60 protein-coding genes, 1 tRNA gene, 2 pseudogenes and 1 riboswitch (2 of these 64 only partly in view) are annotated in these 55,922 nt (G+C 71.5%); of the genes and pseudogenes, 22 read left to right on the top strand and 41 right to left on the bottom strand.

Annotated features, from left to right (window positions below; translation table 11 throughout):
* From lnt to E6G06_11425, 5 genes and pseudogenes are all read left to right on the top strand, one after another.
* On the top strand, window positions 1–845 hold the 3' portion of the coding sequence (gene lnt, locus E6G06_11445) for an apolipoprotein N-acyltransferase (GenBank protein TML91073.1). Its footprint begins 637 nt before the window's first position; the window shows 845 of its 1,482 coding nt (coding positions 638–1,482); the start codon falls outside the window, past its left edge; it ends in the stop codon at window positions 843–845.
* Between the two features lie 75 nt (window positions 846–920).
* Window positions 921–1,370 carry an Hsp20/alpha crystallin family protein gene (locus E6G06_11440; protein ID TML91104.1) on the top strand — a complete coding sequence of 150 codons (450 nt, stop codon included), beginning with the start codon at window positions 921–923 and terminating at the stop codon, window positions 1,368–1,370.
* A 114-nt stretch (window positions 1,371–1,484) separates the two neighbouring features.
* Complete coding sequence (locus E6G06_11435) at window positions 1,485–2,786, top strand: glycosyltransferase family 4 protein (GenBank protein ID TML91072.1); 1,302 nt, start codon at window positions 1,485–1,487, stop codon at window positions 2,784–2,786.
* Window positions 2,780–3,541, top strand: coding sequence for a methyltransferase domain-containing protein (locus E6G06_11430; GenBank protein ID TML91071.1), 762 nt, complete (start codon window positions 2,780–2,782; stop codon window positions 3,539–3,541). Before E6G06_11435 ends, E6G06_11430 begins: the two co-directional genes overlap by 7 nt.
* Window positions 3,528–4,544, top strand: a pseudogene (locus E6G06_11425) (prenyltransferase). Before E6G06_11430 ends, E6G06_11425 begins: the two are co-directional and overlap by 14 nt.
* Before the next feature lie 63 nt (window positions 4,545–4,607).
* Here E6G06_11425 and E6G06_11420 read toward each other — a convergent pair.
* From E6G06_11420 to E6G06_11410, 3 genes are all read right to left on the bottom strand, one after another.
* Window positions 4,608–5,243 carry a class I SAM-dependent methyltransferase gene (locus E6G06_11420; GenBank protein TML91070.1) on the bottom strand — a complete coding sequence of 212 codons (636 nt, stop codon included), beginning with the start codon at window positions 5,241–5,243 and terminating at the stop codon, window positions 4,608–4,610.
* A 20-nt stretch (window positions 5,244–5,263) separates the two neighbouring features.
* Window positions 5,264–5,743 (bottom strand): hypothetical protein, encoded by a 480-nt coding sequence (locus E6G06_11415; protein TML91069.1) that lies wholly within the window; start codon window positions 5,741–5,743, stop codon window positions 5,264–5,266.
* Window positions 5,744–5,835: 92 nt separating this feature from the next.
* Entirely contained in the window at window positions 5,836–7,017 is a 1,182-nt protein-coding gene (locus E6G06_11410; GenBank protein ID TML91068.1) for a glycosyl hydrolase family protein, read from the bottom strand.
* A 23-nt stretch (window positions 7,018–7,040) separates the two neighbouring features.
* Between E6G06_11410 and tesB the strand changes: the two genes are divergently transcribed.
* Window positions 7,041–7,931: an acyl-CoA thioesterase II gene (gene tesB, locus E6G06_11405; GenBank protein ID TML91067.1), complete on the top strand. Its 891-nt coding sequence runs from the start codon at window positions 7,041–7,043 to the stop codon at window positions 7,929–7,931.
* A 6-nt stretch (window positions 7,932–7,937) separates the two neighbouring features.
* Here the strand turns inward: tesB and E6G06_11400 are convergent, their stop codons facing one another.
* The 5 genes from E6G06_11400 to E6G06_11380 form a co-directional block, all read right to left on the bottom strand.
* A complete protein-coding gene (locus tag E6G06_11400; GenBank protein ID TML91066.1) occupies window positions 7,938–8,690 on the bottom strand; it encodes a deoxyribonuclease IV in 753 nt (250 codons plus the stop codon).
* Entirely contained in the window at window positions 8,690–9,535 is an 846-nt protein-coding gene (locus tag E6G06_11395) for a sigma-70 family RNA polymerase sigma factor (GenBank protein TML91103.1), read from the bottom strand. The genes E6G06_11400 and E6G06_11395 overlap by 1 nt, the downstream gene beginning before the upstream one ends.
* A gap of 162 nt (window positions 9,536–9,697) precedes the next feature.
* Entirely contained in the window at window positions 9,698–10,966 is a 1,269-nt protein-coding gene (locus E6G06_11390) for a citrate synthase (GenBank protein ID TML91065.1), read from the bottom strand.
* A 10-nt stretch (window positions 10,967–10,976) separates the two neighbouring features.
* Window positions 10,977–11,444 (bottom strand): GNAT family N-acetyltransferase, encoded by a 468-nt coding sequence (locus E6G06_11385; GenBank protein ID TML91064.1) that lies wholly within the window; start codon window positions 11,442–11,444, stop codon window positions 10,977–10,979.
* The gene (locus E6G06_11380; GenBank protein TML91063.1) at window positions 11,441–13,084 is read right to left on the bottom strand and encodes a citrate synthase; all 1,644 of its coding nucleotides are present in this window, start codon (window positions 13,082–13,084) and stop codon (window positions 11,441–11,443) included. The genes E6G06_11385 and E6G06_11380 overlap by 4 nt, the downstream gene beginning before the upstream one ends.
* A 66-nt stretch (window positions 13,085–13,150) precedes the next feature.
* Between E6G06_11380 and E6G06_11375 the strand changes: the two genes are divergently transcribed.
* Both E6G06_11375 and E6G06_11370 read left to right on the top strand, forming a co-directional pair.
* Window positions 13,151–13,366, top strand: coding sequence for a hypothetical protein (locus E6G06_11375; GenBank protein TML91062.1), 216 nt, complete (start codon window positions 13,151–13,153; stop codon window positions 13,364–13,366).
* A gap of 40 nt (window positions 13,367–13,406) precedes the next feature.
* A complete protein-coding gene (locus tag E6G06_11370; protein TML91061.1) occupies window positions 13,407–14,261 on the top strand; it encodes a hypothetical protein in 855 nt (284 codons plus the stop codon).
* Here the strand turns inward: E6G06_11370 and E6G06_11365 are convergent.
* Both E6G06_11365 and E6G06_11360 read right to left on the bottom strand, forming a co-directional pair.
* Entirely contained in the window at window positions 14,248–15,060 is an 813-nt protein-coding gene (locus tag E6G06_11365; protein TML91060.1) for an Fpg/Nei family DNA glycosylase, read from the bottom strand. The genes E6G06_11370 and E6G06_11365 overlap by 14 nt on opposite strands.
* Window positions 15,061–15,080: 20 nt before the next feature.
* Entirely contained in the window at window positions 15,081–19,511 is a 4,431-nt protein-coding gene (locus tag E6G06_11360; GenBank protein ID TML91059.1) for a DEAD/DEAH box helicase, read from the bottom strand.
* A 74-nt stretch (window positions 19,512–19,585) separates the two neighbouring features.
* Between E6G06_11360 and E6G06_11355 the strand changes: the two genes are divergently transcribed.
* Window positions 19,586–20,458 (top strand): PAC2 family protein, encoded by an 873-nt coding sequence (locus tag E6G06_11355; protein TML91058.1) that lies wholly within the window; start codon window positions 19,586–19,588, stop codon window positions 20,456–20,458.
* A 46-nt stretch (window positions 20,459–20,504) separates the two neighbouring features.
* Here E6G06_11355 and E6G06_11350 read toward each other — a convergent pair whose 3' ends face one another.
* The 3 genes from E6G06_11350 to E6G06_11340 form a co-directional block, all read right to left on the bottom strand.
* Complete coding sequence (locus E6G06_11350; GenBank protein TML91057.1) at window positions 20,505–21,188, bottom strand: trypsin-like peptidase domain-containing protein; 684 nt, start codon at window positions 21,186–21,188, stop codon at window positions 20,505–20,507.
* 31 nt (window positions 21,189–21,219) lie between these two features.
* On the bottom strand, window positions 21,220–22,224 hold the full coding sequence (locus tag E6G06_11345; GenBank protein ID TML91056.1) for a DUF1298 domain-containing protein: 1,005 nt from the start codon (window positions 22,222–22,224) through the stop codon (window positions 21,220–21,222).
* A 91-nt stretch (window positions 22,225–22,315) separates the two neighbouring features.
* A complete protein-coding gene (locus tag E6G06_11340) occupies window positions 22,316–23,740 on the bottom strand; it encodes a M1 family metallopeptidase (protein TML91055.1) in 1,425 nt (474 codons plus the stop codon).
* Here E6G06_11340 and E6G06_11335 point away from each other — a divergent pair.
* A complete protein-coding gene (locus tag E6G06_11335; protein ID TML91054.1) occupies window positions 23,727–24,197 on the top strand; it encodes a hypothetical protein in 471 nt (156 codons plus the stop codon). The two genes, E6G06_11340 and E6G06_11335, sit on opposite strands and share 14 nt — an antisense overlap.
* Here E6G06_11335 and E6G06_11330 read toward each other — a convergent pair.
* The gene (locus tag E6G06_11330; protein TML91053.1) at window positions 24,194–24,895 is read right to left on the bottom strand and encodes an NUDIX domain-containing protein; all 702 of its coding nucleotides are present in this window, start codon (window positions 24,893–24,895) and stop codon (window positions 24,194–24,196) included. The two genes, E6G06_11335 and E6G06_11330, sit on opposite strands and share 4 nt — an antisense overlap.
* Before the next feature lie 39 nt (window positions 24,896–24,934).
* On the opposite strand from E6G06_11330, the gene E6G06_11325 reads away from it, so the two are divergent.
* The 3 genes from E6G06_11325 (at window position 24,935) to E6G06_11315 (ending at window position 26,922) form a co-directional block, all read left to right on the top strand.
* Entirely contained in the window at window positions 24,935–25,912 is a 978-nt protein-coding gene (locus tag E6G06_11325; protein ID TML91052.1) for an ATP-binding cassette domain-containing protein, read from the top strand.
* Between the two features lie 65 nt (window positions 25,913–25,977).
* Complete coding sequence (locus tag E6G06_11320; protein ID TML91102.1) at window positions 25,978–26,718, top strand: ABC transporter permease; 741 nt, start codon at window positions 25,978–25,980, stop codon at window positions 26,716–26,718.
* An 18-nt stretch (window positions 26,719–26,736) separates the two neighbouring features.
* Window positions 26,737–26,922 carry a hypothetical protein gene (locus E6G06_11315; protein ID TML91051.1) on the top strand — a complete coding sequence of 62 codons (186 nt, stop codon included), beginning with the start codon at window positions 26,737–26,739 and terminating at the stop codon, window positions 26,920–26,922.
* 75 nt (window positions 26,923–26,997) lie between these two features.
* On the opposite strand, the gene E6G06_11310 is transcribed toward E6G06_11315, so the two are convergent.
* Complete coding sequence (locus E6G06_11310; protein ID TML91050.1) at window positions 26,998–27,300, bottom strand: response regulator transcription factor; 303 nt, start codon at window positions 27,298–27,300, stop codon at window positions 26,998–27,000.
* Window positions 27,297–27,773, bottom strand: a complete 477-nt coding sequence (locus E6G06_11305; protein TML91049.1) for a hypothetical protein — start codon at window positions 27,771–27,773, stop codon at window positions 27,297–27,299. The genes E6G06_11310 and E6G06_11305 overlap by 4 nt, the downstream gene beginning before the upstream one ends.
* Here E6G06_11305 and E6G06_11300 point away from each other — a divergent pair.
* Window positions 27,762–28,508 (top strand): DUF427 domain-containing protein, encoded by a 747-nt coding sequence (locus E6G06_11300; GenBank protein ID TML91048.1) that lies wholly within the window; start codon window positions 27,762–27,764, stop codon window positions 28,506–28,508. The two genes, E6G06_11305 and E6G06_11300, sit on opposite strands and share 12 nt — an antisense overlap.
* A gap of 14 nt (window positions 28,509–28,522) precedes the next feature.
* Here E6G06_11300 and E6G06_11295 read toward each other — a convergent pair whose 3' ends face one another.
* The 12 genes from E6G06_11295 to E6G06_11240 form a co-directional block, all read right to left on the bottom strand.
* Window positions 28,523–28,789 carry a FeS-binding protein gene (locus E6G06_11295; GenBank protein ID TML91047.1) on the bottom strand — a complete coding sequence of 89 codons (267 nt, stop codon included), beginning with the start codon at window positions 28,787–28,789 and terminating at the stop codon, window positions 28,523–28,525.
* Complete coding sequence (larE, locus tag E6G06_11290) at window positions 28,786–29,571, bottom strand: ATP-dependent sacrificial sulfur transferase LarE (protein TML91046.1); 786 nt, start codon at window positions 29,569–29,571, stop codon at window positions 28,786–28,788. Before larE ends, E6G06_11295 begins: the two co-directional genes overlap by 4 nt.
* The gene (locus E6G06_11285) at window positions 29,564–30,277 is read right to left on the bottom strand and encodes an alanyl-tRNA editing protein (GenBank protein TML91045.1); all 714 of its coding nucleotides are present in this window, start codon (window positions 30,275–30,277) and stop codon (window positions 29,564–29,566) included. The genes larE and E6G06_11285 overlap by 8 nt, the downstream gene beginning before the upstream one ends.
* Before the next feature lie 9 nt (window positions 30,278–30,286).
* Window positions 30,287–31,015 carry an ABC transporter ATP-binding protein gene (locus E6G06_11280; GenBank protein ID TML91044.1) on the bottom strand — a complete coding sequence of 243 codons (729 nt, stop codon included), beginning with the start codon at window positions 31,013–31,015 and terminating at the stop codon, window positions 30,287–30,289.
* Entirely contained in the window at window positions 31,012–32,997 is a 1,986-nt protein-coding gene (locus E6G06_11275; protein TML91101.1) for an ATP-binding cassette domain-containing protein, read from the bottom strand. The genes E6G06_11280 and E6G06_11275 overlap by 4 nt, the downstream gene beginning before the upstream one ends.
* An 8-nt stretch (window positions 32,998–33,005) precedes the next feature.
* A complete protein-coding gene (locus E6G06_11270; GenBank protein ID TML91043.1) occupies window positions 33,006–33,941 on the bottom strand; it encodes a branched-chain amino acid ABC transporter permease in 936 nt (311 codons plus the stop codon).
* 94 nt (window positions 33,942–34,035) lie between these two features.
* The gene (locus tag E6G06_11265) at window positions 34,036–35,223 is read right to left on the bottom strand and encodes a branched-chain amino acid ABC transporter substrate-binding protein (protein ID TML91042.1); all 1,188 of its coding nucleotides are present in this window, start codon (window positions 35,221–35,223) and stop codon (window positions 34,036–34,038) included.
* An 84-nt stretch (window positions 35,224–35,307) separates the two neighbouring features.
* Window positions 35,308–35,952: a chlorite dismutase gene (locus E6G06_11260; protein TML91100.1), complete on the bottom strand. Its 645-nt coding sequence runs from the start codon at window positions 35,950–35,952 to the stop codon at window positions 35,308–35,310.
* Window positions 35,953–36,090: 138 nt separating this feature from the next.
* The gene (gene groL, locus E6G06_11255; protein ID TML91041.1) at window positions 36,091–37,716 is read right to left on the bottom strand and encodes a chaperonin GroEL; all 1,626 of its coding nucleotides are present in this window, start codon (window positions 37,714–37,716) and stop codon (window positions 36,091–36,093) included.
* Window positions 37,717–37,846: 130 nt separating this feature from the next.
* Complete coding sequence (locus E6G06_11250) at window positions 37,847–38,314, bottom strand: response regulator (GenBank protein ID TML91040.1); 468 nt, start codon at window positions 38,312–38,314, stop codon at window positions 37,847–37,849.
* Window positions 38,315–38,369: 55 nt separating this feature from the next.
* Window positions 38,370–38,645 (bottom strand): MoaD/ThiS family protein, encoded by a 276-nt coding sequence (locus tag E6G06_11245; protein TML91039.1) that lies wholly within the window; start codon window positions 38,643–38,645, stop codon window positions 38,370–38,372.
* 59 nt (window positions 38,646–38,704) lie between these two features.
* A complete protein-coding gene (locus E6G06_11240; protein TML91038.1) occupies window positions 38,705–39,940 on the bottom strand; it encodes a threonine synthase in 1,236 nt (411 codons plus the stop codon).
* Window positions 39,941–39,946: 6 nt separating this feature from the next.
* A riboswitch (SAM riboswitch) is annotated at window positions 39,947–40,060 on the bottom strand.
* A 172-nt stretch (window positions 40,061–40,232) separates the two neighbouring features.
* Here E6G06_11240 and E6G06_11235 point away from each other — a divergent pair.
* Together E6G06_11235 and E6G06_11230 are read left to right on the top strand one after the other, a co-directional pair.
* Window positions 40,233–41,063, top strand: coding sequence for a glucosyl-3-phosphoglycerate synthase (locus E6G06_11235; protein TML91037.1), 831 nt, complete (start codon window positions 40,233–40,235; stop codon window positions 41,061–41,063).
* The gene (locus tag E6G06_11230) at window positions 41,060–41,812 is read left to right on the top strand and encodes an HAD family phosphatase (GenBank protein ID TML91036.1); all 753 of its coding nucleotides are present in this window, start codon (window positions 41,060–41,062) and stop codon (window positions 41,810–41,812) included. The genes E6G06_11235 and E6G06_11230 overlap by 4 nt, the downstream gene beginning before the upstream one ends.
* Here the strand turns inward: E6G06_11230 and E6G06_11225 are convergent.
* The gene (locus E6G06_11225; GenBank protein ID TML91035.1) at window positions 41,784–42,818 is read right to left on the bottom strand and encodes a glycerate kinase; all 1,035 of its coding nucleotides are present in this window, start codon (window positions 42,816–42,818) and stop codon (window positions 41,784–41,786) included. The genes E6G06_11230 and E6G06_11225 overlap by 29 nt on opposite strands.
* A 6-nt stretch (window positions 42,819–42,824) precedes the next feature.
* On the opposite strand from E6G06_11225, the gene E6G06_11220 reads away from it, so the two are divergent.
* Window positions 42,825–44,210, top strand: coding sequence for a trehalose-6-phosphate synthase (locus E6G06_11220; GenBank protein TML91034.1), 1,386 nt, complete (start codon window positions 42,825–42,827; stop codon window positions 44,208–44,210).
* A gap of 15 nt (window positions 44,211–44,225) precedes the next feature.
* On the opposite strand, the gene otsB is transcribed toward E6G06_11220, so the two are convergent.
* The 4 genes from otsB to E6G06_11200 form a co-directional block, all read right to left on the bottom strand.
* Complete coding sequence (gene otsB, locus E6G06_11215; protein ID TML91033.1) at window positions 44,226–45,008, bottom strand: trehalose-phosphatase; 783 nt, start codon at window positions 45,006–45,008, stop codon at window positions 44,226–44,228.
* Between the two features lie 9 nt (window positions 45,009–45,017).
* A complete protein-coding gene (locus E6G06_11210) occupies window positions 45,018–45,578 on the bottom strand; it encodes a LytR family transcriptional regulator (GenBank protein TML91032.1) in 561 nt (186 codons plus the stop codon).
* Window positions 45,575–45,835 (bottom strand): DUF3263 domain-containing protein, encoded by a 261-nt coding sequence (locus tag E6G06_11205; GenBank protein TML91031.1) that lies wholly within the window; start codon window positions 45,833–45,835, stop codon window positions 45,575–45,577. The genes E6G06_11210 and E6G06_11205 overlap by 4 nt, the downstream gene beginning before the upstream one ends.
* A 115-nt stretch (window positions 45,836–45,950) precedes the next feature.
* Window positions 45,951–46,967 (bottom strand): hypothetical protein, encoded by a 1,017-nt coding sequence (locus tag E6G06_11200; GenBank protein ID TML91030.1) that lies wholly within the window; start codon window positions 46,965–46,967, stop codon window positions 45,951–45,953.
* A gap of 147 nt (window positions 46,968–47,114) precedes the next feature.
* On the opposite strand from E6G06_11200, the gene E6G06_11195 reads away from it, so the two are divergent.
* From E6G06_11195 to E6G06_11185, 3 genes are all read left to right on the top strand, one after another.
* Window positions 47,115–47,188: transfer RNA gene (locus E6G06_11195), tRNA-Thr, on the top strand.
* Between the two features lie 4 nt (window positions 47,189–47,192).
* Window positions 47,193–48,443, top strand: a complete 1,251-nt coding sequence (locus E6G06_11190; protein ID TML91029.1) for an MFS transporter — start codon at window positions 47,193–47,195, stop codon at window positions 48,441–48,443.
* Entirely contained in the window at window positions 48,440–49,090 is a 651-nt protein-coding gene (locus tag E6G06_11185; protein TML91028.1) for a hypothetical protein, read from the top strand. Before E6G06_11190 ends, E6G06_11185 begins: the two co-directional genes overlap by 4 nt.
* Before the next feature lie 13 nt (window positions 49,091–49,103).
* Here the strand turns inward: E6G06_11185 and E6G06_11180 are convergent, their stop codons facing one another.
* The gene (locus tag E6G06_11180) at window positions 49,104–49,628 is read right to left on the bottom strand and encodes a hypothetical protein (protein ID TML91027.1); all 525 of its coding nucleotides are present in this window, start codon (window positions 49,626–49,628) and stop codon (window positions 49,104–49,106) included.
* Here E6G06_11180 and E6G06_11175 point away from each other — a divergent pair.
* Entirely contained in the window at window positions 49,525–50,532 is a 1,008-nt protein-coding gene (locus tag E6G06_11175; GenBank protein ID TML91026.1) for an alpha/beta hydrolase, read from the top strand. The genes E6G06_11180 and E6G06_11175 overlap by 104 nt on opposite strands.
* 25 nt (window positions 50,533–50,557) lie before the next feature.
* Here E6G06_11175 and rlmB read toward each other — a convergent pair whose 3' ends face one another.
* From rlmB to E6G06_11150, 5 genes are all read right to left on the bottom strand, one after another.
* Window positions 50,558–51,355 (bottom strand): 23S rRNA (guanosine(2251)-2'-O)-methyltransferase RlmB, encoded by a 798-nt coding sequence (rlmB, locus tag E6G06_11170; protein TML91025.1) that lies wholly within the window; start codon window positions 51,353–51,355, stop codon window positions 50,558–50,560.
* Window positions 51,322–51,798, bottom strand: a complete 477-nt coding sequence (locus E6G06_11165) for a 2-C-methyl-D-erythritol 2,4-cyclodiphosphate synthase (protein TML91024.1) — start codon at window positions 51,796–51,798, stop codon at window positions 51,322–51,324. Before E6G06_11165 ends, rlmB begins: the two co-directional genes overlap by 34 nt.
* Entirely contained in the window at window positions 51,795–52,445 is a 651-nt protein-coding gene (gene ispD / locus E6G06_11160; protein ID TML91023.1) for a 2-C-methyl-D-erythritol 4-phosphate cytidylyltransferase, read from the bottom strand. The genes E6G06_11165 and ispD overlap by 4 nt, the downstream gene beginning before the upstream one ends.
* Window positions 52,446–52,501: 56 nt before the next feature.
* Window positions 52,502–53,557 carry a TRAM domain-containing protein gene (locus tag E6G06_11155; GenBank protein ID TML91022.1) on the bottom strand — a complete coding sequence of 352 codons (1,056 nt, stop codon included), beginning with the start codon at window positions 53,555–53,557 and terminating at the stop codon, window positions 52,502–52,504.
* 77 nt (window positions 53,558–53,634) lie between these two features.
* On the bottom strand, window positions 53,635–54,114 hold the full coding sequence (locus E6G06_11150) for a CarD family transcriptional regulator (GenBank protein ID TML91021.1): 480 nt from the start codon (window positions 54,112–54,114) through the stop codon (window positions 53,635–53,637).
* A gap of 117 nt (window positions 54,115–54,231) precedes the next feature.
* Here E6G06_11150 and E6G06_11145 point away from each other — a divergent pair, with 117 nt between their 5' ends.
* Entirely contained in the window at window positions 54,232–54,882 is a 651-nt protein-coding gene (locus E6G06_11145) for a Crp/Fnr family transcriptional regulator (GenBank protein TML91099.1), read from the top strand.
* A 9-nt stretch (window positions 54,883–54,891) separates the two neighbouring features.
* Here E6G06_11145 and E6G06_11140 read toward each other — a convergent pair whose 3' ends face one another.
* Both E6G06_11140 and disA read right to left on the bottom strand, forming a co-directional pair.
* Entirely contained in the window at window positions 54,892–55,563 is a 672-nt protein-coding gene (locus E6G06_11140) for a hypothetical protein (GenBank protein TML91020.1), read from the bottom strand.
* Between the two features lie 14 nt (window positions 55,564–55,577).
* Window positions 55,578–55,922 (bottom strand): annotated as a pseudogene (gene disA, locus E6G06_11135) (DNA integrity scanning protein DisA) (it continues 673 nt past the right edge of the window).

Raw genomic sequence — 55,922 nt, 5'->3', positions numbered from 1 at the left:
GGCGCGGCCTGCTCGCGGTCGAGCGCGCGGACCCCGGTGACGTGTTCGCAGCCCATCTCCGCGCCAGCCGGGCCATCGAGCCGCCCGTCGACCTCGTGCTCTGGCCCGAGGACGTGGTCGACGTGAGCCGGCCCGTGCGCGAGACCGCCGAGGGCAGGCAGCTGGCAGAGCTGGCTCGCCGTCTCCACGCCACCCTGGTGGCGGGGGTGGTCGAGGACGCGGGCGCACACCACTTCCGGAACGCGGCGGTGGCGTGGGGTCCGCGCGGGCGCATCGTCGCCCGCTACGACAAGGTCCACCGCGTGCCGTTCGGCGAGTACATCCCGTTCCGGAGCCTCATCGACCGGGTCGCCGACCTCAGTGCCATCCCCCGCGACGCCGTCGCGGGCAAGGGCACCGGGCTGCTCGACGTGCCCGCCGGCGACTTCGGCACGTTGATCTCCTACGAGGTGTTCTTCGAGGACCGCGCCCGCGCCGCGGTGCGCGCCGGCGCCGAGGTGCTGATCGTGCCGACCAACGCCTCCTCCTTCGGCACCGGCCAGGTACCGGCCCAGGAGCTCGCGGCCGCCCGCCTGCGGGCGCTCGAGACCGGACGCACCGTGTTGCAGGCCGCGCCGACCGGCTACACCGCGGTCGTCGACTGGCGGGGCCGGGTGCTCGCCCACAGCCGGCTCGGGGGCCCGGCGGTGCTCCATCGCACGGTCGCCCGCCGCTCCGGCGAGACGTGGGCGACCCAGCTCGGCCCTCCGCTCGGCATCGCCCTGGTGATCCTGACGTTGGTCCTGGCCTGGCTACTACAAAATCTAAGCGCACTACCATCAGCTTTTCTTGCTCAGCGCCGTTGATGCAGCTACAATCGCCGTGACGCAGCCGGCTGGCGAGCTGTCAACCAGGAGAGCCATTTGAACAAGGAGCGCCAAATCATGCTGATGCGTTTCGACCCCTTCCGTGACCTCGACCGCCTGACCCAGCAGCTGTGGAACACCGCCGGCGACGGCCACGGCGGGCTGCGGTCCATGCCGATGGACGCGTACCGCCGAGGCGATCGCTTCGTCGTCCACTTCGACCTCCCGGGCGTCGACCCCGACAAGATCGAGCTCACCATCGAGAAGAACGTGCTGACCGTGAGCGCCGAGCGGCGCTGGGAACGCCAGGAGGACGACGAGCCGGTCGCGGCCGAGCGCCTGCAGGGATCGTTCACCCGCCAGCTCTTCCTCGGAGAGACCCTCGACCCCGACCACGTCGAGGCCCGCTACGAGCACGGCGTCCTGACCCTCACCATCCCGGTGGCCGAGGCGGCCAAGCCCCGCAAGGTCACGGTCACTGCGGGCGACAGCAAGGCGGCCGCCATCGAGGCCGAGGCCTCCTAGCTCCTCGCCTGTAGCCCCCGCCCGCCCGGGGCCGCCTCCACCCGGCGCCCGGGCGGGCACACCCCCCCACTCACTTGACCCGCCGGTCAACTTGAGGTCAGGCTCTTGCCTTCCATGCCTGCCCCCGACCCTCTCGAGACGCGTCCGCTGCGGATCGCGCTGCTCGTCTACCGGGGCAATCCCCACTCGGGGGGCCAGGGCGTCTACGTCCACCACCTGAGCAAGGAGCTGGTGGCGCTCGGCCACCACGTCGACGTGTTCAGCGGCCCGCCCTACCCCGAGCTCGTGCCCGAGGTGCCGCTGGTGAAGGTGCCGAGCCTCGACCTCTACCGGCCGGGCGACCCCTTCCGGGTGCCTCACCCGCGCGAGTTCCACTCGCTCGCCGACGTGATCGAGTTCGCGCTCATGTGCACCGCCGGCTTCCCCGAGCCCCTCACCTTCGGCATGCGGGTGCGGCGGGTCCTCCGCGACCGCCGCGGTGACTTCGACATCGTGCACGACAACCAATGCCTCGCCAACGGCATCCTGGGCCTGCTCGACGACGGCTTCCCGGTGGTGGCCACCGTGCACCACCCGATCACCGTCGACCGCGACCTCGAGCTGTCCCATGCGACCTCGCCCATCCGCAGGCTCACGCTGCGTCGCTGGTTCGGGTTCCTCCGCATGCAGATCCGGGTGGTGCGCAAGCTCCCCCGGATCATCACGGTCTCCGAGTCGTCCAGGCGCGACATCGCCGAGCAGCTCGGCGTGCGGCTCGACCGGATGACGGTCGTGCCCGTGGGTGTCGACCAGACCCACTTCCGGCCCCTGCCCCGCATCGCGCGCGTCCCGGGCCGGATCATGACCACTGCGAGCGCCGACGTGCCCATGAAGGGCCTGGTCCCGCTGCTCGAGGCGGTAGCGAAGGTACGCACCGAGCGGCCGGTCGAGCTGGTGGTCGTGGGCCGGCCCCGCGAGGGCAGCATCATCCCCGCCACCATCGAGCGTCTGGGCCTCGAGGGGGCGGTTGAGTTCGTGGGGGGTGTCGACCACGACCGCATCGTCGAGCTGTACGCCGAGGCCGAAGCGGCCGTCGTGCCGTCTCTCTACGAGGGCTTCTCGCTGCCGGCCATCGAGGCCATGGCCTGCGGCGTGCCCCTCGTGTCCACCACCGGCGGCGCCCTGCCCGAGGTGGTGGGTGGCCACGACGACACCGCGCTCCTCGTGCCTCCCGGCGACTCCGGTGCCCTCGCGGCGGCCATCTCCCGGCTGCTCGACGACCCCGCCCTCCGCACGCGGATCGGCGCGGCCGGGCGGGCGCGCGTGTTCGAGCGCTACACCTGGGCCGCGACGGCCGAGGGCACGGTCGAGCAGTACCGGTCGGAGTTGCGGGCGCGAGCGTTTAGCGCGCGAGCCGCGCAGGGACGCGCATGCTGACCGTCGACTACGACCGCCTCGGTGTGCAGAGCGGCGACCACCTCCTCGACCTCGGGTGCGGCGGCGGGCGCCACGCCTTCGAGGCGTTCCGCCGGGGCGCCCACGTCGTCGCCCTCGACCGCGACCACGACGAGCTCCTGGGGGCGGCGTCCATCCTCTGGGCCATGCACGACGCGGGCCAGGCGCCGCGCCGGGCGTTCGGCGCCGCGGTGCGGGGCGACGCGCTCGCGGTCCCCTTCCCCGACGGTTCCTTCGACCGCGTCATCGCCGCAGAGGTGCTCGAGCACATCGTCACCGACACCGACGCGCTCGCGGAGCTGGCCCGGGTCCTGCGACCAGGAGGCACCATCGCCGTCACCGTGCCCCGCTGGCTCCCCGAACGGGTGTGCTGGGCGCTGGCCGAGGACTACCACGCTCCCCGCGTCGCGGGCGGTCACGTGCGCATCTACCGGCAGGGTGAGCTGACGGCCAAGCTGCGCGCCGCCGGGCTCACGGTGACCGGCTTCGGCCACGCGCACTCGCTCCACACGCCGTACTGGTGGCTGAAGTGCGCGGTCGGGGTCACCAACGACGCGCACCCGCTCGCCCGTCTCTACCACCGCTTCCTCGTGTGGGACATGACCACGGCTGCGCCGCCGGTGCGCCTGCTGGAGCGCACGCTCAACCCCGTCATCGGCAAGAGCCTGGTCGTCTACGCGTCCAAGCCGGCGCAGTCGGCCGCCCCCGTCACCGAGGTCCGCGATGCTGCGGCCTGAGACGTCGTTGCGGCTGCGCACCGCCGAGCTGACCGCCACGGTCGACTCGATCGCGGCGTGGCAGCTCGACGACGGCATGATCCCGTGGTTCCCGGGCGGTCACGCCGACCCGTGGAACCACGTCGAAGCGGCCATGGCGCTGACCGTCGGCGGGCGTCGGGCCGAGGCGGAGCGCGCGTACGACTGGCTGGTCGCCAAGCAACGCGACGACGGCGCCTGGCACCAGTACTACGTGCAGGACGGCGTCGAGGAGCCCAAGCTCGACGCCAACTGCTGCGCGTACGTCGCCACCGGCACGTGGCACCACTTCCTCACGACGCGCGACTCGGGCTTCCTCGAGACCATGTGGCCGGTGGTCGAGCGGGCCATCGACTTCGTGCTCGACCTGCAGACGCCGCGCGGCGAGATCCGATGGGCACGCCACCCGGACGGCACGCCCTGGTCGTTCGCCCTGCTCACGGCCTCGTCGAGCGTGTACCACAGCCTGCGCTGCGCGATCGCCGCCGCCGAGCACCTCGGGCACGAACGGCCCGACTGGGAGCTGTCCGCCGCGTCCCTCGCACGCGTCATCGTGCACCAGCCCGACGCGTTCGCGCCCAAGCACCGGTGGGCGATGGACTGGTACTACCCCGTGCTCGCGGGCGCCCTCACCGGTCGTGCCGGACGGGCCCGCCTGGCCGAGCGCTGGGACACGTTCATCATGGAGGGTCGCGGCGTGCGATGTGTCTCCGACCGACCGTGGGTGACGGCCGCGGAGACCTGTGAGTGCGTGATGGCCCACGACGCGGTCGGCGAGGTGCAGCGGGCGCGTCAGCTCTTCGGCTGGTCGCAGGCGCTGCGTCATCACGACGGGTCGTACTGGACCGGGGTCGTGTATCCGGAGCTCAAGCACTTCCCGGGCGGTGAGCGCACCACCTACACGGCCGCCACCATCGTGCTGGCCGACGACGCTCTCTGGGGTGAGCGTCCGACCTCGGGGCTGTTCCGCGGCGAGGGCCTGCCCGTGCCCTTCGAGACCAAGACGGCCGACGACGTCTCTGCCGTCGACGTGACGGTCGTCGATGTGTCAGAGACCGTCGCCGACCCGCCGCAGCACGCGTAGCGAGCCCTCGCCCGCGTCACTCACCTCGACGAACGCGCCGGACGCGAGCGCGCGCACGTAGATCTCGTACGGCGGACGTCCTCCGTCGGCCGGATCGGGGAACACGTCGTGGATGGCGAGCAACCCGTCGGGCGCGACGTGCGGGGACCAGGACTCGTAGTCGCGATGGGCGGGGTCCTCACCGTGCCCGCCGTCGATGAAGACGAGCCCGAGGGGCGTGCCCCAATGGCGGGCGACCGTCGGCGACTCGCCGACGACGGCGATCACCGTGTCCTCGAGGCCGGCCGCTTCGATCGTGCGGCGGAAGCACGGGAGCGTGTCGATGCGACCGGTGGCGGCGTCGACGAGCCGCGCGTCGTGGTGCTCCCATCCGGGCTGGTTCTCCTCCGAGCCGCGATGGTGGTCGATGCTGAACAGGACGGTGCCGCGCTCGCGCGCTGCGGCGCCGAGGTAGACGGCCGACTTGCCGCAGTAGGAACCGATCTCGAGCAGCGGGCCCGCGCCCGCCGCGTCGAGGCCCGCCCGGTGCAACGCCAGGCCCTCGTTCTCGGACATGAACCCGGTCGCCCGGCGCGCGTGCTCGAGCAGGCCGGCGTCCATGGGGCGTGACGACGCCGTGGCTATGTCGGCAGGCCGGTGCGGCCGTCGAGCGCGGGAATGTCCTCGAGCTCCTCCGGGTGGTGCACGAAGAGGATCTTGTTGAAGATGACGAACTTCCCGAACCACAGCACCCCGAACGCACCCAGCGCGAAGACCATGACGACGAGGTTGTGAGCGGTTTTCCCGGAGACCCAGTCGTCGGCATGACTGTCGGCGTAGTCGGCACACCACGTGGAGAACGCCAACCCGATGAACGCGAGCGTCCAGAAGGGGACGACCTCCTTCATCAGGTGCGACCGCCCCGGCTTGCGCCACACCCAGGAGCGGTTCAGGTAGTACGAGGGAACGGTGGCCACCGAGCAGGCTGCGATCTGCCCGTTGCGGCCCGACCAGTGAAAGCCGAACAGGAGCACGCCCAGCACGACCTGGGAGACGATCACCGAGATCACCGAAACGAATGTGTACTTGATCATCCGTTTGCCGTCGGGCGAGCGGGCCATGTCTCGTACCCGCTCGGACCGCGTTCTGGTATCGGGGCGCACATCCACGTCTCGGATGCTACCGGCCTCAGCCGTAGCGGAACACTCCGTGGTCAGTCTGCGGGCAGGGCGTTGGCTCGGGCGATGCCTCCCAGCCAGCGGGCGCTGGGCTTCTCGGTACGCACCTGGGTGCTGCGGTCCACCGCGACGAGGCCGAACGTGGGCTTGTAGCCGTAGGCCCACTCGAAGTTGTCGAGCAGGCTCCAGTAGACGTAACCGCGGACGTCGAGGCCGTCGGCGATCGTGTCGAGCACGCCCCTCAGGGCCCGCTCGACGTACTCGATGCGCTCGTCGTCGTCGTCGGTGCCGATGCCGTTCTCGGTGACGATGACGGGCAGGCCGGTCACGTCGACGGCGCGGCGGATGCAGGCCTCGAGTGCCTCCGGGTAGAACTCGTAGCCCATCAGCGTGGTGCGCGCGTCCGGCGGGTAGGGGGCCAGGCCGTTGGCGTCGATGAGAAGCCGCGTGTAGGTCTGCACGCCGATGTAGTCGTCGCCCTCCGTGCCCTCGAGGTACACGTCCTCCATCGGCCGGCGGATCTCCTGCAGTCGCGCCTCGCCTCCTTCCACCGCCTGGAAGTCGGTCATCGACATCGTGAGGCCGACGGGGACATCGGGCGCCGCGGCGCGTATGGCCGCGACCGCTTTTCGGTGCGCGTCGACGAGCGTGTCGGAGGCACGCTTGCCCTTGTCGTAGTCCTGCTCACCCGGTGGCCACATGGCGAGGATGTAGCCGTTGGTGGCCACCCAGTTGGGCTCGTTGATGGTGCACGCCCGTGCCATCGAGCCGTGCAGGTGCGATGCGGTGCGCTCCACGAAGCGGGCGAAGCGGTCCGCGGTGTCGGCAACGGCCCACCCCCCTGCCGCCGCCACCCAGCGGGGCGACGTGAAGTGATGGAAGGTGACGACGGGCTCGACCCCGCGTTCGAGGCACGACTCGCACATCCGCTTGTAATGGTCGAGCGCCACGAGCGAGAACTCGCCCTCTTCGGGTTCGATGCGGCTCCACTCCAACGAGAAGCGGTACGCGTTGAACCCGAGGTTCGCGAGCAGCGCGATGTCGTCGTCGTAGCGGTGCCAGTGGTCGCACGCGTCGCCACTGGGGTCGGGGCAGGGCGTGCCGGGCGCGTGCTCCCATGCCCACCAGTCGTTGTTCCAGTTCCCTCCTTCCACCTGGTGCGCGGCCGTGGCCGTGCCCCAGAGGAAGCCGTCGGGGAACGAGGTTGTCGTCGGCATGAGCCGGGAGGCTAGACCTTTGCATGACTCAGGACGCCGTCGACGAGCTCTGCGCGCTCCTCGACCTCGAGCCCATCGAGGTCAACATCTTCCGGGGCGTCAGCCCGAAAGAGGACCGTCAGCGCGTCTTCGGCGGACAGGTGGCGGGCCAGGCCCTCGTCGCCGCGGGACGGACGGTCGCGCAGGGAACCGTGCACTCGCTGCACGCGTACTTCCTGCGCCCGGGCGACCCCAACATCCCGATCCTCTACGACGTCGACCGCATACGCGACGGCCGCTCCTTCACCACGCGCCGCGTGGTAGCGATCCAGCACGGACGCGCGATCTTCAACCTGTCGGCGTCGTTCCACGTCGACGAGCAGGGGCCGGACCATCAGCTGCCGATGCCCGACGTGCCCGACCCCGAGTCGCTGGCGACGTTCAAGGAGCGCATGGAGCCGTTCAAGGAGACGCTCGGCGACTGGTACGACCGCGACCGCCCGATCGACATCCGCCACGTGTCGGGGAGCCCGATGGAGCGCCGCGGGCGCGAGCCGCTCCCGCCTGCGCAGCAGGTGTGGATGCGCGCCGACGGACGGCTGCCCGACGAACCGCTGCTCCACGCGTGCGTGGTGGCGTACGCGTCCGACCTGACGCTGCTCGACACGACGACCCTGCCCCACGCGCTGAGCGCGTTCGAGGACCATCACCGGCTGATGATGGCGAGCCTCGACCATGCCATGTGGTTCCACCGGCCGTTCCGGGCCGACGAGTGGCTGCTGTACGACATGGAGAGCCCGTCGGCTTCGGGCGCGCGCGGGTTCGCGCGCGGATCGATCTACACGCGCGACGGCGCGCTCGTGGTCTCGGTGGCCCAGGAGGGCCTGGTGCGACCGCTCGACGTCGACGCGCCCGCGGGCGCCGACGCGGGCTGAGCGGCGTCAGTCGACCTGTTCACGCACCCACGCGATGTCGTCCTTCTGGCCGTCGGGCGGCGTCTCGCAGACGACGGGCGCGCCCGCGTTGCGCACCACCTCGGCCAGCATGTCGGGCGGGATCGTGCCCGACCCGAGGTGCTCGTGGCGGTCGCGGCCCGACCCCAGGGGGTCCTTGGAGTCGTTGCAGTGCACGAGGTCGATGCGGCCGGTGATGGCGAGGATGCGCTCGACCGCACCGGCGAGATCCTCACCCGCGGCGTGCGCGTGGCAGGTGTCGAGGCAGAACCCCACCCGGTCGCCGATCGCGTCCCACAACCTCGCGATCGTGTCGAAGTGGCGGGCCATTGCGTGATCGCCCCCGGCCGTGTTCTCGAGGAAGATCGGCACCGTCGTCGTGAGCTGATCGAGCGCCTTGACCCATCGGTCGACGCCCGCCTCGACGGAGTCGTCGGCGGTGACGTGCCCGCCGTGCACGATCACCGCTCGCGCCTGCAGGTCGGCCGCCGCGTCGCAGCACTCCTGGAGGATCTTGCGGCTGGGGATGCGGATCTTGTTGTTCGGCGACGCCAGGTTCACCAGGTAGGGCGAGTGCACGTAGATCGGGACACCCGACGCCTTGAGCTCGTCCGCGTCGGCCCGTGGCTTCGGCGTCTTCCAGCTCTGGGGGTCGGACACGAAGATCTGCACGAGGTCGGCGCCCGTCTCCGCGGCCGCCGCGAGAGGGTCACCGGTCTTGACGTGGGCGCCGATCTGCATCAGCCGACGAGCTCGCCCAGGCCCTGGACCCGGGCGGCCCGCCTCAGGCGCTCGAACGCCTCGAGCTCGATCTGGCGCACCCGCTCGCGGGAGACGCTGAGCAGGCGTCCGACCTCGGCCCGGTTGCGCTCCTCGCCGTCGTCGAGGCCGAAGCGGAGCCGGACGACCCGCTGCTGGTGAGGCGTGAGGGCGCCGAGCAGCACGCGCGCCGCGGATGCACGCGCCTTGGCCATGACCTCCTCCTCCACCCGGGCCCCGGGGTCCTGCAGCATCACGTCGACGGAGCGGTCGTCTGCGTCGAGCGAGACCGGGGCGATGCCAACGGGCATGACCCGGCGAACGGCCGCCTCGGAGAGCCCCGTGGCCTTGGCGACCTCGGTCTGCGACGGCGAGCGGCCCAGCAGCGGGCGCAGCTCCTGGCGGGCCGCGTGCACCTGCGCCGCCTCGCGCCGCACCTTCAGGCGCAGGCGCAGACCCGGTCCCGCGTCCTCGATGGCCCGATGGATCTCCTGACGCACCAGGAACGTGGCGTAGGTCGTGAAGCGGCCCCGGGCGGGGTCGAAGTGCTCGACGGCCAGCAGCAGGCCGATCACCCCGGCCTGGAGGAGCTCGTCGATCGACACGGAGCCCGCGTAGGCCCGCCGGGAGAGGGTGATGACCCATCCGAGGTTGGCCGAGATGAGCCGGTGCCGGGCGTCGAGCCCGGCCCGAATGGCCTCTCGCACCCGCAGCTGACCCTCGCCGTCGCCCGGGAGCACCACGGCCGACGCCGCCCGCCGCCCGGCCCGGATGGCGAGTGCGAGCGCCCGCTCCTCCTCGGCCGAGAGCAACCCGGCGCGGGTCATCTCGGCGGCGTAGGAGGCCAGGGTGTCCGCGCCGTCGCGCTCGTAGGTCAGGGTGCTCTCGTCGTGGTCGTCGGCGCCGAGGCCGAGGTGCGGGTGGTCGGCGTCAGGATACTGTCCGTGGTCGCACGCGGGCGACAGCCAGCTGGTGCCGCGTCACCCCCGCTACCGCTTGTCGAGCGGCACGTAGGGGCGCTCGTCGGGGCCGATGTAGAGCTGGCGGGGGCGGGCGATGCGCTGGTCCTGCTCGAGCAGCTCGAGCCAGTGCGCCAGCCAGCCCGACGTGCGCGGGATCGCGAACAGCACCGGGAACATCTCGATCGGGAAGCCCATCGCCTGGTAGATCAGGCCCGAGTAGAAGTCGACGTTGGGATAGAGCTTGCGCGAGGTGAAGTACTCGTCGGACAGCGCCACCTCTTCGAGCTTGAGCGCGATGTCGAGGAGCGGGTTCTTGCCGGTGATCTCGAACACCTCGTCCGCGGTCTGCTTCACGATGCGGGCGCGTGGGTCGTAGCTCTTGTAGACGCGGTGTCCGAATCCCTGCAGGCGACCGTTGCCCTGCTTCACGCTCGCGACGAAGTCGTCGACGTTGTCGAGCGACCCGATCTCGGTGAGCATGCGGATCACCGCCTCGTTGGCCCCACCGTGGCGCGGCCCGTAGAGCGCCGCACACGCCGCCGCGCAGCAGGAGTACGGGTCGGCGTGAGCGGACGCGACGGTGCGCATCGCCGTCGTCGAGCAGTTCTGCTCGTGGTCGGCGTGCAGGATGAAGAGCACGTCGAGCGCGTGCGCCAGCTGCGGGTTGGCGTCGAAGCGGGGCTCGGCCACCTTCCACATCATCGACAGGAAGTTCGCCGCGAAGGGAAGCGAGTTGTCGGGATAGACGAAGGGCATGCCGACGCTGAAGCGATGGGCGGCCGCAGCCAGCGTCGGCATCTTGGCGATCAACCGCAGCACCTGCTTGTAGCGGCTCTCGGGGTCGTGGATGGCCTTGGCGTCGAGGTAGAAGGTCGACAGCGCGGCCACCGCGGAGACGAGCATGCCCATCGGGTGCGCGTCGTAGTGGAAGCCCTCGAGGAACCGCTTGCGTACGTTCTCGTGGATGTACGTGTGGTTCGTGATGTCGTGCACCCACTGCTCGTGCTCCTTCTGGGTGGGGAGCTCGCCGTGGATGAGCAGGTAGGACACCTCGAGGTAGCTCGACCGTTCGGCCAGCTGCTCGATCGGGTAGCCGCGGTAACGAAGGATGCCGGCGTCACCGTCGAGATAGGTGATGTGGCTCGCGCACGCCGCCGTTGTCATGAGCGCCGGGTCGTAGAGCCACACGCCGGGCAGCAGCTTGCGCCATTGGGCGGCGTCGATCCCACCGTTCTCGATAGGGATCTCGATCGCTTGGCCCGTCCGGTTGTCGGTGATCGTCACTGAGTCAGGCACGCGCGCGACGTTACTGCTGCTTCTGGTGCCGGTAGACGCTCGTGTCCCGCACCTCGAAGCCCAACTTCGAGTAGAGCCGGTGGGCGGCCTGGCGCGACGGCCGGGACGTGAGATCGAGGGAGCGGGCGCCCGCGTCGCCGGCCAGGCGAACGGCCTCGGCCGTGAGCGCCTCGCCCACCCCCCTGCCCCGGGCCGCCTCGTCGACGATCACGTCCTCGATCCAACCCCTGACCCCGGTCGGGATGCGGAACAGAACGAGCGTGAGCGTGCCCACGATCGCCGTCGGCGGGTGACCTTCACCGGTCTCACCGGGCAGGCGCGCGACCAAGAGGCGGGTCGTGGGGGAGGCGACCATCTCGGCCAACTCGGTCTCGCCGATCGGGGCCGCCGACTGCGACAGCTGGGGGACGAGGCGGGCGAGGGCCTCGAGGAGCGCGGGCGTGACCTCGGTGGCTTCCTCGACCGAGACCGCGGTCAAGAGAGCTCGGGTACCGGCTCGGGCGGCGGCGGGCCCACGTAGCGGGCGCTGGGTCGGATGATCCGGTTGTCGGCGGCCTGCTCGAGGATGTTGGCGCACCAGCCGATCACGCGGCTCGACGCGAAGGTCGGCGTGAAGAGGTCGCGCGGCAGGCCGCAGCGGTCCATCACCACGCCGGCGTAGAACTCGACGTTCGCGTACAGATGGCGGCCGGGCTTGAGCTCGGCCAGCACGTCGACCACCGTGCGCTCGATCTTCTTGGCGAACTCGACCTTGTCGCCCCCGATGCGCTCGGCCACGCCCCGGAGCATGAGCGACCGTGGGTCGTCGGTCTTGTAGACGCGATGGCCGAAACCCATGATGCGACCGCCGTGCTCGACCGCGTCGCGGATCCACGGCTCGGCGTTCTCCGGCGTGCCGATGGCATCGAGCATGTCGAGGGCGCGGCTGGGCGCGCCGCCGTGCAGCGGCCCCGAGAGCGCGCCGATGGCACCCACCACCGCGGACCCGAGGTCGGCACCCGTCGACGTGATGACGCGCGCCGTGAACGTCGACGCGTTGAAGCCGTGGTCGATCGTCGAGATCTGGTACTGCTCGACCGCGCGTGCGAAGTCGGGCGGCGGCTCCTCACCGGTGAGCATGTAGAGGTAGTTCGCGGTGTAGGAGAGATCGGGGTGCGGGTCGATCGGCTCCTCGCCCCGGTTGAGCCGGTACAACGCCATGATCAGGGTCGGGATGACGGCGCACGTCTGCATCGCGTTTGCTCGCAGCGTGGCGTGGTCGATGTCGAGGCTGGCCCGGAAGTCGTCGGCGTACGCCACCAGCGACACGGCCGAGCGCAGCGCGTCGAGGGGGATGAAGTGATCCCCTGCGCGCGCGATGGCGGGCAGCAGTCCCTTCACCGATTCGGGTACGGCGCGGAGGGGCTTGATCTCGGCGATGAACCGGTCGCGCTCCTTCGCCGTCGGCAGCCGTCCGTCGAAGAGCAGGTGCCACACGTCCTCGAGCGTGCGCTTCTCGCAGAGCTCCACGGCGTTGTACTGGCGGTAGTGGTAGAAGCCTTCCTGGCCGCGCACGTCGCCCACCGAGGTCTCGGCCACGACGACACCCGCCAGTCCCTTGGGCACGTCCTGCAGCGCGCCCTCGACCGGCCGGATCTGGCTGATGCGCATCAGGTCGCGCATCGACACGATGCCGACCAACGTCTCGCCGTCGACGACCGGGATGTGGCGGTAGCCGTGCTCCGCCAGGCTCGTCCAAGCGTCGGTGACCTCGACATCGGGCGCGACGACGTCGGGATCCTCGGTCATCCACTCCGAGACCTTGGTGGCGCTCGGGTCGGCGCCGGCCGCGGCGATCTTCACCAGGTCGCGCTCGGTGAGGATGCCGATGGCGCGACGGCCGTCGACGACGACCACCGACCCGACCTTGCGGTCTCGCATGCGGGCGGTGGCCTCGGCGATGGTCTCCGAGGGCGCCGCCGTCAACGGATCACTCGTCATGACGTCGGAGACGAGGCGGACCTTCGCACCATTCATGCTCGGGAGTATATGACCGCGAGAACGCGTTCTCCCATGACGCCCCGAGCGAGGCACGCCGCAGGTCATACGCACTTCACGAACGCGGCACGCGATCGCCATCGACGCGAAGCCGGGCCGACACCCGGCGTCCGTAGCCTCACGCCCATTACTCCCCTCATCCGCTTCATGTCCTGGATGGTGGCGATCGGGAACGGCGGGGCGGCAGCCAACGCCTGGCACGCGATCGAGGAGCGGGCGCAGGCCGACGCCGCGGTCGACGCCCTGTGCGCTCGCGTGAACGTCGCGCAGTCGGTCAGCACGCAGTCGGGCGACACCCAGTCGGGCAGCACGCAGTCAGCCAGCACGCAGTCGGGCAGCACCGCCCCGTCACGCGCCGCCTGACTGCCCGTAAGCTCCCCTGCACCGTCGGAAAGGGGAGCCCGTGGTCACCGAAGAGGACGTGCGCGCCACCAGCCGTCGCCTCCGCGACGTGGTGGAGCCGATCGCGGCGAACGTGTACTTCGCCAAGGAGGCCCAGGAGGCGTACGGCGAGCTCGGCCTCGGCTACATCCCGGGCTGCTTCTGCAGCCGGTCGGCGTGCATGGGCCGCGTGCCCGGCGAGGCCGTGGTGAGCGCCTTCGGCGTGTTCAACCCCGACGTCGTCGTTCCCGCCATCGACGAGGGCAGGGCGAAGACCGATGTCGAGTCGTTGCTCGTGGCCCGCGAGCGCGGGGCGACCGCGAGCCTGGAGCGCATCCTCGGAGGCCCGCCCGACGGCGCGGCGCGTGCCACCGAGATCCTGCGCCGGGCGGCCGACGCGGCCACGTGTGAGGGGCATCCGCTGTTCGCGGGGCTCAGGTCGCTCGGCTTCCCCGGATCGGCGACCGGCGACCTCTGGCGGGCTGCCGACCTCGTACGGGAGCACCGCGGCGACTCACACACGTGCGCGTGGGTTTCGCACGGCGTCGATGCCACCGAGATCACCCTGCTCACCGAGCTCTGGTGGCGCCTTCCGTTGAACAGCTACGTGCGCACACGCGGCTGGACGAGTGAGCAGACCGACCGTGCGATCGATCGTCTCCGCGAACGCGGGCTGGTCGAGGGCGACGGCTTCACCCCCGCAGGCCAGGAGCTGCGCGCGTCCATCGAGGAGGCCACCGACCGGCAGGAGAGGGCCATCGTCACCGCCATCGGCGACGACGCCGACGAGCTCTTCGCGTTGCTGACGCCGTGGTCGAAAGCGATCGTCGACTCGGGCGGCTACCCTGCCGACCCCAGCAGCCTCACGCGAAGGTGACCGACGCCGTCGGCGGCTGGCAGGACTCGCACCAGTAGACGCGCCGCGCCCCCTCGCCCAGCTGGGCCGAACGGATGGGCTGACGACACCGGTGACACGGCCGGCCCGTGCGCCGGTACACCCAGGTGCGTTCCGGGCCCTTCCCGAACTCACGCGCGAAGCCTTGCCCGGGCTGGAGGTTGGCGCGCATCAGCGTCACCGCGGTGCTGACGAGCGCGTCGAGCGCGTCGTCCGTCAGGTCCGAACGCGTCGTGAACGGGTTGATGCGACGCAGGAACAGCGCTTCGCAGCGGTAGATGTTGCCGATGCCCGACACGACCTGCTGGTCGAGCAGCAGCTCGCCGACCGCGAGGTCGGAGGCGCGACGTGCGGCGCGCCGGCGGACCTCGGCCCGGTCGAACGGCTCGACGAGGACGTCGGGGCCGAGGCGCGACAACGACGGGTGCACGCGCTCGCCGTGCGCGGCGAGCAGCTCGACGACCGGCGCGCTGAAGCACACCGCCACGCGGTCACCCGCCTCGAGCACGATGCGCGCCTGCCACTCCGGCTTCCGCCAGCGCTCGCCGGCGCGGTACACGTGCCACGAGCCGGTCATCTGCATGTGCGTGTGCAGGACCGAGCCCGAGTCGAACCGCACGAGCAGATGCTTGGCCCTCGCCTCCACCGCCTCGATCCGCTGTCCCACCAGCCGCGCGACCGGCAGCCCCGCCACCTGCGTGCGCCCGCCCGTGACCTCGCGCCCGCGGAGCCAGTGGTCGAGGCTCCGCGCGGCCCGAAAGATCGTGTCGCCCTCAGGCATACCGCGGCGTTCGAGGGGGATCAGGCATACCGCACGAGGCCCTTGGGGGTGGGGACGAAGCCGGCGGCGCGCAGGAGGGGCTCGAGCTCGGTCGGGAAGCGCTCGAGCGAGAGACGAGTGAAACGGCCCTCCGCGACGAGGCCGCCGAGCGCCGTCACCGCCTGCGGCTCCCACGTGCCGTCGAGCGCGCGCAGGGCAACGAGCCCCCGACCGCCCTTCTCCACGTACAGCGAGGCGAGACCGTCGACGAGCACGACGAACGCCCCCGCGGCGCGCTGGGGACGCGCGCCTTCCGTCTCGGGCCAGGCCAGCGCGACCCCATACGGGTTCGCGGGGTCGGTCGCGGCCAGCACCACCGCGCCCGGGAAGCCCTCGGGCACGCCGTCGCGGAAGGCGCGCAGCCGGTCGACCGCACCGGGAAGGGCGAACTGCGCGCCGCCGAGGCCGGTCACGAAGTAGCCCCGACGGATGCGTCCCGACTCCTCCATCGCCCGCAGCACCGGGTAGACGGCCGCGAAGCCGCCGGCCACGCCCTCGCCGCGCGCCGCCGCGCGCGTGAGGACGCCGTGGCGGTCGAGCAGCACCCCCGCCAGCGCGGCTGCGGCCTCGGTCGGGCTCACCGCGTCCCGGTCGCCGAGCTCACGCGTGAGCAAGGACCAGCGGCCCTGCGCCCGGGGCGGGCCGAGGACGGTGAGCGAGCCGAGACGCGGGCGGCCCCCGCGCGCCTTGCCGCCGGCGCGTCGCTTCGCAGACAGCGCGCGTACGGCCGCGAACGAGTCGTTGGTGACCTCGCCCGCCCACACCAGGTCCCAGAGGGCCTCGAGCGTGCTCGCGTCGGCCTCTCCGGTCAGCTCGCGGAAGAAGCACGCACCCCGTTGGGACAACACGTCGCGCAGGCGCTCGTGCTCGGGCGCCTCCGGTCGTTCGACGGGAACAGGCACGAGGCGCGGCGCGAGCAACGGCGCCCGGTCGCGCAGGAACAGCATGACCTTGCCGTCGTCGCGGCCCAGCGGGCCCGCCCCCGCCCACAGCACCTCACCCGCGGCGAGCAGCTCGTCGAGCAGCCGGGGCGAGTAGTCGCGCAGACGCGCGCTCAGCACGTCGCGCTCGAGGCCGCTCGCGGGGATGGCGACGCCCTGCAGCTGACCCACGACCTCGTGGAGGCGGTCGACGGTGCCCGACCGCGACCCCACGCCGTGCCAGGCGGGGAGGAAGCGCGCCAATGCCTCGGCCTGGGTGGGCTCGACCTCGCGCCGCAGTGCGGCGAGCGAGCGCTGGCGCAGCTGGCGCAGCACCTCCGCATCGCACGACTCGCGGTCGGAGCCGTCCGGGCGGAACTCGCCGCGCAGCAGCGTGCCCGCTTCGACCAGCCCCTCCAACACCTCGTCGACGCGCTCGGTCGGCAGGCCGAAGCGGTCGGCGGGCTCCCGCGTGAGGAACGGCCCGTGAGTGCGGGCCCATCGACGCACCAACTGCGTGAGCGCGTCCGCGGCGGGCTCGAGGAACGCGTCGGGAACCCCCCGGGGGATACCGATGCCGAGCGCGTCACGGTAGCGGCCGGCATCCTCCACCGCGATCAGGCGATCCTCCCCGGCGATGCGGACGGTCACGGCCCGGCGGGTGCCGGTGAGCTTCTCCGCGAAGTCGTCGGTGGCCCGGGCCCGCAGCTCGGCAGGCGTGAGATCGCCCAGGCGCAGCAGCAGGTCGTGGGCTACGTCGACCGTGTGGGCCCACCGCCGCTCGTCGATCGCCTGCAGCTCGTCCTCGAGCGACGCCAGCGCGCCGGGGTCGATGAGCTCGCGCAGCTCCTCCGACCCCACGAGCTCCGCCAGCATGCGCCGATCGAGCGTGAGCGCCTGGGCCCGCCGCTCGGCCAGCGGGGCATCGCCTTCGTACATGAACGCGGCGACATAGGAGAACGCGAGCGAGCTGGCGAACGGCGACGGCAGCTGCGTGTCGACTGACACGACGCGCACCGTGCGGGCGCGAACGTCAGTCATGAGCGACACCAGCGCAGGGAGGTCGAAGACGTCGCTCAGGCACTCGCGGTAGGTCTCGAGCAGGATCGGGAACGAGCCGTGCCGCGACGCCACGTTCAGCAGGTCGGCTGCCCGCTGGCGCATCTGCCACAGCGGCGTGCGCGAGCCGGGGCGCCGGCGTGGCAGCAGCAACGCGCGGGCCGCGTTCTCGCGAAAGCGCGCCGCGAAGACCGCGCTCGCGCCCACCTGGTCGACGACGAGCTCCTCCACCTCGTCAGGATCCAGGATCACCGAGTCGGCCACCGGCGCGTCGTCGGCCTCGGGGAGTCGCAACACGATGCCGTCGTCGCCCCAGATGGCCTGCACCTCGACGCCGTGCCGGTCGCGCACCTTCGCTTCCAACGCGAGCGCCCACGGCGCGTGGACGCGCGCGCCGAACGGTGACAGCACGCAGATGCGCCAGTCGCCCAGCTCGTCGCGGAAGCGCTCGATCACGATCTGGCGATCGGTGGGAACGACGCCGCCGGTGGCGGCACGCTCCTCCTCGACGTAGCGGCGCAGGTTCGACACCGCCCGTGGGTCGAGGCCATTGTCCGCGGCGAGCTGTTCGTCAGTGAGGTCGTCGACCACGCGGAGGAACGCGCCGACGGCGCGCCCGAGCTCGTACGGACGGCCGATGGTGTCGCCGTGCCAGAACGGCATCTTCCCCGGCTCGCCCGGCGCAGGCGTCACCACGACCCGGTCGCGGGTGATCTCCTCGATGCGCCACGTGGTCGCTCCCAGCAGGAAGGTCTCGCCCACCCGGCTCTCGTAGACCATCTCCTCGTCGAGCTCACCGACGCGCGTGCCGTCGGGCGTGAACACACCGAAGAGGCCGCGGTCGGGGATCGTGCCGCCGCTGGTGACCGCGAGCATGCGGGCTCCCGAGCGGGCCGAGAGCGTGCCCGCGACGCGGTCCCACGTGAGCCGCGGTCGCAGCTCCGCGAACTCGTCGGACGGGTAGCGCCCCGAGAGCATGTCGAGCACGCCCTCGAGCGCCTCCCGCGTCAACTCTGCGAAGGGGTACGCGCCGCCGGCCAGGCGAGCGACCTCGTCGACGGTGAGCTCTTCGACCGCGGTCGCGGCCACGATCTGCTGGGCCAGGACGTCGAGCGGGTTGCGGGGGACGCGGGTCTCCTCGATGAGGCCCGCCGTCATGCGCTGCGCGGTGACCGCGGCGAGCACGAGGTCGCCCCTGAACTTGGGGAAGATGCGGCCCGACGACGGCTCGCCGACCTGGTGCCCGGCCCGGCCGATGCGCTGGAGCCCGCTCGCAACCGACGACGGCGCCTCGACCTGCACGACGAGATCGATGGCGCCCATGTCGATTCCGAGCTCGAGCGACGACGTGGCCACGAGGGCGGGGAGCTTCCCCGCCTTCAGCGCGTCCTCGATGCCGAGCCGCTGCTCGCGCGCGATCGAACCGTGGTGGGCGCGCACGAGCTCGCGGCCCGCCAGCTCGTTGAGCCGTGCCGCCAGCCGCTCGGCCAACCGTCGGGAGTTCACGAAGATCAAGGTCGAACGGTGCTGCGCGATGAGGTCGAGCAGCACCGGGTGGATGGCGGGCCAGATGGAGGCCCGCACCTCCGGGTCGCCGGCCGCGGGCCCGCCGAGCACAAGGTCGTCACCGGTCTCGTCGCCCGAGCTGACCGGTTTGCCCAGCTCGCCCATGTCGTCCACCGGCACGATCACCTGCAGCTCGAGCTGCTTGCGCACCCCTGCGTCGACGACCGTGACCGGGCGCGGCCGCCACTCGCCGCGGGCATCGAGGGCCCGGCCGCCGAGGAAGCGGGCGATCTCGTCGAGTGGGCGCTGCGTGGCGGAGAGCCCGATGCGCTGGAAGGACCTGGGCGTGAGCCGCTCGAGCCGCTCCAGCGACAGCGCGAGATGGGTGCCGCGCTTGGTGGCTGCCATCGCGTGGATCTCGTCGACGATCACGTGCTCAACCGATGCGAGCACCTCTCGGGCGTTGGAGGTGAGCATCAGGTACAGCGACTCGGGTGTGGTGATGAGGATGTCGGGCGGGTGACGTGCGATGTCGCGACGATCGGCTTGTGACGTGTCACCGGTGCGCGTGGCGACGCGGATCGGCGTCACGTCGACGCCGTCACGCGCCGCGGCCAGCGCGATGCCGGCCAGCGGTGATCGCAGGTTGCGCTCGACGTCGTAGGTCAGCGCCTTCAGCGGCGACACGTAGAGCACACGGCACCGCTCTCGCTCCGACGGCGCCGGCGCCCGGAACAGCAGCCGGTCGAGGGCCCAGAGGAACGCGGCGAGGGTCTTGCCCGATCCCGTGGGGGCGAGGATCAGGGTGTGCTCACCCCGGCCGATGGCGTCCCAGCCCTGGTCCTGGGCGGCCGTGGGTGCGGCGAACGTCGACTCGAACCAACGCTGCGTGGGCCCGGAGAAGGGCGAGGTGGGCACGCCCGACAGGCTACGACGACCCGAATCCCTCGGTTGTAAGTAACGCGATCCGCCTAGCCGCCGGACGGCAGTACGGTCGCGAGGTGGACCACGTGCTCTGGCAGGACCGCCCCTCGCTGCGCCGGCCCGTGCTCGTCGCCGCGTTCGAGGGCTGGAACGACGCCGCGGATGCGGCCTCGACCGCCGCCCGCTACCTCGCCGAGCGCTGGGGCGGGCGCACGTTCGCCACCCTCGATCCCGAGGACTTCTACGACTTCTCCTCGACCCGACCGCAGGTTCGCCTGGTCGACGGCATCACCCGCGAGATCGCCTGGCCGACCAACGAGCTGCTTGCGGCGACGCTTCCCGGCTCGCAACGCGACGTGGTCGTGTTCCTCGGCGTGGAGCCGCAGTTGAAATGGCGCACGTTCTGCATGGAGATCGTCGGCGTCGCGCGCGAGCTCCAGGTCGAGATGGTCGTGACGCTCGGTGCCCTCCTCGCCGACGTGGCACACACCCGCCCGGTCCGCGTGACGGGCACCGCGGCCGATCCCGAGCTGGTTCGGCGCCTCGGCCTCGAGCGTTCGCGCTACGAGGGCCCGACCGGCATCGTCGGTGTCTTGCACGACGCGTGCAACCGCGCCGGCATCGCGTCGGCCTCGCTGTGGGCCGCAGTCCCCCACTACGTGGCCGCCACCCCGTCGCCGAAGGCCACGCTCGCCCTCGTCGAACGCACGACCGCGCTGCTCGCCACCCCGCTCACGACCACCGACCTCGAGATCGCGGCGGCCTCCTACGAACGACAGATCAGCGAGGTCGTCGAGGCCGACGAGGACGTGCGCGACTACGTGCAGCGGCTCGAGCGCGAGGAGGACGACGGCAGCGAGCACGATCCCATCGACGAGACGTCGCTCCCCTCAGGTGACGCCCTGGCGGCCGAGCTCGAGCGTTACCTCCGCGAGCAACGCGACGAGTAGGCGCTCGAGAGCGATGTGATGCGGCGCGATGCCGGTGGGTGTCGCGTCAGAGGCAGTCGACGCCGGCGAGCCCGCCCGAGCCGTTCAGCGCGACCCGGAGCCGTGACGCAGGGATCACCAGGCCGTAGCCCGATTGCTCTTCCGACGCGTACACGATGCCTGCCAGCCGGCCGCGGGCGTCGAACACCGGCCCACCGGACATGCCCGGCTGCGGACTCAGGGAGACGCGCATCACCGTGGCCCGCTCGTCGCGGTAGCGGCCCGCGACGTAGTCGACCACCTTGGCCCGACTGACCTCGAGTGCCACGGGATAGCCGGCGATGGTGACCGCCTCACCCCCGACCGGGTCGTGGTCGGCCAGGCGCACCGACTGCCCTGTCCGCAACTGCGTCCGCACGACGGCCACGTCGGCCTGAGCGCTCAGCTCGACGGGGCCGAACGCCACCGGGCCCTCGTGGGGTGCAACGGTGATGGCAGCCGACCCCTCGACCACGTGCCGGTTCGTGATCGTGGTGCCGTCACTGCACGCGACGCCCGAGCCCGAGTGGAGCGCGCTGTTGCCGAAGCCGACCACGCGCACGGTCGTGGCCGTGATCAGGCGTTGGGCGTCGAGTGCGCTGATCGGATCGATCGGCCCGGGCTCGACCTCCGGCGCGCCGACCGGTCCGGGGACGAGCAGCACGAGCGCGAGCACGAACAACGAGGAGAACAGAACCGCGCCCAACCTCATCGTCCGGAACGCGTTCCGCCGCAATCGTCCCTCAGCCCGCCGCCGCGTCGAGCTCGCCGAACCCCTGTCCGAGCCCGTCGATCAACCCGCGGAGCTCGGCGATCGCGGCCCGGTGGCCGGTGAGACCGATTCCCGTGCGGCCGTCGTAGGAGAGCGCGGCGACCGCCGACGCCGACCCGGCACCCGGCGCGTACGGGAACGCCTCGAGCAGTCGCGCACCCAGCAGGTAGCGGGGCGCCGCGAGCGCCTCGAACGTGATCGCGACGCTCGTGTCGTGGCTCCGCACCGCGGCGCGGAGGTCGGACTCGGACGCGTCCGTCGCGCGCACGACCTCGTAGCGGAGGTGGGACCCGACATCGACGGTCGGGCGCGCCCTACGACCGACGGCGACGAGCGCACGTCGGGGCCCTCGCAGCGCGGCCCGCGCCACGCCCGTCATCTCCGCGGGCCGGGTGGCGCGCTCCGCGAGGGTGTGCACGAGGAGCGCGGCATTGTTCGGCACCCTGCGCGCGGTCCACTGGGGCGCGTCGAGCGGTTGCGCGCGCGGCTCGTCGTCGAGGACCGCCTCGAGCGCGCCGGCCGCGCCCCGATCATGGGCCAGCGCGAGATGCGTCTTCTGCAGCACCGCCACGCGGTCGCCCTCCACCCCGTCGACGAACCAAAGCTCCCACAGAGGACGCCGCCGATCGAGCGGAAGGGTCTGGAGCCGGGCCATGAGCGCGTTCAGCTGCTCCTCGCGACCGGGCCGGGGCAGCGCGGTGAGCCGCACGTGATACGTCAGGTCGAAGCGGTCGTCGTCGACCCACACCGGCCGTCCCTGGCCGAAGGGGACGGGCTGCACCCGGCGGCGCAACGCGGGCCAGCGATGGAGGCGCCCCGCGACGTGGCTGCGCGCGTCGTCGAGCCGGAAGCGGCCGCGCTCGTCGAGGAAGGCCGCCGCCTCGAACAGGGCCAACGAGCCGACGTGCTCGGGCGAGCGTCGCGACTCGCGGCGCAGCGACGATGCGGCCCGCGCGCTGAGGCGCTCGTACCCCACGCTGCCCTCCCCCCGTCAAACCCGTGGTGCGTGCCCACCCCATGCTAGGAGCGCTCTCGCTACGTAGCCATTCCGCCGGCACGCGACCGTGCTAGCGCCGGAGGCCGTAGCCCGCGAGCACCTCGGAGGCGGCCGGGAACAGCCGGTCGAGGGCGGCGAACAGGTTGCCGGGGCGGGCGACGCGATACGCCGCGGTGGCGGCGTAGAGGCGCAGGGCGCAGTCGACGCGCGCGAGGTCGCCGAGGGCCGCGAGCGCCTCGGCGCCCTGCAGGTAGACGCCCGCGTAGTACGCCTCGGGCCGGCTCTCCCAGAACGTGACGGCCTCACCGGCGTGGCCTCTCGCGTCGGCGGGGATCTGCACGATGCGCGCCGTCTCCAGCGTGTCCTCGAACCGGCCCTCGGCATAGGTGGCGAGCCCCTCGTCGAGCCAGGGGTCGCGGCCCTGGTCGTTGCCGACGAGCGCATAGAACCACTGGTGGCCGATCTCGTGGCTGGTCGTGCGCCCGATGGTGCCCGGGCCCTGCATGGTGTGGCCGGGGTACTCGATGCCGCCCCGCAGCCCCGGAGTGATCGCAAGCGTGTAGACGGGCCACGCGTAGGGCCCGAAGCGGCGACTGAAGTCCTCGAGCACCCGGACCGCCTTGTCGAGATACGGCTGGACCGCGTCGCCCACGCCCGCGTCCACACCGACCGTCACCGCTACCGACTGCGGCACGTGCGCGGTCCCGGACTCGATCGTGAACCGGCCCACCGACATCGCGAAGTCGCGCATCGCAGTTGCGGTCCAGTGGGTGGGCCCGTCCTGAACACCGGACGCGAGCACGCTCAGGCCCGCGGGCACGGTGGCCGTGACGTCGAAGTCGGCGGTGGGAGCAGTGGACGACTCCGCGTCGACTGTCGTCGGAGCCTCGGTCGCCCATCCCACGCCCGGCTCCCAGCCGAGGATCGGGAAGAAGGAGCCGAGCCGCGCCGAGTCGCCCGAACGCGAGACGCGATCGTCGATCGTGCCCGCGAGGCGCAGCCGCCAGCTCAGGCGCACGTCGACGGCACGCCCTGCGGCGAACGTCGTCCCCCTTCCGACGACGAGCAGGGTCGGCGTCTCCCGTTCGGACGCGACCGCAGCACCGTCCACGGTGACCGTGCCGGTGTCGAGGCGGGCCCCGGCCCGGCTGAGGCGCGGGCCGTTGGGCCACAGCCGGAAGACGAGGCGATCGGTGGTGACGTCGGGAGTGAAGACAACCGCGAGATCGCCCTCCGCGATGCCTTCGCTCGGGCGCACGTCGACGCGCAACCGGTAACGGGGCCGGCTCGGGTCGGGCATGGCACGCACCGGCTGGGTCGCGCAGACGTCGGGTGCGACCGTCGACGTCGTAGCCGCCGCAGCAGCGTTCGACGTCGCGCGCGATTGTGCCTTCCGCGGGACGGCCACGCGTTCGGGCCCGGAGCACGCGGCAAGCACGACCACGACCGCCATCATCGACGTGGCGCGTAACGTCGAGACGGTGACGTCACTCACCCCGACCTGCGTCTGGCGGGCCACACCCGATCTCGTGATCGCGCTCGACGCGCGCTTCGGCGAGCCGGTCGACGCGTACGTCAACGGTTCGCAGGTATGGCTGCGCGACGACGGCCCCGGCGGCCTGACGATCGAGTGGCGGCTCCATCCGGCACCGGGCTACCGGCGCCCGGCCGAGATCGACACGTACGAGGTGTTCTCGACGACCGCACACGCGCTCGCCACGGGCGCTGGGCTTGCCGCACCTCTCGACGCGCTCTGGGAGGGGTTGGAGGCGTTCCCCGCCTACGGCGACGAGATCGAGCCCGCGGTGCTCGCCAGCGTCGCCACCGACGCGCTCGGGCGGGCGCCCGACGCCGCGGGTGTCGTCGATCATGAAGCCATCGGGCGCGAATGGGAGCGCGCGGCAGGACACGCGTCGATCGTCGACATGCTCTTCGCCCAGCTGCTCGGCTAGCCGTCGCTGCGCCACATCGGTGCCCGTGGCGCGTCGAACAACACGTCGACGTGCTCGCCGCGCAGCGCGCGGAAGGCGTGTGGTCCCCAGCGCTCGGCGCCGGCGAGCGGCCATGGCAAGGCGTCCTCCGCGAACCAGCCCACCTCGGCCGTCTCGAGCGGATGCGCCTTGAGCTCACCGCCGAGGGCGCGGCAGTGGAAGACCAACGAGTAGAGCGGCACGCGCGTGAACCCGAGCCGGAGACCGTCGAGCACGGCGATGAGCCGCAACGGCTCGATCTCGATGCCCGTCTCCTCGAGCACCTCTTTCACCGCCACCTCCGAGGCCGAGTACCCCACGTCGGCCCAGCCGGTCGGGTAGAGCCACACCCCCGAGTCGGACCGCTGCACGAGCAGCAGCTCGCCGTCGTCGTTGCCCACCACCGCGCCCACCGCGACCTTAGGCGTGACGTAGCCGGCCACGCCCTCGCCCACCAGCTTCAACCACTCCTCGACGAGCACCTCGGCTTCCAGCTCGTGGCCGGCAGCGACGCGGATATCAGCCGCCACCTTGAGCACCTCCTCGAAGCGCTCCTGCTCGTAGAGGCTCTGTGTGAAGCCGAGGCCCGTGCGCGCGATCGCGGACAGCGACTCGCTCCAGCGCAACAGGTCGTGGGCGCTGACCGCTTGCGTGGCGTCGTCGGGTTCGCCGGAGCTCACGCCCCGAGGCTATCCAGCGCCACGGTAGGGTCGCCGCCCATGGCAGCGGCCGTGGTCACCGAGAGCATCGAGCGCCGGTTCGACGACACCATGGCGGTCGACGGCGTCGATCTCGAGGTGCGCGAAGGTGAGATCTACGGGTTCCTCGGCCCCAATGGCGCCGGCAAGTCGACCCTGGTCCGCATGCTCTGCACCCTGCTGCTCCCGTCCGCAGGACGGGCGCTCGTGCTCGGGCACGACGTGGCCACCCAACCCGGCCAGGTCCGTCTGCGTATCGGGGTCGCGCTCCAGGATGCGGCCCTCGACGACCGGCAGACCGGCCGCGAGCTCCTCACGCTGCAGGCGCGCCTGTACGGACTCCACCGGGCAGAGGTGGACGAGCGCGTGGAGCACGTGCTGCGCATCGTCGACATCGGAGACGCGATCGACCGCCGCATCGGCACCTACTCGGGGGGGATGAAGCGTCGGCTCGACCTGGCCGCCGCACTGGTGCACAACCCCGACGTGCTGTTTCTCGACGAGCCGACCACCGGCCTCGACCCCGCGAGCCGCGCCCTCGTCTGGCGCGAGGTGCGCCGGCTCAACCAGGAGCTGGGCATGACGATCTTCCTCACCACGCAGTACCTGGAAGAGGCCGACGAGCTCGCGGACCGGGTCGGGATCATCGACCACGGCAAGCTCGTCGCCGAGGGCGCGCCGGACGAGCTCAAGCGCGCGATCAGCGACGACGTCATCGTGGCCCGCGTCGAGGGGGCGGGCGACGACGTGATCCAGGCGCTGTGCGCGATCGACGGCGTCGATCAGGTCGACGTGCACGGCGAGGAGCTCACCGTGCGAACGGCGAACGGCGCGGCCGCGGTGAGCCCGGTGGCTGTCGCGCTCAGCCGCGACGGCGTCAAGGTGCACACCCTCACCCTCCGCACCCCGACGCTCGACGACGTGTTCCTCGAGCTGACGGGCGGCCACATCGACCACGGCCACATCGACAACAAGGGCGACGGAGACCCGACCTCGTGACCACCACCGCCCTCCCCGCCGCGCCGCCGGTCGTGCGGGCCCGTCCCGCGGGGTTCCTGAGCGACATGCGCACGGTGGCCACCCGCGCCCTGCGGGCGGTGCCCCGCGAGCCGGAGTCGATCATCCCCGCGTTGATCGTTCCGGTGTTCTTCTACGTGGTGAACGTCGGTGCCCTGTCGAAGGTGAGCCACAACGCGTACGGGCTCGACTTCAAGGCCTTCCAGGTGCCGGTCGCGATCATCTTCGCGGTGACCGGCATCTCTCGCGCGTCGACCCTCGTCACCGACATCCAGGACGGCTACTTCGACCGGCTGTGCGTCACACCGGTGCGCCGGCTCGCCTTGCTTCTCGGGCTCATGGTCGCCGACGTCGCGGTCGTGATCGCGCTCTGCATCCCCGTGTTGTTGCTGGGCTTCGCCTACGGCGTCCGCTTCGAGACCGGGCCCATCGGCATGCTCTTGTTCCTGCTCATCGCGGGCGCGTGGGGCCTCGTGTTCACCGGGTTCCCGTACGCCATCGCGCTCAAGACCGGCAACCCCGCCGCGGTCAACAGCAGCTTCATCCTCTTCTTTCCCTTCGCCTTCCTCACGACCGCGTTCCAGCCCAAGCAGGCGCTCAGCGGCTGGCTCGCCACGGTGGCCACGTACAACCCGGTCACGTACCTCCTGTCGGGCCTGCGCTCCCTCGTCAGCGAGGGCTGGGACGGGATGGAGCTCCTCAAGGCCGCTGCCGCCATCGCCGCCGTCGGCGCCGTCAGCATCTCGCTCGCGCTGGCCGCGCTGAGGGGACGCGTGCGCCGGGGGTAGAGATGGGACAATGTCGCGATGGCGGTACGCAAGGACTGTCGTCACTACTCCAGCCGCACGCTGCCGACCGGTGAGCAGGTCGAGCGGTGCCGGGTCGACGCGAACCAGGCCGTTCCGTTCGCGTGCCCCGAGGGCTGCCTCTTCTTCGAGCCCCGCGCCATCAGCGGGGCGGGCTGGACGCAGCCGCCCGACCGGCGCTCGTAGCCGAGCCACGGCCAACGCTTCGGCTTCTTGGTGCGCTGAACCACCGTGACGGTGGGTGACTGCACCAAGAAGCGATCAGGGCGTACGGAGGAGGTCGGCGAGGTGGGGGAAGAACGACGAGCGGGGAAGCACCTCGTCGCAGCCGGCCGCGCTCGCCGCCTCGAGCAACGCCCGCTCGGTGTGCCGGCCGAAGCCGATCACCCGCCTGCCCCTCAGCGCGGGCAGCACCTCGAGCACGCCGGGGCGCATGAGATCGACGACCACGACGTCGCCCGGCGCGTCCACGAGCGCCTCGGGGTCATCGACGAAGACGACGTCGCCGGCGGCCGCGACCTTCGACCGGTCGATGAGGTCGGGCACGTAAGCGACGACGGTCATGGGCACGACTCCCGCCGGCGCTGCAAATGCGTGAACGCCTTCGCCGCACCCCACGCCAGACCGACGTCGGCGAGCTCGGGCGACACGTCGGCGAAGTTGGCGGGCGCGAGGTCGTAGTCGTCGTCGGGGAACAGACGCTCCTGCGACTCGTCGCGCACCACAGGGGGTACGCCTGCGGCCCGGAGCACCTCGGTGGGGTACCGCACGGCCCCGCGCAGGAGCGACAGGGGCGTCGTGCGTTGGTCGTCGATGTCGAGCGCCAGGAGGTCGCGCACCTCGGCGCCGACCTCGGTCGCCGCCCGCCGTCCCGCCTCGGTGGCAGCCGCACGCACGTCGTCGTCGACCCGACCGTGGAAGGCGATGGCGAGGCGTGCGACCGACCGCTCCACCCACCCGGGGAGCGCCTGCTCGATGGCCTCCGCGAGGGGAATGGCGGTGCTTTCGACCACCGGCGGCGTGAGATGCTCGTCCATCAGGATTCGAGCTTTGTCGGTGTTCGAGGGCGTCGTCTACCACTGCCATGCCGTCGACCCCGCCAACCCGTGCCGTCCGACGCTCGAGGTCGACGCGCTCACGCGCGACGGCGACCTCGACGCCGGCCCGCTGCTCGTCACCCTCGCCGACTACGCGCGCATGGCCGGTGGAGCGGACGCGGTCGCGCCGTGCCTCCCAGCGCTGAAACAGAAGGGCCGGCTGGTCGAGTGGATGGGCGTGCTGCACGTGTCGTTCCCGACCTGGACGACCACCTCGTGAGACGGGTCGAGCCCGGCCCCGGGCAGGAGTCCGTCTGGGACTACCCGCGCCCACCCCGCCTCGAGCCATCCGACGCGCATGTGGTCGTGGAGCTCGAAGGGGTCACGATCGTCGACACCACCGCGTCGCAGCGCGTCCTCGAGACGAGCCACCCACCGGTGTTCTACATCCCACGAGCCGACATCGCACCCGGCGCCCTCGTCAGCGCGGAGCGCCGGACCTGGTGCGTGACGGCGGGCGGGCGCACCGAGCCGGACGCGGCATGGACCTACCTCGAGCCCATGCCCGGCTACGAGCCGCTCGCCGGACACGTCGCGTTCTACGCCAGCCGCATGGACGCGTGCTTCGTCGACGACGAGCGCGTCGAGTCACAGCCGGGCGACTTCTACGGTGGCTGGATCACGACGCGCGTCGTCGGCCCGTTCAAGGGCAGCGCCGGCACCTACACCTGGTAGCCAGAGCCCACCCCTCAGCCTTCGACCACGTCACCCAGGCGGTCGACCTGGACACCGGCGTCCTCCAGCCAGTCGACGGCGCTCTCGACCGCGACGTCGTCGCCTGCGAGCTCGCAGATGATCCAGCCCATCTTCTCCTCGACGTTGGCCCGGCGGATGTTCGGCAACACGTCGAACTCGCGGACGAGCCGGCCGAGCAGCGGCTGCTTGATGAGGTGCTCAGGAAAGGTGAGCTTGACCCTGAGGTTCACGGGGGGCCTCCGGCGCGGGAGAGGGGTCAGAGGGCAGCGTTCAGGTTGCCAGACCGAAAGCCCTCCAGGTCAAGTGTCACGTAGCGGTAGCCGCTCGCCTTCACCGCCGCGACCACCTCGGCGCGCCGCTCGATCGCGGTCATGAGCGCCCCCGGGTCGAGCTCGACGCGGGCGACGTCGCCGTAATGACGCACGCGCAGCTGTTCGAAGCCCAGGGCACGCAGCGCCGCCTCCGCCCGTCCCACCCGACCGAGCACCTCGACGGTGACCGGTGTGCCGTAGGGCAGCCGGGACGCGAGACACGCGGCCGCGGGCTTGTCCCAGGTGCGCAGGCCGAGGGCGCGAGACGCGTCGCGCACCGCTTCCTTGGTGAAGCCGGCCTCGACGAGCGGGAACACCGCGCCCCGCTCGGCGGCCGCGTCCTGCCCCGGGCGGTGGTCGCCGAGGTCGTCGACGTTCGTGCCGAGGACCACCGTGGCACGGTCGGCGGCGGCGAGCGGCGCCACGACGTCCATCAGCTCGGCCTTGCAGTGGTAGCAGCGGTCGGGACCGTTGGCGACGTATGCGGCGCGCGCCAGCTCGTCGGTCTCCACCGCCGTCCAGCGCAGGCCCCACTCGCGGGCCAGCGCGGCGCAGTCGTCGCGCTCGTCGGGGGCGAGCGACGGTGACACCGCGGTGACCGCGTGCGCGCGGGTGCCCAGCGTGTCATGCGCGACCCATGCGAGGAACGCGGAGTCGGCGCCCCCGCTGAACGCCACCGTGACCGCGCCGAGGTCGCGGAGACGTCGCCGCAGTCGTACCAGGTCACCCATCCACGACCTCCAGCCGGATCCGCTTGTTGCCCTTGCCCTTCGACTCGGTCTTGACCACCTTGATGCGGCCCACCTCGTCGGTGCTCCGCACGTGCGTGCCGCCGTCCGCCTGCTTGTCGAGCCCGACGATGTCGACCACGCGGATCTCGGTGACCGACTCCGGGATCAGGTTGACCTTCGTGCGGATCAACGCGTCGTCGGCGAGCGCCTCGTCGCGTGGGAGAAAGGAGACCTCGATCGGACGCGCCGCGGCCAGCTCGGCGTTGACCAGCTGCTCCACCCGCGTCGCGAAACCCTCCGGCAAGGGGTCGAACTCGAAGTCCATGCGCGCCGCCAGCTCCTCCATGTTCCCGCCGGTGACGGCCTTGCCCCACTCGTTCCAGATCACGCCGCACAGCACGTGGAGCGCCGAGTGCGTGCGCATGAGCGCGTGGCGCCGGCTCCAGTCGACGGAGCCCTCGACCTCGTCGTCGACCGCGGGCCGCTGGCCGTCGCCGCCGAGCGTGTGCCACACCACGTCGCCCTCGCCCTTGCGCACCTCGACGACAGGGAGGCCGGCCAGCGTGCCCGTGTCGTGGGGCTGGCCGCCGCCGGTGGGGTAGAACGCGGTGCGGTCGACGGCGACCGCAGAGTCACGTGCGTCGGTCACCCGGGCGGTGAACGTTCGCAGGTAGGCGTCGCGCAGGTAGAGGAGCTCGGTCGCCACGGAGGCAGGCTACGCGCTCAGATCGCCGCCCAGGTACGCCTCGCGCACCGACGGATCGGCCAGGAGCTTCTGAGCCGAGTCGGTCTTCACCACCCGTCCGGTCTCGAGCACGTAGGCGCGGTGGGCGCGCTGCAGGGCCTGCGCCGCGTTCTGCTCCACGACCAGGATCGTGGTCCCCTGCGCGTTGATCTCGCGGATGATCTCGAAGATCTGGGTCACGAGCCTGGGTGCCAGCCCCATCGACGGCTCGTCGAGCAGCAGCACCTTGGGCCCGGCCATCAGCGCCCGGCCGATGGCCAGCATCTGCTGCTCACCGCCGGACAACGTGCCACCCGCCTGCCGCTCGCGCTCACGCAGGCGGGGGAAGAGCTCGAACACGCGCTCGAGATCGGCGTTGTACGCCTTGCGCCCGCCCCGGCGCGCGTACGCGCCCATCTCGAGGTTCTCGGTGACGGTCATGCCGGGGAAGATCCCCCGGCCCTCCGGCGCCTGGCAGATCCCCAGCTCGACCCGTTGGTGCGCCGGCACACCGCTGATGTCCCTCCCGTCGAAGACGACGCGCCCCGAGCTCATCGGGACGACGCCGGAGATCGTCTTGAGCGTCGTCGTCTTGCCCGCGCCGTTGGCGCCGATCAGGGTGACGACCTCGCCCTCCGCGACGGTGCACGACACACCCTTGAGCGCCTCCACCTTGCCGTAGTGGACACGGACCTCGTCCAGCTCCAGCAGGCTGGTCACGCCGGGGCGCCGAGGTACGCCTCGATCACGCGCGGATCGCGCTGGACCTCCGCGGGCGGTCCTTCCGCGATCTTCTGGCCGAAGTCCAGCACCGCGATGCGGTCGCACACGTTCATCACCAGGCCCATGTCGTGCTCGATGAGCAGCACGGTGAGGCCCGCGCTGCGGATCTGGCGGATCAGGCCGATCAGCGCCCGTTTCTCCGACTGGTTCATCCCGGCCGCCGGCTCGTCGAGAAGCAGGACGCTCGGACCGGTGGCCATGGCCCGGGCGATCTCGAGACGGCGCTGGTCGCCGTAGGGGAGGTTCTGGGCGACGTCGTCACGCCGGTGCGCGATGCCGACGAACTCCAGCAGCCGCATCGCCTCCTCCCGACCCTCGCGCTCCTCCCGGCGGTGGCGGGGAAGGCCCAGCAGCGCACCGGGAACGCTCGTCTGATGCCTGGCATCGGTGCCGACCTTGACGTTCTCGAGCGCGGTCATGTTCGCGAAGAGGCGGATGCTCTGGAACGTGCGCCCGACGCCCGCCTCGGTGATCCGGTGGGGGCGCTGCGCGGTGATGGGCCGGCCTTCCAACAGGATCTCGCCGCTCGTGGGGCGGAGGAAGCCGGTCACGCAGTTGAACACCGTCGTCTTGCCCGCCCCGTTGGGCCCGATGACGCCGAAGATCTGGTTGCGGCCCACCTCCAGTGAGACCCGGTTGATCGCCACCACCCCACCGAACTCCATGCGCAACGCACGCAGTTCGACGACGACGTCGGAGGTTGCGGTCCGCTCGGCCTGCGCGCCGGCCAGCAGCCCCGCGACCTCCTCGTGCGCACCCTCGCCGGTGGCGGCGACCTCCTCGGTGGCGGCGGGCTCGGGTGTCGCCGCCGCGACCGTCTCCTCCTCCACCTCCACCGACTCGGCCGGCGTGGCGGTGGCGCCCATGCCGGTGCCGCCGGCGGACCCCGCCAGCTCGGCGGCGCGCTGCCGGCTCGGAATCAGGCCCTGGGGCCGGAAGATCATGATGACGACGAGCGCGAAGCCGAAGAGGAACACGCGGTACTCGGTGATGTTGCTGGCGTTCGCACCGATCAACCAGTTCAGGAACTTCGTGATCCTCTGGCCCGCGGCGGCGTCTCGTAGGTACTCGGGGAGAAAGGCGATGGCGAAGGCACCCGCGATGACGCCCGGGATGGAGCCCATGCCGCCGAGAACGACGGCGGCGAGGATGATCACCGACAGGAAGAACGGAAAGTTGTCGGGCGAGATGAAGCTCACCCGGCTGGCGTAGATCCAGCCGCCCAGTCCACCGATCGAGGCACCGATGGCGAACGCCCACAGCTTCATGGTGAAAGTGTGCACGCCCATCGACTCCGCGGCGTCCTCGTCCTCACGCACCGCCGCCCATGACCGACCGACCCGCGAGCGGTTGAGGCGCACGCTGGCGATGATCGCCAGCAGGATCGCGGCCAGCACCACGTAGTAGTAGGGCAACGGGTCGCCCTTGAACTCGACGCCGAGCACTTCCGACGGGTGTGGGATCGCGGTGATTCCCCGCGCCTCGCCCAGCGACGCGCTGTTCTGGGCCACGATGCGCACGATCTCGCCGAAGCCGAGGGTGACGATCGCGAGGTAGTCGCCGCGAAGGCGCAGCGTCGGGCCGCCGAGCACGACACCCGCAACCGCCGCCACCAGGATCGCGAGCGTGACCACCTCCCACGCGTTCCACCCGGACGAGGTCGTGAGCTTGGCGGTCGTGTACGCGCCGACCGCATAGAACGCCACGTACCCCAGGTCGAGCAGTCCTGCGTAGCCCACCACGATGTTGAGGCCGAGCGCGAGCAGCACGTAGACGCCGACCGGGAAGAACAGCACGCTCTGCCAGCGCGTGGAGATCGTCGCCGGGTACGCGACGACGAACGCGGCAACCGCTGCGAACACTGTGATCCGCAGCGCGAGACCCTGGCGGTCCCACCAACGGGCGACCGGCGCCACCATCGAGAGCCTCACGCGCGCGCCTTGCTGAGGCTCTCACCGAGGATGCCGGTCGGACGGAACATCAGCACGAGCACGAGCACGGTGAACGCGAACACGTCCTTCCACTCGCCGCCGAGCACGGTCGAGCCCCAGTTCTCGAGCAGACCGAGGAGCAGGCCGCCCAGGAACGCGCCCCGGATGTTCCCGATGCCGCCCAGCACGGCCGCGGTGAACGCCTTGATGCCCGGAAGGAAGCCGATGTTGTAGCGCGCGCTCTCGAAGAACAGCCCGAACAGAGCACCTCCCGCGCCGGCCAGCATCCCGCCGAGCAGGAACGTCAACATGACGACCCGGTCGATGTTGACGCCCATGAGCGCGGCAGTGCCCGGGTCCTGGGCGGTGGCACGGATGCCCCGTCCGAGCCGGGTGGTGGCCACGAAGCGGTCGAGCGCCACCATCAGGACGACCGCGGCCACGACCACCAGCACCTTGTCGGTGCGGACGCTCGCCCCCTCGAAGTTGAAGAGCTCGTGGCGTTCGAGCACGCGAGGGAAGCCCAGCTGGTTGCGGCCGTAGCGAAGCGCGAACAGCTCCTGTAGGAACAACGAGATGCCGATCGCGGTGATGAGAGCCGCCAACCGCTGAGCGCCGCGCCGCCGCAGGGGCCGGTAGGCCACGCGCTCCATCACCACCGCGGCAGCACCCGACGCGGCCATGCCGGCCACGATCATGACGAGGACGGTCAGCACGAGCGCGCCACCGGTCTTCGCGGGGTCGCCCGTCTCCATGCCGATCGCGTGCAGGCCGAACAAGCTGGCGAACACCCCGATCATGAAGATCTCGGAGTGGGCGAAGTTGATCAGGCGCAGCACGCCGTAGACGAGCGTGTAGCCCAACGCGATCAGCGCGTACACGGCGCCCAGCGTCAACCCGTCGACGGTCTGGGGCCAGAACTGGTCCTTCAGGCAGCTGACGCAGAAGTTGATGGTTGGCTCCTCATGCAGACGGAGGGCGCAGTTGCGCCCTCCGTCGCTGTACCCGCTCGACTCCCGTGCTGCCTTACAGAAGGGTCGCCGTCGACCCCAGCAGCTCGATCTTGCCGCTCTTGATCTCGAAGAAGAACACGTCGGTGCCCTTGACGTTGCCGTTCTCCTCGAAGCTGATCGTCTTCGAGATGCCCTGGTACGACGTGATGCCCTCGACGTAGTCGAGCAGCGTCGGACGCGACGTCTTCCCGGCCTTGATGCCCGCCAGGAGGATGCCGGCGGCGTCGTAGCCCTCCGACGAGTACGTGCCGGGGTCCTTCCCGGTCGCTGCCTTGTAGGCCTTGGCGAACTCGCCCAGCTTCCCGGGCGAATCCGTGGTGGCCAGGTTGCACGCGCAGCTGATCTGGGCGCCGTCGGCGCCCGCGCCGCCGGCGTCGATGAAGCCCTTGTCGAGCGTGCCGTCGCCGCTCACGAAGGTCGCGGTGACGCCGCCGTCGGTGAGCTGCTTCTTCAGCCGTCCGGCCTCGGCGTAATAGCCGCCGTAGTAGATGACGTCGGGCTTCAGCGACTTCATGGAGTTCACCGCGGCGGAGAAGTCCTGGCTCTTCGGGTCGATGGCGGCGTTGCCGATCGTTCTCACGCCGGCCGCCTCCCAGGCCTTCTGCGTGCCCTCGGCCAGCGGCTTGCCGTAAGCGGTGTTGTCGTGGATGTACGCCGCGGTCTTGGCCTTGAGCTTGTTGGCGATGTACTTGCCGGCGCTCGCGCCCTGCACGTCGTCGTCGGGAACGAGGCGGTGGAAGACCCTGCCGCCCGGGACGGTGCTCGGGATGTCGGCGGCAGTGGCCGAGGCGCTGATCATCACCAGACCCGCGTCCTCGAGCGGCTTGAGCACGGCCTTGGTCTCACCCGAGAACGCCGGGCCGACGATCCCGATGATCGTCTTGTCGTCGATGAACTGGTCCTTCAGGGTGGAGGCCTGGTCGGGCGATCCCTGGGTGTCGAACTCCTTGAGCTCGACGTTGACACCGGCCTTCTTCGCCGCGTCGACGGCCACCTTCGCGCCGTTGCGGATGTTGATGCCCAGGTTCGCGTTGTCGCCCGTCAGCGCGCCGACGAAGGCGATGGCGACGGCCTTGGCCGCCGGTTTGGTGGTGCCTCCGGTCGACGCCTTCTTCTTGTCGCTGCCGCAGGCTGCGGCCACCACCACGAGGACTGCGAGGAGTGCGATGACCCGCCAGCGGGTCCGGGGGGAACGGCGCATGCGAGACGCTCCTTCGTGAGGATCAACGTCGTTTTTCGAGCGGCGTTCACAATACGTCCATCTTCGCCCGCCGGGGCGACATCCTCAGCCCAGGCCCACCCGCGCCAGCACCTCGTCGACCGGGGCGACCAGCCCGGTGATGAACGCGCCGAACTCCGCGTAGACGGACGACGCGGGGTCGAAGCGCATCTCGTAGACGCACTGCTTGAGGTCGACCGGGTCGGTCGCGAAGAGGGTGACGCCCCACTCCCAGTCGTCGAGCCCGGTGGACCCGGTGATGACCTGGAGGATGCGCCCCGCGTACTCGCGGCCCTTCTTGCCGTGGCCGTACATCAGCTCCTTGCGAGCGTCGAACGACAGGGAGTACCAGTTCTGCCCGACCTCCCGCCGTTTCGACATCGGGTAGAAGCACAGGACGGTCTTGCCCTCCGGCGGCAGCTGCGGGTGGAGCCGTGGCTCGCGCATCTCGGGCGGCATTCCCTGCGCGTACTCGGACACCTCGGTGAGCGACACGTAGGAGTCGGCCACCTCGAGGCCGGCGGCGTGCAGCTCGGCCTGCAGCTGCTGCAGGCGCCACAGGTCGGGGCCCAACGCCATGAACCCGAGGTCGGCCTTGTGCCCGAGCACCGCGAACGACACGACCTGATGGTCGTCGGCCTGGCACGCCTTCACCGCGGCCGCGATCGCCTCCGCGTCCGCGCCGGGGCTCGTCTTGCAGAAGAGGTGCAACACACCCCACCCGACCGAAGGCGCCACAGGTTCAGTCACAGCGAGAGTCTACGGTCCGCCCCACGCCAACCGAGTCGGCCCCGGCTTCTTGGTGCGCTCGACCACCGCGACGGTGGTTGAGCGCACCAAGAACGCGCTTTAGAAGTCCTCCATGCCCCCGCCGGGCATGGCGGGCGCACTCTTCTCCTCGGGCTTGTCGACGATGACGGCCTCGGTGGTGAGGAAGAGCGCGGCGATCGAGGCCGCGTTCTGCAGCGCCGACCGCGTCACCTTGGCCGCGTCTATCACGCCGGCCTTGACGAGGTCCTCGTACTCACCCGTCGCCGCGTTGAGGCCTTCGCTCGCCTTCTTGAGGCCGCGGACCTTCTCGACCACGACGCCACCTTCGAGCCCGGCGTTGACCGCGATCTGCTTCAGCGGCTCCTCCAGGGCCCGACCCACGATGCGCGCACCGGTGGCCTCGTCGCCCTCGAGCTTCTCCGCCAGGTCGCGCAGCTTGGTCTGGGCACGCAGCAGGGCGACGCCGCCGCCGGGCACGACCCCTTCCTCGACCGCGGCCTTGGTGGTGGAGACCGCGTCCTCGATGCGGTGCTTCTTCTCCTTGAGCTCGACCTCGGTGGCCGCGCCGACCTTGATGACGGCCACGCCACCCGACAGCTTGGCCAGCCGCTCCTGCAGCTTCTCCCGGTCGTAGTCGGAGTCGGTGTTCTCGATCTCGGCCTTGATCTGGTTGATGCGGCCCTTGATGTCGGCCTCGTCGCCCCCACCCTCGACGACCGTGGTCTCGTCCTTGGTGACGGTGACCTTGCGGGCCTTGCCCAGCATGTCGAGCGTGACGTTCTCGAGCTTGAGGCCGACCTCCTCGGAGATGACCTGGCCACCGGTGAGGATCGCCATGTCCTGCAGCATCGCCTTGCGGCGCTCACCGAAGCCTGGGGCCTTGATGGCCGCGCTCTTGAACGTGCCGCGGATCTTGTTGACGACGAGCGTGGCGAGCGCCTCGCCCTCGACGTCCTCCGCGACGATGGCCAGCGGACGCGCCGACTGCATGACCTTCTCGAGCACGGGCAGCAGGTCGCGCACGGCCGAGATCTTCGAGCTCACGAGCAGGATGTAGGGGTCCTCGAGGACGGCCTCCATGCGCTCGGGGTCGGTGACGAAGTAGGGCGAGATGTAGCCCTTGTCGAACCGCATGCCCTCGACGAGGTCCATGTCCATGCCGAAGGTCTGCGACTCCTCGACGGTGATGACGCCGTCCTTGCCGACCTTGTCGATGGCCTCCGAGATCATCTGGCCGATCTCAGGGTCGGCGGCCGAGATCGAGGCGACCTGCGCGATCTGCTCCTTGGACTCCACGTCGACCGAGACGGCCTTGATCGCGTCGACCGCTTCCTCGACGGCCCGCTCGATGCCCCGCTTGAGCGACATGGGGTTGGCGCCCGCGGCCACGTTGCGCAGGCCCTCGTGCACCATCGCCCACGCCAGCACGGTGGCGGTGGTGGTGCCGTCGCCGGCGACGTCGTCGGTTTTCTTGGCGACCTCTTTGACCAGCTCGGCCCCGATCTTCTCGTACGGATCCTCGAGCTCGATCTCCTTGGCGATGGAGACGCCGTCGTTGGTGATCGTGGGCGCCCCCCACTTCTTCTCGAGCACGACGTTGCGGCCCTTGGGGCCGAGGGTGACCCGTACCGCGTCGGCCAGCTGGTTCATGCCACTCTCGAGCGCCCGCCTGGCCTGCTCGTCGAACGCGATGATCTTCGCCATTGCTGCTTCCTCCACGTGGTCGCGATGGGGTGGACGCGATTAGCACTCTCAGGTGCCGAGTGCTAACAGCAAAGCACTCCGCGGAGCGAACTGCAACCTGGGCGGCGCCGCCGGCAGCGCGGGGCGCCCGCTAGTAGCGGACGGGCCGGGGGCGGTTGAAGGCGGACTCCAGCCGGTCGAGCAGCTCGGCCTTCTGGAGCTCGGCTTCCCGCTTCTTGCGCAGCGCGTCGGGCGCGGTGTGGAGGAGCTCGTCGAGCTTCCGGGCCAGCCGGTCGGGCTCGAAGGGCTTGGTCATGTACTCGTCGGCGCCCAGCTCCCAGCCCCGCACGAAGTCACGTTCCTCCACCTTGCAGGACAGGATCATGACCTTGGTGCGGGGCGCCAGGTCGCGCTGGCGGACGGACTTGAGGACGCCCCAGCCGTCGAGCTTCGGCATCATCAGGTCGAGCACCATGCAGTCCGGGGCATGGTCCTCGAGGGCGGTCAGGGCCGCGTAGCCGTCGGCCGCCTCGCGGACGTTGAAGCCCGCCCCCTCGAGGGTGATGCGAAGCATGGTGCGAATGTCGGCGTCGTCGTCCACGACGAGTACCTCGGCCATGAGGGAAGGATCGGCGCGGTCGGCGTCGGGGTTGAGCGCGGCGGGGTGTGCCGGCCTAGCCGCCGGCGACGGCAGGCACGATCGAGACGATCTCGCCGTCGGCCACCGCGGTCTCGAGGCCCTCGAGAAAGCGAACGTCCTCGTCGGCCACGAAGACGTTCACGAAGCGCCGCAGCTTCCCGGCGTCGTCGAAGAGGCGCTCGCGGAAGCCCGGATGGGCGTGCTCGAGACCCTCGAGCACCGCGCCGACCGTGGCCCCGTCGACCTTCACCTCGGACGACCCGCCCGCGAGGTTCCGCAACTGCGTAGGAATGCGCACCGTGGCGCTCACTCAAGCTCTCCGCTCAGAGGGCCGCTCGGGCCCCGTCTCGATCGCTGCGCTCACTCGACTCAGTCCTCCTGATCGTGGATGGCGGCGAACGCCTCGAGGGTCGGGGCGATCGTGGCCGTCGGGCCGACCGCCGGCGCCACGGCCTCGATGGTCTTGAGGCCCGTGCCGGTGACGTAGACGACGACCCGCTCGTCGGCCCGCACCACGCCTTCCGCCGCCAGCTTCGCCAGACAGGCGATCGTCACGCCGCCCGCGGTCTCGGCGAAGATCCCCTCGGTACGGGCGAGCAGCAGGATGCCCTCGACGATCTCGTCGTCGGACACCGAGGTGAGCGCGCCACCGCTGGCGCGCACCGCGTCGAGCGCGTAGATCCCGTCGGCGGGGTTGCCGATGGCCAGCGACTTGGCGATGGTGTCGGGCTTCACCGGCTTCACGTGGTCGGCGCCCTCGGCGAAGGCGGTGGCGACCGGCGAGCAGCCGTCGGCCTGAGCGCCCGACACCCGCACCGCGGGCGGCTCGTCGAGCAGTCCGACCTTGGCCAGCTCTTGGAACCCCTTCGCGATCTTGGTGAGCTGCGAGCCCGACGCCACGGGAACGACCACGTGGTCGGGCGCCTGCCAGCCCAGCTGCTCGGCGGTCTCGAAGGCGAGGGTCTTCGACCCCTCGGCGTAGTACGTGCGCAGGTTGACGTTGACGAAGGCCCACGTCGGGTGCTCACCGGCGAGCTCGGCACACAGACGGTTGACGTCGTCGTAGCCGCCGTCGACCGCGATGAGGTGAGGGCCGTAGACCGCAGACGCCGCGACCTTGGCCGCCTCGAGATCGATGGGGATGAACACGTAGTGCCGCATGCCGGCCCGAGCCGCGTGGGCGGCGACCGAGTTGGCCAGGTTCCCCGTGGACGCGCACGCGGCGACCTTGAAGCCCAGCTCGCGCGCCCGGCTGAGGGCGACCGCCACGACGCGGTCCTTGAACGAGCCGGTGGGGTTGACGGTGTCGTTCTTCACCCAGAGCTCGCCGAGCCCGAGCTCGGCCGCCAGGCGATCGGCGCGGATGAGCGGGGTGAAGCCCGTGCCCAGGTCGACCGAGCCCTCGGCCACCGCGGGGAGCAAGTTGGCGTAGCGCCAGATCGACAGCGGGCCCGACGCGATGCTCGCCCGGGTCGTCGCGGCGCGGATGGCCTCGTAGTCGTAGCTGACCTCGAGCGGCCCGAAGCACCATTCGCACACGTGGAGTGCCTCCGCCGGGTACGTGTGCGCGCACTCACGACAGGCGAGTCCTTCGATGAACGACACTGCGCCTCCTCATCGATCGGGCATTGGCACCTGGTCACCCGACGCCGTGAACTTCGTGGCGTCACATGACTGGTTGCCGCGGCGTCATCGGGCCCGTCCCTCAACCGCTCTGGATGATGGACTCAATGAAAGCAGTGCCGGCGGAGCCCGTCAAAGCAGTTCCGTGCGAACATTGCGCATGGCCTCGTCCCCGGCCGCTGAGGCCCTCTCTCCGCTTCCGGCCGCTGAGGCCATCTCTCCGCTCCCGGCCGCTGAGGCCATGCCCGCAGAGGCGTAGGTGTCGCGCGCTCCCATGCTGCGGACCTGGCACCACGCCGAGTTCCCCGAGGCGCGGCTGCGGGCGGCCAAGCGCGGGCGCTCCGTCTCGGTGTGCCTGCCCGCGCGAGACGAAGCCGCGACCATCGGCTCCATCGTGCGCGTCTGTCGCGACCTGCAGCCGCTCGTCGACGAGGTCGTCGTCGTCGACGACGGATCGACCGACGACACGCGGGTGGTGGCGTCGGCGGCGGGCGCGCGCGTGGTCGCGGCCAGCGACGTGCTCCCCGAGTGCGGGCCCGGGAGCGGGAAGGGTGAGGCGCTGTGGAAGTCCATCCACGCGGCCCACGGTGACCTGATCGTGTGGTGCGACGCCGACGTGCGCAACTTCGGCCCCCCGTTCGTCATCGGACTCCTCGGCCCGCTGCTCACGAGCGACGAGGTGGGCTTCGTGAAGGGCTTCTACGATCGGCCGCTCGACGGCCGGGCCGGCGAGGGCGGCCGGGTCACCGAGCTGGTCGCACGACCGCTGATCTCCATCCTCTTCCCCCACCTCACGCCCGTCCTCCAGCCGTTGGGGGGTGAGTGCGCGGGCCGTCGCGAGGTGCTCGAGCAGGTGCCTTTCGTTCAGGGCTACGGCGTCGACCTCGGCCTGCTCGTCGACGTGGCCGGGCGCTTCGGGTTGAGCGCGATGGCGCAGGTCGACCTCGGCGAGCGCGTCCACCGCAATCGCCCCCTCGCGGAGCTCGCGCCACAGGCCGAGGCGATCATCGCGACCGCGCTCACGCGCGCCGGCCTCGCCGTGGCCGTCGAGGTCGACGAGCGGCCACCGATGATCGAGGTGCCCGCGTACCGCAAATCGGCTTGAGGGTGCGCGTCCTCTACGTCGACGTCGACGGCACCCTCGTGGGCCCGGGCGGCGACCTGCTGTGGGACGGCTCGACGCGCACCGTCGCCGCGCTACTGCGGGCGCGCACGGCCGGCCTCGAAGTCGTCCCTGTCACCGGTCGCGGCCGCGTGCAGGTCTTCGAGCTGTGCCGCCTGCTCGGGCTTCCCCGCGGCATCGGCGAGCTCGGGTGCGTCCATGTCGAGGGACACGAGGTGCGCTACGAGCTCGGCGACTTCCCGTTCGTAGGGCGGACGCCGGTCGAGGCGATGCACGACGAGGGAGCGATCGCGTTCGTCCTGCAACGTGGCGGGCTCGAGCCGCACGAGCCGTGGAACGCCGGACGCGAGGCGACCTACCTCCTCCGAGGTCGGGCCGAGCCCGACGCGGTCAATGCCGCGCTGGCGGCCGCCGGCTTGGGCTGGTGCCGGTTGGTCGACAACGGCCTCCTGCGGCGACACGGCGACGGCGTCGTGGGCGCGTTCCACCTCGCGCCGGCCGGTACGGGCAAGGCGGCGGGTGTCCGCATCGATCGCGAGCGTCATGGCATCGCAATGCGCGACACCGCCTACATCGGGGACGCGGCCGCGGATCTCGAGTGCGCACGCGAGGTCGCTCAGTGCTGGCTGGTCGCCAACGCCGAGGTTTCGCGCGAGTGGCCGCACCGCACGACCGGCGCGTTCGGCGCAGGTGTGGCCGAGCTCATCGAGCTCCTCCTTCGGGACGCGTGAGGCGCTCGCGGACGACGGTCTCGACACACGCGAGCACCTCGGTGCGCGCCCGGTCGTCGCCGAAGCGATCCACCAGCGACACCACATCGATGTTGTCGGGCAGGTCATCGACGTAGACGTCGCCCGCCACGACGAGCACGGGCACGCCGGCTTCGCGCGCCAGCTCGGTGACGCCGCCGACCGCCTTGCCTCGGAACGACTGCTCGTCGAGAAAGCCTTCGCCGGTGACCACCAGGCGGGCTTGCGCGATTCGGTCGGCCAGCTGGAGCGCTTCGGCCACCACGTCGAACCCGGGCACGAGCGTCGCACCCAGCGCGGCCAGGCCCCCGGCGAGACCACCGGCCGCGCCCGACCCCTCGAGCCCGGTGACGTCGACGCGGTGATCGCGCTCGTACACCTGCGCCAACCGCTCGAGCCGTCGCTTGAGCAGCGCGACCTGAGCAGGCGAGGCTCCCTTCTGGGGGGCGAACTGCTCGGCCGCGTCGACGAAGCGCGTGGTGACGTCGCAGGCCACGACGACGTCGACCCCGCGCAGCTGGCGCGCACCGAGCGCGCTCACCGCACCGAGGCCGCCGTCGGTCGAGGCCGAGCCGCCGACGCCGACGATCACCCGACGGGCACCGTCGTCTATCGCCGCCGCGATGAGCTGGCCCGTGCCGAACGTGCTGGCGCGCAGCGGATCGTTGTGCTCGGGCCCGCCCGCGAGGACCAGGCCCGACGCGCGCGCCATCTCGACGACGGCGCGACCGTCCTCGACCCGCCACTCGGCATCGACCGGCGCGCCGAGCGGGCCGCGCACCCGCGTGGTGCGCGGCCGGCCGCCGAGGGCCTCGAGGGTGCCCTCGCCCCCGTCGGCCACCGGCGCGCGGTCGCACACCCAGCCCGCGGCCTCGGCGGCCCTCGCGATCGCGTCCGCGACGTCGATGCCCGAGGCCGTCCCCCGGAACTTGTCGGGGGCGGCGACGACGGTGCTCGTGACCCCCGGCCGGGGCATTGCGTCGGCCATGCCCGTATGGTGGCCCGGATGGAGCCGGTTGTCGTGGCGTCGAACCGCGGGCCCGTCTCGTTCTCCTACGGCGACGGCGGCGAGTTGGAAGTCAAGCGTGGTGCAGGCGGGCTCGTGGCGAGCCTCGCGCCACTCGTGCGCGACACAGGCGCGCTCTGGCTCGCGGCGGCCATGACCGACGCCGACCGGGAGATGGCCGAGTCGGGCCCGGTCGACGTCGAGGGCTTCCGCTTCCGCTCGCTCGCCATCGAGCCGGACACGTACCGGATGGCGTACGACGTGATCTCGAACGGCACGCTGTGGTTCCTGCACCACGGCCTCTTCGACCTGGCCCGCCGGCCTCGCATCGACCGGCGTTGGCGCCTGGCATGGGACGCGTACCGGGCGTACAACCACCGGTTCGCGCAGGCGCTCATCGACGAGGCCCCGGAGGGCGCAACCGTCCTCGTGCAGGACTATCACCTCGCCCTCCTGGGCACCTGGCTCGCACAGCAACGCAAGGACCTTCGTGCCGTGCACTTCACCCACATCCCGTTCTGCGACCCGGCGGCGTTGCGCATCCTCCCCACCGACGTGGCCGAGGAGCTGCTGGTCGGCATGGCCAGCCACACCTCGTGCGGCTTCCACGCGAGTCGCTGGGCCGACGCCTTCGAGGCCTGCTGCGGCGACGTGCTGGGCTGGAAGCCCTCGACGTTCGTTGCACCCCTCGCGCCCGATCACGACGACATCGAGGCGGTGTCCGCGTCCGACGAGTGCGCCGCGGAGGGGCGCTGGCTGGCCGACCAGATCGGCGATCGGGCGCTGGTGCTGCGCGTCGACCGCATCGAGCTCTCGAAGAACCTGTTGCGCGGCTTCCTCGCGTTCGACGACCTCCTGCGCACCCGGCCCGAGTGGCGGGGCAAGGTCGTCTTCGCCGCGTTCGTGTACCCGTCACGCGAGGGTCTGCCCGAGTACCTGGCCTACCGCCAGGAGGTGGAGACGCTCGCCGAGCAGGTCAACGCCACCTGGGCGACGCCCGGATGGGAGCCGGTGCTTCTCGATACGAGCGACAACTTCGCCCGATCGGTTGCCGCGCTGAAGCGCTACGACGTGCTGCTCGTCAACCCGGTGCGCGACGGGCTGAACCTGGTCGCCAAGGAAGGACCGCTGCTCAACGAGCACGACGGAGTGCTCGCGCTCAGTCGCGAGGCCGGCGTGTGGGAGGAGCTGCGCGACGCGGCCCTCGAGATCAACCCCTTCGACGTCGCCGGCACGGCCGATGTGCTCGCCGCCGCGCTCACCATGACCGCGTCGGAGCGCGCCGAACACGCGCGCGGGTTGCGCGAGGTGGCGTCCGGACGCACGCCTCGCCACTGGCTCGACGATCAGCTCGCGGCAGCCGCCGCGGGCTGAGCCGTTCGAGGAAGCTCAGCCGTTCGAGAGGCTCAGCCGTTCGAGCAGCTCCATCACGCCGGTCGGTCCTGCGACCTGCACGTCCGCCCGTTCCAGGAGCGCGGCCGGGGCCTCGGCGCTGCGCACGCCCACGCGCAGAGCGAAGAGCCCGCCGCCCTCGAGCGCGTCGAGCGCGTCGAACGCCGCGAGATCTCCCTCGTCGTCGCCGAGGAAGCACGCGGCGTCCAGGCCCGCGGCGAGCTCGCGCACCACCGACCCCTTGTCGCGCTCGATGGGTGGGCGCAGCTCGAAGCAGAGGCGCCCGGGGTGGACGACGAGTCCGGTGCGACGCGCTTCGGCGTCGACCCACGCGCGCGTGCGCTCCTCGCGTCCCGGCCAGTTGCGGTAGTGCAACGTCACCGAGAGACCCTTGGGCTCGACGTCGACGCCCGGACCGTCTGATGCTTCGGCGCGCGCCGTCACATCGGCGACGATCGGACGCCACGTACCCGCGCCCTCGGCTTCTTCGACCTCGGTGCCGCGCAGTCGCTCGAGTCCGTAGAGCCCGAAGAGCACGAGACCTCGCCCGCCGAGGTGCTCGCGCAGGAACGCGACCGGTCGCCCGGAAACGACGGCGACGGTGCGATAGAGGTGCGCGAGACGGCCGAGGACGTCAGCCGCGCCCTGCACCGGACGAGCTCGCGCGGGATCGTCGACGATTGCCGACAACGTGCCGTCGAAATCGCACAGGATGCCGGCGCGGTCGGGACGGGCGAGAAAGGGAGCGAGCAGGACCGGCAGCGGATCGGGCGACGCCACCCGACGGGTCTACTTGAGCCGGCTGGTGAGATCGGTGCCGGCAACCACGATCACGTTCGCGCCGCGCAGCTCGACCGCCTTGACGGGCGGCGCGACCGCCTGCACCGCGGTGGGCGGCAGCCCGAGCTTGGCGGCCACGTCGACCGCGTCGGCTTCGTAACCGGCGGTCGAGTAAACGACCGATGTCGTCACGCCCTTGGTGGTCGAGTCGACCGGCGACAGCACGTTGAAGCCCGACTTCTTGAGCTCGTCGCCCACGCGGGCGCCGAACTTGTTGACCCCGGTGCCGTTGGCGGGAAGCACCTTCACGTCGGCCGGCGGGCGGAGCGCCGGTGTGGACGCGGCCGTGGTCGTGGTGACCTCGGGCGCGGCCGCCGTCGTCGTGGTCGTCGCGTTCGCCCCGGACGCCACCAGGCTCTGGGCGAAGGGGTCCTTGCCGTCGTCGAACGTGTTCAGCAGGACCACGCCGAGGATCACGGCGATGGCGAGGAGCAGCGCGCCGCGCAGCATCGCTCCCCCCGCCGAGCGCCCGAAGGAGCCGTCGTCCGCGGCGTGCCGGCCGGGGCTCACCGGCCGAGTGGTTCGCCGGCCGAGCGACCCTCGAAGCGGGCACGCCTGCGCCGGTCGCGCAGGCGCCGCAGGCGCCGCACCACCAGCGGGTCGTAATCGACGGCGTCAGGCGACTCGAGGAGCGCGCCCAGGACCTGGTAGTAGCGGGTGGCCGAGAGGTCGAACCGCTGGCGGATGGCCAGCTCCTTCGGACCCGGCTCGGCCCACCACGACCGCTCGAAGTCGAGGATCGCCCTGTCGCGCTCGGAGAGTGCCATCTCCGGCAGCCTGCCCTCCGAGACGGTGACTTTCAAGCATCCCTCCCTGCCGGCGGGGGTTCCCGGCACGCGGCACAGCATTGCACGGGCGCGGCTCGGTAGGTGAGCCTCACCCCTACATGGGCTCCCGCCCGTAGACGGCGCCCAGCCCGGCGGCGTAGAGGGGCAGGAGGAGCCGCGCCGAGTTGAACCACTCGGCCCAGATCGACGCGCCGAGGAGCGTGGCGAGCGCGGCGAACGCCACACCGACCCAGGGGAGCAACCCGTCGCGGTGTCTGCGCACGGCGACCGCGACGGCGATGGCCGCGGCACCGGCCAGGACGACGGTCAGCACGTCCATGGCCTTCCAGCGCTCGAGCTGACGGAACATCTCGACGAACGGCGCCCCGACGTCGCCCTGCGCGCGCAGCGGCCACAGCGACTCACCGAACCGGGCGTGGGCCAGCGCCACCCAGCCGAGCCATGTGGCGAAGGGGATCACAAGCACCGCCGGAGGCCGGCGGCGACCGACGAGCTCCACCACCGCGCACGCAGCGGTAACGAGCAGCATCGACTCGCGGCCCAGCCCGGCGAGCGTGAAGCATGCGACGGCGAGGTACCGGTTGTCGCGCCGCCAAGCGAGAAGCCCTACCAGCGCGAGGCCGAGGGCGAGGAGCTCGGGCGTGAGCGAGTACAGCACCGCCAGCCCGGCCGGCGAGGGCACGATCAGGAGCGCGAGCCACGGTCGCGTCAGAAAGCCCGCGAGGGTTCCCGTCGCGAGGCCGGCGCCGAGCACGGCGAGGACCGCCATTGCCATCGCGACCCGGCCGGGGTCGCCGCCCGACAGGGCCCACGACAGATAGCCGAGGAGAGGGCGTTGCGCGCGATAGGCCGCGTCGAAGCGGCCGTAGCGGAAGACCTCGGGATGCGAGAGCGACGGATCGCGGGCGAGGGCGGCGAAGACCTGGCCGTCGCCCGCGACGAGCATGGCTTCGAGCGCGCCGCGCGGTTGGTCGTACTCCGTCACGAGGGCCCGGAGCTGCCGCGGCGCAGTGCGCTCTGCGTTGTGGGCGAGCCCGACGATCAGGACCGCCGCGACGAGCATCCCGGCTACCCCGGTCGCAAGACAGATGACGCCGGATGTGGTCCGCACGCGAGCATCCGCGGGGAAAGAGAGGATGGTCGTCGAGCGTATCGGCCGGCCCGATCGCCGGAGCGCATCGCACGCTCGTCCGCCGGCCGGTGGCCTGCCAGTCATGAGAGGCGCGGCGCCGGTGATGACAAACTCGCAGCTGGAAATGCCCGAGTAGCTCAGTTGGCCAGAGCAGGCGCCTTGTAAGCGTCAGGTCGTGGGTTCGAGTCCCACCTCGGGCTCTCTATGCGGCTACTGGTGGACACGACGCCTCTGCGGGTGTCGCGCGACTTTCGAAGGCTCTGGGTCGGCCAGGCGGTCTCGTTCGTCGGCAGCATGATCACCGTCGCCGCGCTGCCCTACCAGGTGTTCCACCAGACCGGGTCGTCGCTGGCGGTGGGGCTGCTCGGCCTGGCGCAGCTGGGACCGCTGCTCGTCTTCTCGCTCGTCGGTGGCGCGTTCGCCGACAGCGTCGACAAACGACGGCTGCTGCTCGGCGTGACGGCGGTCTCGGCCGGGTGCTCCGCGCTGCTGGCCGTGAACGCATCACTGGATCGGCCGCAGCTGTGGTTGCTGTACGTCCTGGGCGCCGTCGCGAGCGCGGCGTTCGCGGTCAGCTTCCCGGTGCTGCGCTCGCTGCTTCCCCTCTTGTTGGACGAAGAGGTGCGTCCCGCCGCGTTCGCGCTGCAGTCGACGTACGGGTCGTTCGGGATGATGGCCGGGCCCGCGGTGGCGGGTGTGATCATCGCCGGCCTGGGCCTCACGAGCGCCTACGTCGCCGACGTCTTCACCTACGGGATCGCCCTCGTGGCCTTCCGGGGGATCGCGCCGTCTCCACCCGTCGTCGGTGCGGGACGCGCGTCGACCACGTCTGTGCTGCAGGGGGTTCGTTTCCTCCGCGGTCACTCGGTGATCGTCAGCGTGTTCAGCATCGACCTGCTCGCGATGGTGTTCGGCATGCCCCGGGCCTTGTTCCCCGCGCTCGCGGTGCGATTGGGTGGCGGGCCGAGGCTCTACGGGCTGCTGCTCTCGTCGGTGGCGGCCGGCGCGTTCGTCGCGTCGCTGACGAGTGGGTGGACGACCCGTGTGCGCCGCCAGGGCCGCGCCGTGCTGCTCGCCGTCGCCGCATGGGGCGTCACGATCGCGATCGCGGGACTGACGCGCGAGCCGTTGCTCGTGCTGGCGATGCTCGCCGGCGCGGGCGCGTCCGACATGATCTCGGGCGTCTACCGCTCCACCATCGCCGCGGACCTCACGCCGGACGATCTGCGCGGCCGGGTCAGCGGGGTCGAGATCGCGGTGTACGCCGGCGGCCCGGTGCTCGGTGACGTCGAAGCCGGTGTGGTGGGCGGCCTCGCGGGTGTGCCGTTCGCGATCGTGTCCGGGGGCGTGGCGTGCGTGCTCGGCGCCGCGCTGTTCGCCGTCCGGGTTCGGCCCTTCGCCCGCTACGAGCGGCCGCAGAGATCCGACCCGGCGAAGCAGCGGTTGCAGCTGTGAGCACGCGCGTCTACCTCGAGGTCGGGTCCAGGAAGGTGTTCGCCTGCGCGCTCGACTGGCCGGGTTGGTGCCGGTCGGCCAAGAACGAGGACGACGCGCTGCACGTGCTCGCCGACTACGCCGGCCGCTATGCGCCGGTCGCGGCGACGGCCGGCGTGCGCTTCCCGAAGTCCGCCGCCGCCGGCTTCGACGTCGTCGAACGGCTCGAGGGGTCGGCCTCGACCGACTTCGGGGCGCCCGGCGAGGTGCCGTCGGCCGACCGAGCGCGGCTCACGAAGGCGCGGGCCGAGCGGCTCGCCGTCCTCGTCGAGGCGTCGTGGAAGGTGCTCGACCACGTGGTCGCCGGCGCGCCGCCCGCGCTGCGCAAGGGGCCGCGGGGAGGCGGACGCGACCGCGACAAGATCGTCGATCACGTCATCGGCGCGGAGGTCTCCTACATCCGCAAGCTCGGTCTGCGGTTCCGGCAACCGGCGATCGATGATGCCAACGGAGTAGCCGAGGTCCGTCACGCCGTTCTCGACGTGCTGCGCGCCGCCCGTGCCCCGGCGCCCGACCTCGAGAAGGGCTGGCCCTACAGCTACGCCGCCCGCCGCATCGCCTGGCACGCGCTCGACCACGCGTGGGAGATCGAGGACCGGAGCGAGTAGGCGACGCGGCGGTTCACTCCGTCTCGCGGCGCTCGCGCGCCACGGACGCGGCTTCGACGTCCTCGACGCTCCGTAGCACGTGGACTCGATCGAAGCCCTCCTTCCGCAGCGAGCCCATCGAGCGTCGCAGCGCGCCGCGCTGGCTGCGCAGCACCGAGAGCCCGACGGCACGGTCGGCTCGGAGGGTGTTGCGCCGCGCACACACCCCCTCCGAGAGATCGAAGACGATGGCCACCAGCTGCACGTGGTGCTCGCGCGCCAGCGCCACGAGCGAACGGCGCGCGAAGGGCTGCACGTTGGTCGCGTCGACCACGGTCATGCGTCCGGCCGAGAGGCGCTTGCCCGCGATGAAGTGCAGCACCTCGAAGGCGTCGTCGGTCGACGACTGGTCGCTCTCGTCGTCGGCGACCAATCCCCGGCAGACATCGGACGAGATGACCTCGGTCGGCAGGAAGTGGCGCGCCGCGAACGTCGACTTGCCCGAGCCCGACGCGCCGACGAGGGCGACGAGCGACGGGTCGGGGATCGCGATCCTCACCCCGGGAGCACCGGGCCGCTCAACGTGTGTCCGTGGCTTCGATCATGATCGAGCCCGACCCCCGTTCCAGACGATTTCGGCGGTTCGACACACTACGGTTCGCGCCGTGCCGGTCGTCGCGCGAGGGGACCTCAGGCTCTACTACGCAGAGCGGGGCCCGGCGCAGGCCCCGCCGGTGGTCCTCCTCCACGGCCTGTTGCTGTCGTCGAGGACCATGGAGCGGTTGGCCGCCGGCCTCCCCGATCACCGGGTGTACCTCCTCGACCTGCACGGTCACGGCCGCTCCACGCGCCCGCGCGACGCCGATCGCTACTCCATCGACGAGTTGACCGACGACGTGGTCGCCCTGCTCGACCACCTCGGCATCGAGCGCGCCGTCGTGGGCGGGATGTCGCTGGGCGCCAACGTCACCCTGCAATTGGCGCTGCGCCACCCCGAGCGGGTGCGGGCGATGATCCTCGAGATGCCGGTGTTCGCACGCGGCCTCCCGATCGGACGTCCCGCGTTCACCGCGCTGTCGTGGTTCTTCGGCGCCGCCGCGCCGGTGTTCGACGTCCTGCGCCCGGGGCTGTCGCGCGTGCCGCTGCCCGAGGGCGCACACGAGTTGTTCCAGCTCCGTGAGATCCTCACGGCCGATCATCGGGCCGCGGTCGCGCTCCTCCGCGGCCTCTTGCAGGAGGAGGCGCCACCCGACGACGCCGAGACGCTGCGGCGGCTCACGATGCCGGCGCTCGTCGTCGGGCACGGCGGCGACCCACTCCACGTGCTCGACGACGTCATCGACGTGGCCGAGCGCATGCCCGACACCACGCTCGTCACCGCGGCGTCGTTCTTCGACTTCCGCGTGCGACCCGGTCGTCTGGCAGAAGAGGTCCGCGCCTTCTTCGACCGGAACGACCTCTGAGCACCAGGCAACTCGCGACGTTGCGCTATCTCTTCGTCGCGCCGCGCTGACGGCTGACCTCGAACAGCGCGAGGGCGCCGGCGGCCGCGACGTTCAACGAGGCCACGCGACCGGCGAGGGGAACCCGGACGACGACATCGCACCGTTGCCGGGTCAGCCGCGACAGGCCCGCGCCCTCTGCGCCCAGCACGAGGATCAACGGCTCCGTGGCGAGCGTCAGCCCGAACAGGGTCTCCTCGCCCGCCGCGTCGAGCCCGACCACCCACACTCCGAGCTCCCGCACCCGCGCGAGCGCGGCAGGGATGCCCGCCACCAGGGCCATCGGCAGGTACTCCACCGCGCCGGCCGCGGCCTTGGTCACCGTCGCGGTCACGTGCACCGCCCGATGACGCGGCACCACCACACCCGTGACGCCCGCTCCCTCGGCCGACCGCAACAGCGCGCCCAAGTTCTGCGGATCCGCCACCCCGTCGACGGCGAGGAGGAACGGCGCGTCGCCCGGCCGGCACAGCTCGTCGAGGTCGGTCGGCTCCAGGGGATCGGCGTGGGCGAGCACGCCCTGCGGGGCGGTCGTTCGCGCCTCCCCGTCGAGGCGCCCCCGGCTCACCCGCTGGACGCGCACGTGCGCGCCCCGGGCCCGGTCCTCGATCTCGCGGAGGATGCCGGCATCGTCGAGGCCCTCGGCCATCCAGACGTCGCGCGTCCGCCGGCGGCCGGCGCGCAACAGCTCGAGGACGGCTCGACGCCCTTCGACCTGCTCGCCCCCCAGGTTGCGGCGGGAGGGAGCGCTCACCCGCGCTCGACCAGCGCCACCGCCCAGCACGCCACGCCCTCCGCGCGCCCGAGCGCGCCGAGGCCCTCGGGCCGCTTGGCCTTCACCGTGACGTCGGCGCCGACCACGTCGCCCATGCGCCTCTGCATCTGCTCGCGATGCGGGGCGAGGCGGGGCGCCTCGAGGAGCACCGCGCAGTCCACGTTGACCGCGTGCCAGCCCGCCGACCGCAGATCGTCGACGACGCGCGCGAGCAGCGAGACGCTGTCGGCACCGGCCCACTCCGGGTCGGTGTCGGGGAAGCGGCCGCCCAGGTCGCCGAGGCCTGCCGCGCCGAGCAGGGCGTCCGCGACCGCGTGCGCGATCACGTCTGCGTCACTGTGACCGGCCAGGCCGCGCTCGCCCGTCACGTGCACACCGCCGAGGACGAGGGGACGACCGGGGTCGTCCGAGAACCGGTGCACGTCGAACCCGAGGCCGACGCGGACGCTCACGGTCGGCTCGCGATGCGGGCAACGCCGACGCGCGCGAGCTCGAGGTCGTGCGGCGTCGTCAGCTTCGCGTTCACGGCATCGCCGGGAACGACGACCACACGACCACCCGCGGCCTCGACCAGCGCGGCGTCGTCGGTGTCGTCGCCACCGGACGCGTGCGCGGCGCGCAGCACCGAGGCGACAAATGCCTGCGGGGTCTGCACGGTCACCAGCTCCGAGCGATCGAGCGTCGCGACGACCGCGCCCGCGTGCACGCGCTTGACCGTGTCGGTGACGGGCAGGCCGGGCACCGCACCGTCGGCACCCGCGGTGACCGCGGCGACGACCGACTCGAACAACGCGACCGGGGCGAGCGGCCGGGCGGCGTCGTGCACGACCACGACCTCGGCATCGTCAGGGACGACAGCCAACCCGGCGCGCACGGACGCCGACCGCGTCGCGCCGCCCGGCACCACCACGTCGGCGCCGGGCTCGTGGGTCCTCGCGTCCGCGTCCGGCACCACCACCACGACGCCGCCGGCCACCGAACGGGCGGCGTCGACCGCCCAGTCGAGGACGCGCCGGTCACCGAGCATCTCGTACTGCTTCCGGGCGCCGAATCGGGTGCCGCTCCCCGCCGCGACCACCACCGCCCACACGAGAGGCATGGGCCGCTCTCCCGGAGCGGCTGTGCCCGTGGGCCGCTCTCCCGGAGCGGCGGCCGTCACGCGGCGACGACAGCGGCGAAGAGCATGCGCCCGACCGACGTCTGCACGTTGGAGGTGATGCGCACGTCGACCTCACGGCCCACCAACCCGGCCGCCTCGCCCACCACCACCATCGTCCCGTCCTCGAGGAAGCCCACGCCCTGCCCCGGCTCTCGTCCCTCCCGGCTGATCGGGAGGCGCACGACCTCACCCGGCACGAGGACCGGGCGGAGGCCGTCGGCCAGCCTATTCAGGTTCAGGCAGGCGACGCCCTGGAGCTCGGCGACCCGTTGCAGGTTCGCGTCGGTGGTGAGCAGGCCGGCCTGTAGGCGTCGGGCGAGCGCGACGAGCTTGGCGTCGATGGCCTGGATCTCGGGCACCTCGTCGTCGATCACGTGGATCCCGATGTGGCCGTCGCGCTGGAGGGCGTCGAGCACCTCGAGCCCGCGCCGGCCCCGGCGCCGGCGCGCGGGATCGGCCGCGTCCGCGATGCCCTGGAGCTCGTCGAGGACGAACCGGGGCACGAGCAGGTCGCCGTGCAGGAAGCCCGCCTCCGCCACGGCGAGCGCCCGACCGTCGATGACCGCGCTCGTGTCCACCAGCAACGTCTCGGGCGCGCGACCGGACCCGTAGCGGGACACCGTGGCCAGCGGCCGGGTCGAGAGCCCCGCCATCCCGAGCAGCTGCTCGCTCTTGGCGGCACCGAGCCGGAAGCCCGCGAACATGCCGATCCACACCAACAACCCGAGCAGCGGCCATCCCAACACACCCGGGAGCAGGACCACGGCCGGCACGCCGAGCAGGGCGAAGGGAACCGACAGCACGCCTGCGCCCAGCGCCCCCGCGAGCAGTTGGGCCGCGGGCGCCCGTTCGACGCGTCGCTCGACCGCGCCCATCGTCCGGTTGAGCAGCCGGCCGACGATGCCTCCCGCCACGTAGCCGATGCAGGCACCGAGCGTGGCGCCGAGCACCGCCGAGCCCTCCGCCGGCGCGGTCGCTCCCCCCTTCGCCAGCTCGAAGCCGGCAGTGGTGAAGAGGAAGACGATCAGGAGGCGGGCGATCTCGACGAACATGGGAGCGGAGGACGGCGCTCCCTCTCTATCGACCGGCCCGAGGGCCCCCTGAAATTGCGCGAACGGGTGGGCCCGGCCTACGGCAGGGCTTCGTCGAGACGCTGCTCGGCTTCCTCTTCCGAGACGTTGATCGCGAAGGTGAGCTCGGACACGAGGATCTGGCGGGCCTTGGTGAGCATGCGCTTCTCACCCGCCGACAGGCCCTTGTCCTTCTCGCGGATGGACAGGTTCCGCACCACCTCGGCCACCTGGTAGATGTCGCCCGACTTCAGCTTCTCGACATGGTTCTTGAAGCGCCGGGACCAGTTCGTCGGCATGCGCGCTTCCTTCTTGCGCAGCACTGCGAAGACCTCCTCGACCTCTTCGTCGTTGATGACTTCGCGCAGGCCGACCTCCTCGGTGTTGTCGGCCGGGACCATCAGGGTGAGGTCACCGTACGCAAGCCGGAGGACGAGATACTCACGGTTCGACCCGAAGACATCGCGCTCCTCCCTGCGCTCGATGACGGCAGCGCCGTGATGGGGGTAGACAACTTTGTCTCCGACGTCAAAAGGCATAGCTCTCCCAAGGGCGGTACAGCGGTGGGTACCTCTCCAGAGTGCCACCGAATCGCCGGGTGGGCCAACTTGACCACGCGGTCCGGCGGGGGGGAACGTGACGCCCGCATGGTCGACATGTCGATGCTGTCCACCACCCGGCTCTTCCAGGGGTTGCCCCCGGATGCGGTTGCCGCGGTCGCAGCCGGCTCGTCGGTCCGGCGCCTGCGGCGCCACGACGTCGTGTTCGAGGAGGGCGACCTCGCGAGCGAGCTGTTCCTGGTGCAGGAGGGCCTGATCGCCATCGCCAACAAGTCGTCCGACGGGCGAGAGTCGGTCGTCGCATTGATGGAGCCGGGCGACCTGTTCGGCGAGATCAGCCTGTTCGACGGGCTCGGCCGGTCGGCCGCGGCTCGGGCCCTGGAGGACTCGACCGTGCTCGCCGTGCAGTACGACGACGTGCGCCGCACGTTCGACGCCGACCCGACGCTGCTCTGGAGGGTGGTCGAGCTCCTCGCCACCCGCCTGCGCACCACCGACGAGGCCCTGGCGGACAGCGTGTTCCTCGACGTCCCGGGGCGCACCGCCAAGCGCCTGCTCGAGCTGGCCGGCGCGGGCGACGAGTTCCAGCTGCCGGTGACCCAGGAGGAGCTGGCGGGCATGGTGGGAGCGTCTCGCGAGCGCGTGAACAAGGCCATCTCCGCCTTCGTGCGGCTCGGCTGGCTCGAGCAGCGCGAGCGGCGGTACCGGATCGTGGACCGGGAGCAGCTCAGCCGCCGGTCGCAGTAGTCACGCGGCTCAGCCGTTCAGGAACTCCGCGGCGCGGCGCCACGCGTCGGCCGCGTCCGCGGCCCGGTGCGCCGGGCGGTCCGGGTCGTGGGCGAAGCCGTGCTCGGCCCCCGGATAGCGCACCACCGTGACGTTCGGGAGCGCGTCGAGCGCGGCGACGTCGTCGGCCGGTGTCCAGACGTCGCGCTCGCCGATGATCGCGAGCACCGGGCACGCCTCGGGACCGCGCAGCGCGTCGAGGGGCTCGCCGTGGCCGGGCCCTCGCCACCTGTCGGGCACACGGATCATCCCGTAGAAGGCGACCGCCCGCTCGAATCGAGGCGTCGCGCCCCCGACGTTTCCCGCGGCCTTCAAGGCGTACATGCCGCCCATGCAGAACCCGATCACCGCGACCCGATCGCATCCAGTGGCGACCGCCGCCTCGCGGAGCGCGCCCAGCTGACGCTGGTCGTCGAGGCCGGCCATCGCAGCCATGCGCTCCTCGAGCGTCATCGCCTCGCGGCCGGGAAAGGGCTCGGGCGCGCAGACCGTCCAACCCTGCTCCGCGGCGAGGCGCGCGCAGAGGTCGTCGAACAGCTGACGTAAGCCACCCATGTCGGGATGCAACGCGACTCCCAGACCCGACGGCCGCTCGGGTCTCGCCAGCTCTGCGGGCGTGCCGGAGGGCAGAGTGATGCGCACGAGCCCGACTCAGCTCACGAGTACCGGTCGAGGATGCTGGTCTCGGCCAGCCGGGCGAGGCCCTCCTTGATGGCCTTGGCGCGCGTCTCGCCGACCCCCTCGACGTCGTCGAGGTCGGCGATCGTCGCGCGCATGATCTTCTGCAGGTTGCCGAAGCGCTCGACGATCCGCTCGATGACGCTGTCGGGCAGCCGGGGGATCTTGGCGAGAAGGCGGTAGCCGCGCGGTGCGAGGCCCGAGTCGAGCTCGGCCGACTCGACGGGCAGGTGCAGCACCGACATCACCGACTTGAGGTCGACGAGCTCCTCGGTGCTGAGATCGGCCAGTGCCTCGAGCGCGTCGCCCAGGTGCCAGGCCTC

It is taken from the genome of Actinomycetota bacterium (genome assembly GCA_005888325.1).
In the GTDB taxonomy this organism is placed as follows: Bacteria; Actinomycetota; Acidimicrobiia; order Acidimicrobiales; family AC-14; genus AC-14.
This window is presented reverse-complemented; position numbering and strand designations above follow the sequence as displayed.

Coding starts and splice junctions, on each gene's coding strand:
- E6G06_11145 (TML91099.1), top strand. CDS start 54,232: ATGTCGATGCTGTCCACCACCCGGCTCTTCCAGGGGTTGCCCCCGGAT.
- E6G06_11430 (TML91071.1), top strand. CDS start 2,780: ATGCTGACCGTCGACTACGACCGCCTCGGTGTGCAGAGCGGCGACCAC.
- E6G06_11325 (TML91052.1), top strand. CDS start 24,935: ATGGCAGCGGCCGTGGTCACCGAGAGCATCGAGCGCCGGTTCGACGAC.
- E6G06_11315 (TML91051.1), top strand. CDS start 26,737: ATGGCGGTACGCAAGGACTGTCGTCACTACTCCAGCCGCACGCTGCCG.
- groL (TML91041.1), bottom strand. CDS start 37,716: ATGGCGAAGATCATCGCGTTCGACGAGCAGGCCAGGCGGGCGCTCGAG.
- E6G06_11310 (TML91050.1), bottom strand. CDS start 27,300: ATGACCGTCGTCGCTTACGTGCCCGACCTCATCGACCGGTCGAAGGTC.
- E6G06_11155 (TML91022.1), bottom strand. CDS start 53,557: ATGTTCGTCGAGATCGCCCGCCTCCTGATCGTCTTCCTCTTCACCACT.
- E6G06_11205 (TML91031.1), bottom strand. CDS start 45,835: ATGGCACTCTCCGAGCGCGACAGGGCGATCCTCGACTTCGAGCGGTCG.
- E6G06_11220 (TML91034.1), top strand. CDS start 42,825: ATGGTGGCCCGGATGGAGCCGGTTGTCGTGGCGTCGAACCGCGGGCCC.
- E6G06_11190 (TML91029.1), top strand. CDS start 47,193: ATGCGGCTACTGGTGGACACGACGCCTCTGCGGGTGTCGCGCGACTTT.
- E6G06_11225 (TML91035.1), bottom strand. CDS start 42,818: ATGGCCGACGCAATGCCCCGGCCGGGGGTCACGAGCACCGTCGTCGCC.
- E6G06_11375 (TML91062.1), top strand. CDS start 13,151: ATGTCCTGGATGGTGGCGATCGGGAACGGCGGGGCGGCAGCCAACGCC.
- E6G06_11365 (TML91060.1), bottom strand. CDS start 15,060: ATGCCTGAGGGCGACACGATCTTTCGGGCCGCGCGGAGCCTCGACCAC.
- E6G06_11275 (TML91101.1), bottom strand. CDS start 32,997: ATGGTGGCGCCGGTCGCCCGTTGGTGGGACCGCCAGGGTCTCGCGCTG.
- E6G06_11380 (TML91063.1), bottom strand. CDS start 13,084: ATGGCGATCGCGTGCCGCGTTCGTGAAGTGCGTATGACCTGCGGCGTG.
- tesB (TML91067.1), top strand. CDS start 7,041: ATGACTCAGGACGCCGTCGACGAGCTCTGCGCGCTCCTCGACCTCGAG.
- E6G06_11250 (TML91040.1), bottom strand. CDS start 38,314: ATGGCCGAGGTACTCGTCGTGGACGACGACGCCGACATTCGCACCATG.
- E6G06_11305 (TML91049.1), bottom strand. CDS start 27,773: ATGGACGAGCATCTCACGCCGCCGGTGGTCGAAAGCACCGCCATTCCC.
- E6G06_11150 (TML91021.1), bottom strand. CDS start 54,114: ATGCCTTTTGACGTCGGAGACAAAGTTGTCTACCCCCATCACGGCGCT.
- E6G06_11175 (TML91026.1), top strand. CDS start 49,525: ATGACCTCGGTCGGCAGGAAGTGGCGCGCCGCGAACGTCGACTTGCCC.
- E6G06_11300 (TML91048.1), top strand. CDS start 27,762: ATGCTCGTCCATCAGGATTCGAGCTTTGTCGGTGTTCGAGGGCGTCGT.
- larE (TML91046.1), bottom strand. CDS start 29,571: ATGGGTGACCTGGTACGACTGCGGCGACGTCTCCGCGACCTCGGCGCG.
- E6G06_11350 (TML91057.1), bottom strand. CDS start 21,188: ATGAGGTTGGGCGCGGTTCTGTTCTCCTCGTTGTTCGTGCTCGCGCTC.
- E6G06_11410 (TML91068.1), bottom strand. CDS start 7,017: ATGCCGACGACAACCTCGTTCCCCGACGGCTTCCTCTGGGGCACGGCC.
- ispD (TML91023.1), bottom strand. CDS start 52,445: ATGCCTCTCGTGTGGGCGGTGGTGGTCGCGGCGGGGAGCGGCACCCGA.
- E6G06_11400 (TML91066.1), bottom strand. CDS start 8,690: ATGCAGATCGGCGCCCACGTCAAGACCGGTGACCCTCTCGCGGCGGCC.
- E6G06_11265 (TML91042.1), bottom strand. CDS start 35,223: ATGCGCCGTTCCCCCCGGACCCGCTGGCGGGTCATCGCACTCCTCGCA.
- E6G06_11320 (TML91102.1), top strand. CDS start 25,978: ATGCGCACGGTGGCCACCCGCGCCCTGCGGGCGGTGCCCCGCGAGCCG.
- E6G06_11395 (TML91103.1), bottom strand. CDS start 9,535: ATGACCCGCGCCGGGTTGCTCTCGGCCGAGGAGGAGCGGGCGCTCGCA.
- E6G06_11435 (TML91072.1), top strand. CDS start 1,485: ATGCCTGCCCCCGACCCTCTCGAGACGCGTCCGCTGCGGATCGCGCTG.
- E6G06_11235 (TML91037.1), top strand. CDS start 40,233: ATGCTGCGGACCTGGCACCACGCCGAGTTCCCCGAGGCGCGGCTGCGG.
- E6G06_11420 (TML91070.1), bottom strand. CDS start 5,243: ATGGACGCCGGCCTGCTCGAGCACGCGCGCCGGGCGACCGGGTTCATG.
- E6G06_11415 (TML91069.1), bottom strand. CDS start 5,743: ATGGCCCGCTCGCCCGACGGCAAACGGATGATCAAGTACACATTCGTT.